44 protein-coding genes (1 of these 44 cut by a window edge) are annotated in these 45,565 nt (G+C 73.2%); 30 read left to right on the forward strand and 14 right to left on the reverse strand.

The features are described 5' to 3' along the window. On the reverse strand, positions 1-1,393 hold the 5' end (the start) of the coding sequence (locus tag ACUJ8O_RS03470; RefSeq protein ID WP_371506699.1) for a beta-phosphoglucomutase family hydrolase. The gene continues 1,985 nt to the left of window position 1, outside the view; only the first 1,393 of its 3,378 coding nucleotides appear in the window; the start codon lies at positions 1,391-1,393; its stop codon lies beyond the left edge, outside the window. A 286-nt stretch (positions 1,394-1,679) separates the two neighbouring features. Between ACUJ8O_RS03470 and ACUJ8O_RS03475 the strand changes: the two genes are divergently transcribed. Then, positions 1,680-2,270, forward strand: a complete 591-nt coding sequence (locus ACUJ8O_RS03475) for a hypothetical protein (RefSeq protein ID WP_036339378.1) — start codon at positions 1,680-1,682, stop codon at positions 2,268-2,270. Between the two features lie 16 nt (positions 2,271-2,286). On the opposite strand, the gene rlmC is transcribed toward ACUJ8O_RS03475, so the two are convergent. Both rlmC and ACUJ8O_RS03485 read right to left on the reverse strand, forming a co-directional pair. Then, entirely contained in the window at positions 2,287-3,498 is a 1,212-nt protein-coding gene (gene rlmC, locus ACUJ8O_RS03480; RefSeq protein ID WP_036339363.1) for a 23S rRNA (uracil(747)-C(5))-methyltransferase RlmC, read from the reverse strand. Positions 3,499-3,508: 10 nt separating this feature from the next. Then, positions 3,509-4,117, reverse strand: coding sequence for a HEAT repeat domain-containing protein (locus ACUJ8O_RS03485; protein ID WP_036339366.1), 609 nt, complete (start codon positions 4,115-4,117; stop codon positions 3,509-3,511). Positions 4,118-4,237: 120 nt separating this feature from the next. Between ACUJ8O_RS03485 and ACUJ8O_RS03490 the strand changes: the two genes are divergently transcribed. The 14 genes from ACUJ8O_RS03490 (at position 4,238) to ACUJ8O_RS03555 (ending at position 20,075) form a co-directional block, all read left to right on the forward strand. Then, complete coding sequence (locus ACUJ8O_RS03490; protein WP_158184719.1) at positions 4,238-5,212, forward strand: acyl-CoA thioesterase; 975 nt, start codon at positions 4,238-4,240, stop codon at positions 5,210-5,212. A 24-nt stretch (positions 5,213-5,236) separates the two neighbouring features. Further along, positions 5,237-6,505, forward strand: coding sequence for a phospholipase D-like domain-containing protein (locus ACUJ8O_RS03495; RefSeq protein ID WP_371506698.1), 1,269 nt, complete (start codon positions 5,237-5,239; stop codon positions 6,503-6,505). A gap of 301 nt (positions 6,506-6,806) precedes the next feature. Continuing rightward, positions 6,807-8,210, forward strand: a complete 1,404-nt coding sequence (locus ACUJ8O_RS03500; RefSeq protein ID WP_036384546.1) for an MBL fold metallo-hydrolase — start codon at positions 6,807-6,809, stop codon at positions 8,208-8,210. Positions 8,211-8,244: 34 nt separating this feature from the next. After that, a complete protein-coding gene (locus tag ACUJ8O_RS03505) occupies positions 8,245-8,838 on the forward strand; it encodes a rhodanese-like domain-containing protein (protein ID WP_052007121.1) in 594 nt (197 codons plus the stop codon). Between the two features lie 6 nt (positions 8,839-8,844). Further along, the gene (locus ACUJ8O_RS03510) at positions 8,845-9,627 is read left to right on the forward strand and encodes a sulfite exporter TauE/SafE family protein (RefSeq protein WP_080696032.1); all 783 of its coding nucleotides are present in this window, start codon (positions 8,845-8,847) and stop codon (positions 9,625-9,627) included. Positions 9,628-9,699: 72 nt separating this feature from the next. Beyond that, positions 9,700-9,975 (forward strand): metal-sensitive transcriptional regulator, encoded by a 276-nt coding sequence (locus tag ACUJ8O_RS03515; RefSeq protein WP_044659303.1) that lies wholly within the window; start codon positions 9,700-9,702, stop codon positions 9,973-9,975. Between the two features lie 516 nt (positions 9,976-10,491). Beyond that, positions 10,492-12,249 (forward strand): ABC transporter ATP-binding protein, encoded by a 1,758-nt coding sequence (locus ACUJ8O_RS03520; RefSeq protein WP_445373148.1) that lies wholly within the window; start codon positions 10,492-10,494, stop codon positions 12,247-12,249. Then, entirely contained in the window at positions 12,246-14,351 is a 2,106-nt protein-coding gene (locus tag ACUJ8O_RS03525; RefSeq protein WP_049147053.1) for an ABC transporter ATP-binding protein, read from the forward strand. The genes ACUJ8O_RS03520 and ACUJ8O_RS03525 overlap by 4 nt, the downstream gene beginning before the upstream one ends. Positions 14,352-14,723: 372 nt before the next feature. Further along, positions 14,724-14,894, forward strand: a complete 171-nt coding sequence (locus tag ACUJ8O_RS03530; protein ID WP_020621742.1) for a hypothetical protein — start codon at positions 14,724-14,726, stop codon at positions 14,892-14,894. A 49-nt stretch (positions 14,895-14,943) separates the two neighbouring features. Beyond that, positions 14,944-15,654 (forward strand): hypothetical protein, encoded by a 711-nt coding sequence (locus tag ACUJ8O_RS03535; protein WP_020621741.1) that lies wholly within the window; start codon positions 14,944-14,946, stop codon positions 15,652-15,654. Further along, on the forward strand, positions 15,651-16,706 hold the full coding sequence (locus ACUJ8O_RS03540) for a hypothetical protein (protein ID WP_020621740.1): 1,056 nt from the start codon (positions 15,651-15,653) through the stop codon (positions 16,704-16,706). The genes ACUJ8O_RS03535 and ACUJ8O_RS03540 overlap by 4 nt, the downstream gene beginning before the upstream one ends. After that, positions 16,703-17,389, forward strand: a complete 687-nt coding sequence (locus ACUJ8O_RS03545) for an ABC transporter ATP-binding protein (RefSeq protein ID WP_069941561.1) — start codon at positions 16,703-16,705, stop codon at positions 17,387-17,389. Before ACUJ8O_RS03540 ends, ACUJ8O_RS03545 begins: the two co-directional genes overlap by 4 nt. Before the next feature lie 16 nt (positions 17,390-17,405). Next, positions 17,406-18,500 (forward strand): hypothetical protein, encoded by a 1,095-nt coding sequence (locus tag ACUJ8O_RS03550; RefSeq protein ID WP_049147055.1) that lies wholly within the window; start codon positions 17,406-17,408, stop codon positions 18,498-18,500. Between the two features lie 63 nt (positions 18,501-18,563). Continuing rightward, complete coding sequence (locus ACUJ8O_RS03555) at positions 18,564-20,075, forward strand: SulP family inorganic anion transporter (protein ID WP_445373149.1); 1,512 nt, start codon at positions 18,564-18,566, stop codon at positions 20,073-20,075. Between the two features lie 79 nt (positions 20,076-20,154). On the opposite strand, the gene ACUJ8O_RS03560 is transcribed toward ACUJ8O_RS03555, so the two are convergent. Then, positions 20,155-20,568, reverse strand: coding sequence for a VOC family protein (locus ACUJ8O_RS03560; protein WP_170748192.1), 414 nt, complete (start codon positions 20,566-20,568; stop codon positions 20,155-20,157). 143 nt (positions 20,569-20,711) lie between these two features. Here ACUJ8O_RS03560 and ACUJ8O_RS03565 point away from each other — a divergent pair, with 143 nt between their 5' ends. The 4 genes from ACUJ8O_RS03565 to ACUJ8O_RS03580 all read left to right on the forward strand — a co-directional run bounded on the left by ACUJ8O_RS03565 (position 20,712) and on the right by ACUJ8O_RS03580 (position 24,313). Further along, positions 20,712-21,665, forward strand: coding sequence for a CPBP family intramembrane glutamic endopeptidase (locus ACUJ8O_RS03565; protein ID WP_036317511.1), 954 nt, complete (start codon positions 20,712-20,714; stop codon positions 21,663-21,665). Between the two features lies 1 nt (position 21,666). Further along, complete coding sequence (locus tag ACUJ8O_RS03570) at positions 21,667-23,079, forward strand: MATE family efflux transporter (protein WP_036341608.1); 1,413 nt, start codon at positions 21,667-21,669, stop codon at positions 23,077-23,079. Positions 23,080-23,139: 60 nt separating this feature from the next. After that, positions 23,140-23,721, forward strand: a complete 582-nt coding sequence (locus ACUJ8O_RS03575; RefSeq protein ID WP_095347681.1) for a hypothetical protein — start codon at positions 23,140-23,142, stop codon at positions 23,719-23,721. 190 nt (positions 23,722-23,911) lie between these two features. Further along, positions 23,912-24,313: a hypothetical protein gene (locus tag ACUJ8O_RS03580; RefSeq protein WP_002856779.1), complete on the forward strand. Its 402-nt coding sequence runs from the start codon at positions 23,912-23,914 to the stop codon at positions 24,311-24,313. A gap of 10 nt (positions 24,314-24,323) precedes the next feature. Here the strand turns inward: ACUJ8O_RS03580 and ACUJ8O_RS03585 are convergent, their stop codons facing one another. Together ACUJ8O_RS03585 and ACUJ8O_RS03590 are read right to left on the reverse strand one after the other, a co-directional pair. Beyond that, positions 24,324-25,307 (reverse strand): L-lactate dehydrogenase, encoded by a 984-nt coding sequence (locus ACUJ8O_RS03585; RefSeq protein WP_145950800.1) that lies wholly within the window; start codon positions 25,305-25,307, stop codon positions 24,324-24,326. Positions 25,308-25,404: 97 nt separating this feature from the next. Next, entirely contained in the window at positions 25,405-26,196 is a 792-nt protein-coding gene (locus ACUJ8O_RS03590; protein WP_036341617.1) for a CGNR zinc finger domain-containing protein, read from the reverse strand. A 167-nt stretch (positions 26,197-26,363) separates the two neighbouring features. Here ACUJ8O_RS03590 and ACUJ8O_RS03595 point away from each other — a divergent pair, with 167 nt between their 5' ends. Further along, positions 26,364-28,019, forward strand: a complete 1,656-nt coding sequence (locus tag ACUJ8O_RS03595; protein WP_237069456.1) for a thiamine pyrophosphate-dependent enzyme — start codon at positions 26,364-26,366, stop codon at positions 28,017-28,019. A gap of 37 nt (positions 28,020-28,056) precedes the next feature. Here ACUJ8O_RS03595 and ACUJ8O_RS03600 read toward each other — a convergent pair whose 3' ends face one another. Beyond that, positions 28,057-28,617, reverse strand: a complete 561-nt coding sequence (locus ACUJ8O_RS03600) for a GNAT family N-acetyltransferase (protein ID WP_095347678.1) — start codon at positions 28,615-28,617, stop codon at positions 28,057-28,059. A 173-nt stretch (positions 28,618-28,790) separates the two neighbouring features. On the opposite strand from ACUJ8O_RS03600, the gene ACUJ8O_RS03605 reads away from it, so the two are divergent. The 4 genes from ACUJ8O_RS03605 to adhP all read left to right on the forward strand — a co-directional run bounded on the left by ACUJ8O_RS03605 (position 28,791) and on the right by adhP (position 33,425). Continuing rightward, entirely contained in the window at positions 28,791-29,228 is a 438-nt protein-coding gene (locus tag ACUJ8O_RS03605; RefSeq protein WP_036339549.1) for a DUF779 domain-containing protein, read from the forward strand. Then, positions 29,225-30,694, forward strand: a complete 1,470-nt coding sequence (locus ACUJ8O_RS03610) for a helix-turn-helix domain-containing protein (protein WP_036339551.1) — start codon at positions 29,225-29,227, stop codon at positions 30,692-30,694. Before ACUJ8O_RS03605 ends, ACUJ8O_RS03610 begins: the two co-directional genes overlap by 4 nt. 122 nt (positions 30,695-30,816) lie before the next feature. Beyond that, positions 30,817-32,340 carry an acetaldehyde dehydrogenase ExaC gene (gene exaC, locus ACUJ8O_RS03615; protein ID WP_041103406.1) on the forward strand — a complete coding sequence of 508 codons (1,524 nt, stop codon included), beginning with the start codon at positions 30,817-30,819 and terminating at the stop codon, positions 32,338-32,340. 53 nt (positions 32,341-32,393) lie between these two features. Continuing rightward, positions 32,394-33,425: an alcohol dehydrogenase AdhP gene (gene adhP / locus ACUJ8O_RS03620; protein WP_073117416.1), complete on the forward strand. Its 1,032-nt coding sequence runs from the start codon at positions 32,394-32,396 to the stop codon at positions 33,423-33,425. Positions 33,426-33,579: 154 nt separating this feature from the next. Here adhP and ACUJ8O_RS03625 read toward each other — a convergent pair whose 3' ends face one another. Next, positions 33,580-34,482 carry an alpha/beta hydrolase family protein gene (locus ACUJ8O_RS03625; RefSeq protein WP_445373150.1) on the reverse strand — a complete coding sequence of 301 codons (903 nt, stop codon included), beginning with the start codon at positions 34,480-34,482 and terminating at the stop codon, positions 33,580-33,582. A 48-nt stretch (positions 34,483-34,530) separates the two neighbouring features. Here ACUJ8O_RS03625 and ACUJ8O_RS03630 point away from each other — a divergent pair, with 48 nt between their 5' ends. Both ACUJ8O_RS03630 and ACUJ8O_RS03635 read left to right on the forward strand, forming a co-directional pair. Continuing rightward, positions 34,531-34,971, forward strand: a complete 441-nt coding sequence (locus ACUJ8O_RS03630) for a hotdog fold thioesterase (protein WP_036316750.1) — start codon at positions 34,531-34,533, stop codon at positions 34,969-34,971. Beyond that, positions 34,968-35,285, forward strand: a complete 318-nt coding sequence (locus ACUJ8O_RS03635) for a putative quinol monooxygenase (protein ID WP_095347676.1) — start codon at positions 34,968-34,970, stop codon at positions 35,283-35,285. The genes ACUJ8O_RS03630 and ACUJ8O_RS03635 overlap by 4 nt, the downstream gene beginning before the upstream one ends. A gap of 147 nt (positions 35,286-35,432) precedes the next feature. Here the strand turns inward: ACUJ8O_RS03635 and ACUJ8O_RS03640 are convergent, their stop codons facing one another. Continuing rightward, complete coding sequence (locus ACUJ8O_RS03640) at positions 35,433-35,987, reverse strand: SRPBCC family protein (protein ID WP_036339559.1); 555 nt, start codon at positions 35,985-35,987, stop codon at positions 35,433-35,435. Positions 35,988-36,097: 110 nt separating this feature from the next. Between ACUJ8O_RS03640 and ACUJ8O_RS03645 the strand changes: the two genes are divergently transcribed. Next, the gene (locus ACUJ8O_RS03645) at positions 36,098-36,511 is read left to right on the forward strand and encodes a DUF4259 domain-containing protein (RefSeq protein WP_036316745.1); all 414 of its coding nucleotides are present in this window, start codon (positions 36,098-36,100) and stop codon (positions 36,509-36,511) included. Positions 36,512-36,562: 51 nt separating this feature from the next. On the opposite strand, the gene ACUJ8O_RS03650 is transcribed toward ACUJ8O_RS03645, so the two are convergent. From ACUJ8O_RS03650 to ACUJ8O_RS03665, 4 genes are read right to left on the reverse strand one after another with little or no spacing between them, the layout of a single operon-like run. Then, the gene (locus ACUJ8O_RS03650) at positions 36,563-39,046 is read right to left on the reverse strand and encodes a heavy metal translocating P-type ATPase (protein WP_445373151.1); all 2,484 of its coding nucleotides are present in this window, start codon (positions 39,044-39,046) and stop codon (positions 36,563-36,565) included. A 4-nt stretch (positions 39,047-39,050) separates the two neighbouring features. Beyond that, positions 39,051-39,269 carry a heavy-metal-associated domain-containing protein gene (locus tag ACUJ8O_RS03655; RefSeq protein ID WP_036339566.1) on the reverse strand — a complete coding sequence of 73 codons (219 nt, stop codon included), beginning with the start codon at positions 39,267-39,269 and terminating at the stop codon, positions 39,051-39,053. 41 nt (positions 39,270-39,310) lie between these two features. After that, positions 39,311-39,691, reverse strand: coding sequence for a metal-sensitive transcriptional regulator (locus ACUJ8O_RS03660; protein WP_002856860.1), 381 nt, complete (start codon positions 39,689-39,691; stop codon positions 39,311-39,313). A 9-nt stretch (positions 39,692-39,700) separates the two neighbouring features. Beyond that, a complete protein-coding gene (locus ACUJ8O_RS03665; RefSeq protein ID WP_063188819.1) occupies positions 39,701-40,495 on the reverse strand; it encodes an arsenate-mycothiol transferase ArsC in 795 nt (264 codons plus the stop codon). Positions 40,496-40,693: 198 nt separating this feature from the next. Here ACUJ8O_RS03665 and ACUJ8O_RS03670 point away from each other — a divergent pair, with 198 nt between their 5' ends. After that, complete coding sequence (locus ACUJ8O_RS03670; RefSeq protein ID WP_445373152.1) at positions 40,694-41,938, forward strand: isochorismate synthase; 1,245 nt, start codon at positions 40,694-40,696, stop codon at positions 41,936-41,938. 338 nt (positions 41,939-42,276) lie between these two features. On the opposite strand, the gene ACUJ8O_RS03675 is transcribed toward ACUJ8O_RS03670, so the two are convergent. Next, positions 42,277-42,549: a three-helix bundle dimerization domain-containing protein gene (locus ACUJ8O_RS03675; protein ID WP_081091283.1), complete on the reverse strand. Its 273-nt coding sequence runs from the start codon at positions 42,547-42,549 to the stop codon at positions 42,277-42,279. A 345-nt stretch (positions 42,550-42,894) separates the two neighbouring features. On the opposite strand from ACUJ8O_RS03675, the gene ACUJ8O_RS03680 reads away from it, so the two are divergent. Further along, on the forward strand, positions 42,895-43,767 hold the full coding sequence (locus tag ACUJ8O_RS03680; protein WP_036339575.1) for an oxygenase MpaB family protein: 873 nt from the start codon (positions 42,895-42,897) through the stop codon (positions 43,765-43,767). Then, the gene (gene rlmN, locus ACUJ8O_RS03685) at positions 43,760-45,169 is read left to right on the forward strand and encodes a 23S rRNA (adenine(2503)-C(2))-methyltransferase RlmN (RefSeq protein WP_043282936.1); all 1,410 of its coding nucleotides are present in this window, start codon (positions 43,760-43,762) and stop codon (positions 45,167-45,169) included. The genes ACUJ8O_RS03680 and rlmN overlap by 8 nt, the downstream gene beginning before the upstream one ends. Positions 45,170-45,565 lie beyond the last annotated feature (396 nt).

Raw genomic sequence — 45,565 nt, forward strand, 5'->3', positions numbered from 1 at the left:
CGAGGTGCTGGTTGGCGAGGGTGCGGTCGTCGGAGACGTTGAGGTTGGCCACGCGGCCCTCGATCTTCGAGCGCACCGTGAGGTCCCCGGACCAGTTCTCCGCCACGACGGTCAGCTCGATCGCGGCGAGGTGCCGGTTGGCCAGCGAGGTGAACTGTCGGGTGTGGACCGTGGTGCGCCGGCCCTGCTCGTCCTCGAAGGTCATGGTGCGGGAGAGCACGCCGCGGCGCAGGTCCATCTCCTGGCCGTACTCCACGAGGTTCTCCTCACCCGGCAGCAGCGGGCGGCCGTGGCGCGGGGTCACCACGAGCGGGGTCCAGTCCTGGATGTTGACCATGTGCTCGGTCTCCACGACCCGGCCCTGGACCATCGAGGTCAGCCGGTTGAACACCCCGGCCATGTAGGTGCCGGGGTAGTGGACGGAGGAGATGCGCGTGCCGGGCACGGCGCCGCGGGTGCCCCAGTACCCGTTGGCCAGGGTGGACAGGACCTCGCGGGTGCCCTCGGAGGCCGGGTCGAAGTGGTCCCAGCGCAGCACCCACGCGGGGTCGAACGGGGTGGTGGTGCGGTCCTCCAGATGCAGGGTCCCGTAGTCCTGGACCACCAGGTGGGCGCCGGCCGCCTTGAGCCGGCCCTTGCCGAGCTCGGGTTCGCGGTCCACGCCGATCACGAGGCCGAAGCGGCCGTCCGCGGCGGCCTTCACACCGGAGACGGCGTCCTCGAGGACCATCGCGTCCGCGACGTCGACGCCCAGCTCGCGGGCGGCCTCCCAGAACATCGCCGGGTCCGGCTTGCCCGGCAGACCGCGCTCGACGGCGGTGTTCCCGTCCACGATCACGGGGAAGAAGTCCAGCACGCCGCCGGCCGTGAGCACGGCGCGGGAGTTCTTGGAGCTGGTGACCAGTGCGACCGGCACACCCTTGGCCCGCAGCCGCTCGAGGAGGTCCTGGGCCTCCGGGAACACGCGGACGCCGTCGCGCTCGAGGACCTGCTCGAAGTAGCCCTGCTTGCGCTCGGCGAGGGCGAGGACGGTCAGCTCCGGGGCGGCGTCCGCCTCGGGGGCGTCGGCCTCCGGCACCCTCAGGCCGCGGGAGGCGAAGAACGTGCGGACCCCGTCCTCGCGGGGGCGCCCGTCCACGTGGTGCAGGTAGTCGGCGGCGGCGTCGAAGGGACGCAGCACGTCCGGGTCCGCGGCGACGACGGCGGCGTTGGCGGGCAGCGCGCCCACGGCGGGCAGCGCCCCGTCGAAGAGCTCCTTCCACGCCTGCGCGTGCACGCCGGCGGTGTCCGTGATGACCCCGTCCATGTCGAAGATGACGGCGCGGTAGCGGCGGAGCCGGTGACGGCGGGCGTTCAGGTCCTGCGGAGCGGCGGGGGTGAGCGTCTGCGACATGGGAACCAGCCTACGGGCGGGGAAGTGGGGCCGCACGGGGAGTGCCGCGGCGATGGTCACCGCAGCGAGCGCGCCGTCGTTCCGGCCGACCGCACCGCAGCGACATCACAGCGGTTCTCAGCTGCGGTGATGTCGCTGCGGCGCGGTGGGTTCCGGGAATAGGGTCGTGCCGACGGGGCGGACGTGTGCCCCCGCGCGCCGGAAGCGTGGCCCGGGAACGAGCAGGACACACTCGGCGGAGATGGCCGGGGGGCGAAGGGCTCATGAACTGGATGATGAGCAAGTGATGGATGCGAAGCCGACGCGGTTGCGGAAGAAGGCGACGCGGGAGGAGATCCTGGCGAGTCTGCCGGTGCAGGCGCGGGTGCGTCCGTCGCGGTGGTTGCTCCTGTGGCTGATCGTCGTGGTGTGCATCGCGGTGTTCGTGTGGGTGATCTTCCGGCCGCCGGAGGATGTCTCGGCCGGGTTCGGGGTGTGGCGTGTGGCGTCGTTCATCGGGTTGGCGCTGGCGTTGGCGGTGCTTCCCGCCGCGACGATGGGTCTGTTCCGGCCTCGGCATGTCACGTTCGATGAGCGACGGGTGTGGACGCGGGACTGGTCCGTGGACTGGGCGGACGTGAAGGAAGTCCGTGCTGTGGCGCCAGAGTCGGAGCACACGATGAAGGTGGCGCTCAAGGTGGACGAGCGGCTGTGGAACGAGGGTGGTCTGCGCAAGGCCAACCGGTGGGACTCGGGACGGCCGTTGCAGGGTGGCGGGTTGACCCGTGCGCAACCGCTCGTGCTCACGCAACCCGCGCTCGCGCCGTCGGCTCTGACGCTGCTGCAGGTCTTCGTCGAGTTGAAGAAGCGGAACCGCCGGGCGGGGAGCCCGCGGTGACGCGCCCCGGCCCCCGTCACCGCCGGGTCAGCAGTGTGAGCACCTCCGCGTGCAGGGTCTGCGGGAACATGTCGAACACCTGCACCCGCGCCACCCGATAGCTCGGCATCCGGGCCAGGTCCTGTGCCAGCGTCGTCGGGTTGCAGCTCGAGTACAGCACGGTGGGCGCGCCCGAGTCCTCCAGCGCGTCGGCCAGCTCGGCGCCGATGCCCCGCCGCGGCGGATTCACGACGACGGCGTCCGGGCGGGACCGCCGTTTCTCGAACGAAAGCGCCTCCGGAGCCCGCCGTTTCTCGAACGAAAGCGCGGAGGTGGCGTCGCCGGCGGAGAAGCGCACCCGGTCGGCCAGGCCGAGCTCCGCGGCCGTCTCCCGGGCCGCGGCCACCGCCTCGGCGGAGGACTCCATGCCCCACACGTCCCGCACGCCGGCCCGGGCCAGGTGGAACGCGAACCCGCCCACCCCGCAGTACAGGTCCCACGCCGCCGCCGGCAGGCCGGCCTCGGCGACCCACGCCGCCGCCGTCGCGTACAGCCCCTCGGTCACCGCGGTGTTCGTCTGGAAGAACCCCTGCGGGCGCAGCCGCAGGCCCACCCCGTTGAGCCGCATGGTCAGCGTCGGCCCGCCGGCGAGCACGATCTCCTCGTCGCCCTCGGGCAGGGCCACGTGCTCGGGCAGCAGGTTCGCGCTCACCACGGCGGCGGGTGTCCCGCGCGCCGCGAGGTCATCCAGCAGCCCCGGCACCGCCGCGCGCAGCGCGTCCAGCCGGTCGGCGGAGCGCAGCACGAACCGGACCATCGCCTCCCGGTCGGGGGAGAGCGTCACGATCACGTTCTTCAGCTCGCCCGTGCGGGCGGCGACGTCGTAGGGCTCCAGCCCGGCCGCCGTCACCGCCGCCGCGCACGCGTCGAACACGCCTTCCATGCCGGCCTCGTACAGGCCGCAGTCGCGCAGGTCCACGCCGGCGCCGTCGTGATGCCGGGGGTGCTGGCGCGGGTCCAGGATGCCCAGCCGCGGCGCCGCCGCCGACCCCGTGACCACGAGCTTCGCCTTGTTCCGGAATCCGGCCTCCGCGGAGGCGAACGGCTCGGCCACGACCGTGTCCGCGTCGACCGCGTCCGCCAGGGCGGCCAGCACCGCGGCCTGCTTGTCCGCGAGCTGCCGGGCGTACGGCACGCCCATCAGTGGGCAGGAACGGCACTCGCCGACGTCGAAGTGGGGGCACTGCACGGGCGTCGCCTCAGCCCTCGAGGCTGACCCGCAGGCCGGGCCGGTCCAGGCGGATCGCGAGCTGCTCGAGGGCCAGCTCGGCGGCCGCGGCCAGGTCCGCGTCCACGTCCATCACCATGCCGGTGAGCACGGGCAGGGCCGACTCGAGGTCCTCGGGGCGGGCGAGGGCGCCCAGCGCGGACGCGGCCGACGCGCGGACCTCCGGGTCCGGGTCGGCACAGCCGGCCCGCACCGCGTCCACGAGGGCGCGGTCGACGGCGGCGTCGCGGCGCAGCGAGCCGGCTCGGGAGGCGAGCACGAGGTGGGCCGCCGAGCGGACGTCCGCCTCGGGGGCGGTGAGCGCCCCGGTCAGGGCGGGCAGCGCGCTGCGGTGCCACGCGTGCATCAGGGCCAGCGCGCCGGTCGCGGCGGGGCTGAGGTCGCCGTCGTCGCCGGTGAGGGCGCGGGCGGCGCCCGAGGTGACGTCATCCGGGGTGGCCGCGCCGGTCATCAGGCGCACCGCCAGCCCGGCGACGGCGGCCTCCCCGCGCTCGGCGACGGCGGCCTCGGTGCGGCGGCGCAGGCGGTCGTGCGGGGTCTGGGGCTCCGCGGGCAGGGGGAGACGGTCGAAGGCGGTCATGGGTCCATTGTCCCCCGTGCGCGGACCCGCCTGAGGCGTGGCCGGGAGGTTCCCCGCAGACTCCTGGACGGGGCGTGACCGGCCGCACAGGGCCCGGACTCGGGTGATACGTTCGACGGCATGAGACCCCCCGGAGCCCTCGCCCTCGAATTCCGGGCGGACAGCTTCGATCATCCCACCGGCCTGGTGGACGCCGGCACCGTCATCTCCTGGATCGAGAAGGCCGGCTACGCCGTCGCGGCGAGTTGGGCCGGGACGTTCGTGCGTGCCCGCTACGTGGGGCACACCCAGTTCCGGCACCCCGTGCCGGTGGACCGCCGCGCTGTGGTGCAGGCGCGCGTGGTCCACACGGACGGCGCCGAGGTGCACGTCCAGACCCGCCTGCTGCTGCCGGAGATCCGCGACGACGACGGCGACCCCGTGGTCGCCACCTCGTCCCTCGTGGTCTACGCCGCGGAGGAGGGCGGGGTGCCCGTGACCGTGCCGGTCTGGGAGCCCTCGACCCCCGGCCAGATCGAGCGCGACGAACAGGCCCGCCGCTCCACCGTGGCCCGCCGCGCCGTCGAGCGCGGCATGGCCCGACTGCCGTTCCCCGCGCCCGGGGAGGCCCCCGAGGAGATGAGCACCCTCGCGTTCCTGGCCCCCAACGCGGAGGCCACCGTGGGCGGCACCATCAACGCGGGCGCGATCCTGCGCTGGGTGGATGAGGCGGCCGCCGTCTGCGCCGCCCGCTGGACCGGCCATGAATCCGTGGTCGCGGTGTTCGGCGGCGGTGTGCGCTTCGTGCGGAACATCCACGTGGGCGACCTCGTGCGCGTGGAGGCCCTCCTGGTGAACACCACGGAGCGGTCCATGCATGTGGCGCTGCGCGTCTACGCGAGCCGACGCACCGGGGCGGAGTCCCGCCTGGTGGCACACTCGATCGCCGTCATGGTGGACGTCTCCGCGGAGGACCAGGCCCAGCGGGTGCGGCAGTACGTCCCCGAGAGCGAGAGCGCCCGGAGGCTGCAGGAGACGGCGATCGAACTCGTGCGCATGCGCTCCGAGGTGAGCGCGGCCTGGACCGAGATGCGCCGCTCGACCGATCCGCGCTGACGGGGCCCTGAGTAGACTGAGCGAATGCGTCGACCGTCCCTGCCGTCCCTGTCCCGCCTGCCGGTCCGTCGTCTCCTCCGGGGAGCGGCCGTGGCCGCGGGCGTCGGTCTCGTGGGACTGCCGCTGACGGTCGCCGCCGGGCTCACCGGCGTGGACATGGTCAAGCGCGGCGGCCGAGTGCGCCGACCCGCGCCGAACCCCGGCGTGTTTGACGCCCACGTGGAGGGCTCCGAGCTGCGCATCTTCACCTCGGGTGAGGACCTCTACAAGGAGATGATCGCCGCGATCGACGGAGCGCAGCGGATCATCAAGTTCGAGACCTACATCTGGAAGAGCGACCCCACGGGCCAGCGGTTCATGGACGCCTTCAACCGGGCGGCCGCGCGCGGCGTGGAGGTCTACGTCTCCTATGACGGGTTCGGGAACCTCGTGGTCCCGCCCCGCTTCTACCGTCAGCTGGACCCGCGCATCCACGTGTTCCGGCTGCCGGCCTTCGCCCGCCCGATCTGGCGAGGCGTGGTCCGGCACAGCGGGTTCAACCACTCGAAGATCATGGTGGTGGACGACGAGGTCGGCTTCGCCGGCGGCTTCAACATCGGCGACGACTACGCCCGCCTGTGGCGGGACACCCACGTGCGTGAGCGCGGCCCGGCGGTGTGGGCGCTGGGCCAGTCGATCTCCATCAAGTGGAACGCCCACCACCGCGCGGGCGAGCAGATGTCCTGGCGCCCCCCGGACACGTGGGACCCGCGCGTCACCGTGGCCGCGAACCAGCCGCCGCTCCTGGTCTACCCGATCCGGCTGAGCTACCTCGACGCCATCCAGCGGGCGCAGCACCGCATCCTCATCAACACGCCGTACTTCATCCCGGACCAGCAGGTCCTCGAGGCGCTGCTGCACGCGGCCCGGCGCGGGGTGGACGTGCAGGTGATGGTGCCGGAGGACTCCAACCACATCGTGGCGGACTGGGCCTCGCGCGGCTTCTTCGGGAAGATGCTCGAGGCCGGCATCACGATCCTGCTGTACAGGGCCAGCATGATCCACGCGAAGACCGCCACCGTGGACGGCATCTGGTCCACCGTGGGCTCGGCCAACGTCGACCGCCTCTCCCTGGGCTTCAACTACGAGTCCAACGTGGTGGTCGTGGACCGCGACTTCGCCGCCCGGATGGAGGAGATCTTCGCTCTCGACGCCCAGCGGGCCGTCCGGATCGACACCCCGCGCTGGGAGGACCGTCACGGCCTCGCCCGCGTGGTCGAGGCCCTGCTGGTACCACTGCGTCCCCTGCTCTGAGGACCCCGGGCGCTGAGCCAGACGTTTCTGCAGTTCTGACGCCCGATCCGCAGCGGAATCATCTGGCTCACGCCCCCCGCCGCGTGAGCCAGACGTTTCTGCCGTTCTGACGCCCGATCCGCAGCGGAATCATCTGGCTCACGCCCCCTGGCGACGTCTCCCGACCGTGCCGTCCCTTCCCGTCGCCGCCCGGGCTCACCCTCTCTCTTGCATACCCCTGGGGGTATACCCTACGCTCGTTCTCGACATACCCCAGGGGGTATCGGATGGACATCGAGACCCCCCGACCCGGAGGAGAACCATGCTGCTCGAGCGCATCTACGACGAGGACCTCGCCCAGGCCAGCTACGTGATCGGCTGCCAGGCGAAGAACGAGGCGATGGTGGTGGACCCCCGCCGCGACATCCAGGTGTACCTGGACCTGGCCGCCAAGAACGGCATGACCATCACCCACGTGACCGAGACCCACATCCACGCGGACTACCTCTCCGGCACCCGCGAGCTGGCCCACGCCACCGGCGCCCAGATCCACCTGTCCGGCGAGGGCGGCGAGGACTGGGCCTACGGCTTCGAGGGCAACCTCCTCAAGGACGGCGACACGGTGACGCTCGGCAACATCACCGTCGAGGCCGTGCACACCCCGGGCCACACCCCCGAGCACCTGTCCTTCCTCGTCACCGACGGCGCCTTCGCGGACGCCCCGGGCTACATGCTCACCGGCGACTTCGTGTTCTCCGGCGACCTCGGCCGCCCGGACCTGCTGGACGAGGCCGCCGGCGGCGTCGACACCCGCTTCGAGGGCGCCCAGCAGCTCTTCGCCTCCCTCAAGGCGAAGTTCCTGACCCTCCCGGACCACGTGCAGGTGTTCCCGGCCCACGGCGCCGGCTCCGCCTGCGGCAAGGCACTCGGCGCGCTGCCCTCCACCACGGTCGGCTACGAGCGCAAGTACGCGTGGTGGTCCGACTACCTGAAGAACGACGACGAGCAGGGCTTCATCGACGAGCTGCTCGACGGCCAGCCCGACGCCCACGCCTACTTCGCCCGCATGAAGCGCCAGAACAAGCAGGGGCCAGCCATCCTGGGCGAGCTGCCCGAGCTCGAGGAGCTGGACGCCGGGGGCGTGCAGGCGACGCTCGCCGAGGGCGCCGTGTTCGCGGACACCCGCGGTGTGGACGAGATCCTCGCCGGCACCGTGCCGGGCGCGCTGGCCTTTCCGTCCCGCGGCAAGGTCGCCACGCACGCCGGCTGGGCCTACGACCCGGAGAGCGACGACGCCGCCCTCGTCCTGCTCGCCGAGGACCGCGAGGACGCGCACACGATGCGCGACCACATGATCCGCGTGGGCGTCGACGCCGCCGCCGCGTTCACCACCTCCGTGGACGGCCTCACGTTGGAGCCGGTGCCCACCGTGCAGGCCGACGAGCTGCGGTCCCGCATCGAGGCCGGCGAGGTCGGCGCGGAGCAGGACACCGTGCTGGTGGACGTGCGCAACAAGACCGAGTTCTCCCACGGCACCGTGGCGGACGCCCGGCAGCTGAACGCCGGCAAGGTGCTCTTCCACCAGGAGGAGCTGCCGAAGGACAAGACCCTGGTGACCTTCTGCCAGTCCGGCCTGCGCAACATCGTGGCCGCCCAGGCGCTGCGCCGCGCCGGGTTCGACGTGATCGAGCTCGAGGGCAGCTACGCCGCCTGGCAGCAGTCCTGACACACCCCCAGACCAACCCCGAGGAGCCCCTCCCATGAGCGTCACCCTGTCCCCCGTCGCCCCGCGCGACCTGAAGGCCGAGCTGGCCGCCCGCCCCGACGCCGTCGTGCTGGACGTGCGCACCCCCGGCGAGTTCGAGACCGAGCACATCGCCGGCTCCTACAACGTGCCGCTGGACCTGCTCCAGGAGCACGCGGACGAGGTCGCCGCCCGCCTGGACGGCACCGCGGTGCTCGTCTGCCAGTCCGGCAGCCGGGCCGGCACCGCCCAGGACCGTCTGGCCCAGGCCGGCTTCACCTCCGCGCGCGTCCTGCAGGGCGGCATCTCCGCCTACGCCGAGGCCGGCGGCGAGGTCGTCCGCAGCGGCAACCGCTGGTCCATGGACCGTCAGGTCCGCATGACCGCCGGGTCCATCGCGCTGGTCGGGGCCGTGGCCTCCCAGGTCGGCTCGAAGCGGTTCGGCCTCATCCCCGCCGCGATCGGCGCGGGCCTGTCCTTCTCCGCCGTGTCCAACACGTGCGCCATGGCGTCCGTGCTGGCCAAGATGCCGTGGAACCGCCCCGCGCAGGAGCGCTCCGCGGGCGACGTGATCGGCCGCATCCCCACCGGCGCGGGGAAGCGGAGCTGACCCGTGATGTGGATCGTCCTCGCCCTGGCCCTCGTGGTCGGCCTGCTGCTCGGCCTCATGGGTGGCGGCGGGTCGATCCTGATGGTGCCCCTGCTGACGTACGTGGCCGGCCTCGAGCCGAAGCAGGCCATCGCGGGCTCCCTGTTCGTGGTGGGTGTGACCTCGCTGGTCTCAGTGCTGCTGCACTCGCGGCACGGCACCGTCCGGTGGCGCACCGGCCTGATCTTCGGCGCGGCCTCGATGGTGGGTGCCCTCCTGGGCGGCGTCGTCGGCGGCTTCCTGCCGGGGACCCTGCTGCTGATCGCCTTCGCGGTGATGATGCTCTTCACGGCGTGGGCCATGATCCGGCCCAAGAAGACGCAGCCGGCGGCCGCCCCCTCAGTGGAGGCCTCGGCTGACGTCGAGCCCCGCCGCCACCCGCTCGGGAAGATCCTGCTGGAGGGCGTCGTCGTCGGCTTCGTCACGGGCATCGTCGGCGCCGGCGGCGGGTTCCTCGTGGTCCCTGCGCTGGTCCTGCTCGGCGGCCTGCCGATGTCCGCTGCGGTGGGCACGTCCCTGCTGGTGATCGCCATGAAGTCCTTCGCGGGCCTCGGCGGCTACCTGACCAGCGTGACGCTGCCGTGGGACCTGCTGCTGTGGGTCACCGGTGTGGCCGTGGTCGGTGCGCTGATCGGCGTTCCGCTCATGAAGCGGGTCCCGGAGAAGGCGCTGAAGAAGGGCTTCGGCTGGTTCGTGCTGGCCATGGGCCTGGTGATCCTCGTCCGGGAGCTCATCGGTCTCCTCGTGTGACATCCGGCGACGTCGCCGGATACCCCTGGGGATATGATTCCCCTCCCCGCCACCGTGACAAAGGAGGTCGCCGTGCGCACCGCCGACGCCGAGACCCAGCGCAAGATCCTCAACCGCCTCAAGCGGGCCCGCGGCCAGCTGGACGCCGTCATCCGCGAGGTCGAGGGCGAGGGTCGCTGCAAGGACGTGGTCACGCAGCTCTCCGCCGTCTCCACCGCGCTGGATCGCGCCGGCTTCGCGGTCGTCTCATCCGCCATGCAGTATTGCCTCGCCGACCCCGAGAAGGCGGAGGACGAGGAGAAGCTCACCGTCGCCGAGCTCGAGAAGCTCTTCATGACCCTGGCCTGACCGGCCACCCCGAAGCCCCCTCGCCGAAAGGATCCCTCATGTGCCGTCCGGCGCGCTGACCCGTCTGCCGCAGGGCCACCTGGGCCGGATGCGGCCGGCACGTCGAGTCCCTCAAGGCCGTCGTCCCCGCGGCGCAGTGGTGCGATGGCCGTCACCCTGATGCCGAGCGCGACGCAGCCCGCGCGGGCCGTGCCGGGGCCGCAAGGTTCTTCGCGAGGCTCTTCGGGCGCTGAGCCAGGCGTTCCGGGGGCGTGAGCCAGATGTTCGTGCTGTTCTGAGGGACCCTCAGCCGCGGAAACGTCTGGCTCACGCCCCCCGTCTGGCGTCGCTCAGTCCTCGTACGGGTCCGCCAGCGGGTGGTTCGGCAGCCGGCTGTCCGGGGTGCGCCCGCGTCCCCTCGACGACGGCTGCTGCCCGCGCCCTCCCGCGGCTGGGGCACAATGAGCCCGGCCCCCTTCGGCCCACCTCACTGCAGCCCACGCGGCCGCGCGCCCATCCCGACTCCCTGGGAGCCCCATGCTCTGGACCCTGCTCCGCCGTCACGGCCGGCGCTATCGCGGCGCCGTCGCGGCCGTCGTCGTGCTGCAGCTGATCAGCACGCTGGCCATGCTGTACCTGCCCAGCCTCAATGCCCGCATCATCGACGAGGGCGTAGCCCGCGGCGACACCGCCCGCATCTGGGACATCGGCCTCGTGATGCTCGGCGTCGCGCTGGTGCAGGTGGTCGCCGCGATCGCCGCCGTGTGGTTCGGCGCGAAAGTCTCGATGGGCGTCGGCCGGGACCTGCGCCGTGCCGTCTACACCCGCGTGGACGCGTTCTCCGCGGAGGAGCTCGGCCGCTTCGGCGCCGCGACCCTCATCACGCGCGGCACCAACGACGTCAACCAGGTCCAGATGCTCACCCTCATGGCCCTGAACTTCATGGTGGCCGTGCCGATCATGGCGGTCGGCGGCATCATCATGGCCATCCGCGAGGACCCGGGCCTGTCCTGGCTCGTGTGGGTCTCCGTGCCGGTGCTGCTGGTGATCGTGGCGTGGATCGTCGCCCGTCTCATGCCGCTGTTCCAGCGGATGCAGGACAACATCGACGACGTCAACGGCGTGATGCGCGAGCAGATCCAGGGCATCCGCGTGGTCCGCGCGTTCGTGCGCGAGCGCCACGAGACACGCCGGTTCACGGACGCCAACGCCGCCCTGACGGAGACGTCCGTGCGGATCGGCCGGCTGTTCGTGCTGCTCGGCCCGGTCATCACGATGATCCTCCACCTCGCCACCGCCGCCGTCCTGTGGTTCGGCGGCGAGCGCGTGGACGCGGGGCTCGTGCAGGTCGGCGCGCTCACCGCGTTCATGCAGTACCTGCTGCAGATCCTCATGGCGGTGATGATGGGCACCTTCATGATGATGATGCTCCCGCGCGCCGTGATCTCCGCCCGCCGCATCGGCGAGGTCCTGGACACCGTCCCCACGCTCGCTGAGCCGGTCCGCCCGGTGACCCCCGCGCGTCGCGACGGCGCCGTGGAGCTGCGCCACGTCACCTTCCAGTACCCCGGCGCCGAGGCGCCGGTGCTCGACGACGTCAGCTTCGCCGTCGCCCCCGGCACCACGACGGCGATCATCGGCTCGACCGGCTCCGGCAAGTCCACGCTGATCAGCCTGCTGCCGCGGCTGTACGACGCGACGTCCGGCGAGGTGCTCGTGGACGGTGTGCCGGTGACCGACCTGGCCCGGGCCGAGCTGACCGAGGCCGTGGCCCTCGTGCCGCAGAAGCCGTACCTGTTCTCGGGCACCGTGCGGGAAAACATGCAGTTCGGGGCCCCGGACGCCTCGGACGAGCGCATCTGGGCGGCCCTCGAGACGGCCCAGGCCGCCGACTTCGTGCGCGCCCGCACCACCGGCAAGGCAGAGACGGCGGCCTCCGGTCTGGACTCGCGCCTCTCCCAGGGCGGCACGGACGTCTCCGGTGGCCAGCGCCAGCGCCTGTCCATCGCGCGTGCCCTCGTGGCCGAGCCGCGGATCCTCGTGTTCGACGACTCGTTCTCCGCGCTGGACGTCACCACCGACGCGCGGCTGCGGGCGGCGCTCGACCGCGCGGCGGCCGGGGTGACTCGGATCGTCGTCGCCCAGCGGGTGGCCACCATCACCGACGCCGACCAGATCATCGTGCTGGACGAGGGCCGCGTGGTCGGCCGCGGCACCCACGCCGAGCTGCTGGCGGACAACCAGACCTACCGGGAGATCGTGGACTCCCAGCTGACCGCGGAGGACGTGGCATGAGCGAGCACCTGACGGACGAGGAGATCCTCGAGATCCAGGAGCAGGGCGCCACCGACGACTGGGGCGGCGGGCCGGCCCGCAAGGCCAAGGCGTTCTGGCCGTCCGCGAAGCGGCTCATGAGCCTGTTCCGCACGGAGAAGCTGGGCCTGGTGGTGGTCGCGCTGATGGTGCTGGTCGCCGTCGTGCTCAACGTGTGGGCCCCGCACGTCCTGGGCCGGGCGATGGACGTGATCTTCGGCGGCGTGGTCTCCGCGCAGATGCCCGGCGGGCTGAGCCGCGAGCAGGTCATCGACGGGCTGCGCGCCCAGGGCGAGGACCAGGCCGCAGAGATGCTCTCCGGCATGGCGTTCACGCCGGGCGAGGGGATCGACTTCACCGAGCTGGGCCGGCTGATCCTCATCGTCCTGGGCATGTACCTGGTGGCGCAGACCTTCATGTGGCTGCAGGGCCGCGTGCTCAATGACATCGTCATGCGCATCGTCTTCCGCCTGCGCGAGGAGATCGAGGCCAAGATCAACCGGCTGCCGCTGAGTTACTTCGACCGCGGGCAGCGCGGCGACCTGCTCTCCCGCGCCACCAACGACGTGGACAACGTCCAGCAGGCCCTCCAGCAGGCGTTCGCCTCGCTCGTGTACTCGGTGCTGACCGTGATCGGCATCGTCGGCATGATGTTCTGGCTGTCCTGGCAGCTCGCGCTCATCGCCCTGGTCGCCCTGCCGGTGGCCGGTGTGGTGGTGGGCGTGATCGGCAAGAAGTCCCAGGCGCTCTTCTCCGCGCAGTGGCGGGAGACGGGCCGGCTCAACGGGCACATCGAGGAGTCGTTCACGGGGCACGAGCTGGTGACCGTGTTCGGCCGTCAGCGGGACATGGCCGCGCGCTTCGACGAGCGCAACGAGGAGCTGTACGAGGCCGCGTTCACGGCGCAGTTCTACTCGGGGATGATCATGCCGATCATGCAGTGGGTGAACTGGCTGGGCTACGTGGGCATCGCGGTGGTCGGCGGCCTGCGCGTGGCCAACGGGCAGATGACCCTCGGCGCCGTGACCGCGTTCATCCAGTACTCGCGCGAGTTCAACCAGCCGCTTGGGCAGATCGCCGGCATGTCCAACATGCTGATCTCCGGCGTGGCGTCGGCCGAGCGCATCTTCGAGCTCCTCGACGAGCCGGAGGAGACCCCCGACGGCACCCCCGCCCGCACCCCCGACGGCACTTTCGTTTGGGAAACGGCGCCCTCCGAGAGCGCTTTCGTTCGGGAAACGGCGCCCTCCGCCATCCCCGGGCCCGACGGCGTCGCCCACCTCCCGCGCCCGCTGCGCGGTCGCGTGGAGTTCGAGCATGTGCGCTTCTCCTACACGCCGGAGAAGCCGCTCATTACGGACCTGAACTTCGTGGCGGAGCCGGGGCAGACGGTCGCGATCGTCGGGCCGACCGGTGCCGGCAAGACCACCCTGGTCAACCTGATCATGCGGTTCTACGAGGTGGACGGCGGGCGGATCCTGCTGGACGGCGTGGACACCCGCACGGTCAGCCGCGGCGAGCTGCGCGCCGCCACCGGCATGGTGCTCCAGGACGCCGTGCTCTTCGGCGGGACCATCCGGGAGAACATCCGCTACGGCCGACTCGACGCCACGGACGAGGAGGTCGTCGCGGCGGCGAAGGCCACCTACGTGGACCGTTTCGTGCACACCCTGCCCGACGGCTACGACACCGTGATCGAGCAGGACGCCGCCAACGTGTCCGCGGGCGAGCGGCAGCTCATCACCATCGCCCGTGCGTTCCTGGCCCAGCCCTCGCTCCTGATCCTGGACGAGGCCACCTCCTCCGTGGACACCCGCACCGAGGTGCTGGTCCAGGGCGCGATGGCGGCGCTGCGCTCGGACCGCACGAGCTTCGTGATCGCCCACCGCCTCTCCACCATCCGGGACGCGGACGTCATCCTCGTGATGGAGGACGGCGACATCGTGGAGCAGGGCTCGCACGATCAGCTGCTGGCCGCTCGCGGCGCGTACTTCCGGCTGTACAGGAGCCAGTTCCAGGGCGGGGAACAGGCGGAGGAGCAGGACGACGACGGCGCGCCCGCCGCGCGCGAGGACGCCCGCTGAGGCCGGGGCTGGATGGCGCCGGCGCCCAGCCACTGGCCGCTGGCGTCGCTGCGACACGGGACCACCCGATGACCTTCTCGATCCAGGTGCCGGTGAGTTTCACGAGCCCGCACCTCTCCGGAGCCGGAGGTGTACGGGGCTAGGGCGCGCGGCGGTGACGGGAGTATCGAAACCCGATCGTCGGGCCACCCCTGCCGGTGTGGCCGCGCTCATTCGTCCCCTGAGATTGCGCATCCGTCACGCGCAGGACCCTCTTGACTCCCTGGTGGGGCACGTCTGTGGACCGACCGAGAATTCTCTGGACACAGGGCGAGCACCTTCATAGAGTGTGACGCAGATCACGACTGAGCGTGAACCATAAGGAGGAGCGACATGGGTATGAAGCAGCGGATTTCTAAGGTCGGTGCCGGCGTGGCCGTCGCTGGACCGTTGGCCGTCTCCGGTGCGGTGCCAGCGCAGGCGCTGACGGACTCCGGTCGGCAGGACTGCAGCGCAGGACTCCTCCTGTCGGGCACCTACGGCTACTGCTACTACCCGTACTGACTCGCCGGCACCGATGACTTCATTACGCATTCCTGCGACGGCCGCCCTGGTGGCGGCCGTCGCCCTGACCCTCACCGGCTGCGTCGGTCGGGAGTCTGCGGGCCTCGGCGGTTCATCCACGGTCGCCGCTCCCCCCACCGCGACGGCCGAGAAGACCTGGGACGCCTCGCAGTGGGTTCCCACCGAGAGGATCGAACCCCTCCTGACGACGGAGGCGGAGAAGGAGCGCGCCTACCGTGAGCAAGTCGCGCGGCACGCTCAGGGGGCGGGAATGCCCGCGCCGCCTCAGGTGGAGCGCTCCGGGTGGTACGCCACGTCCCTCGAGTCGGACCGCATGGTGTCCACATGCCTGGCCGAGGCCGGGTGGCCGAACTCGGTCGGTCCGACCGGGGGAATTCAGATCGACACCCCACCTGAGTCCCAGAGGTCTGCTTTCGAGGCGGCCTACGTGACCTGCTACGCACAGCACCCGGTGGATCCGAGCTACACCCAGGACTGGACCGATCCGCAGCTCCGCCTCGTCTATGACTACTGGGACCAATACCTCATCCCGTGTCTCGAGGCCTACGGCTACACGGTCGACACCTCCGCGCGCCCCTCCAAAGAGGCATTCGTCTCCGCGTTCTACACTCCAGGCCGCCACCAGTGGTGGCCCTTCGCGGACAGCATGAGGGGCGTGTCGGCAGAACGCCAGGCCGAGGTCGCGCAGACATGCCCGGAGCTTCCGCCGCAGGATGTCTTCTGGGGGTCATCCGGATGAATCGCCCCGCCCGCTGGGCCGCCCTCGTCCTTGCGCTCGTGGCCGTCGCCGCGCTCGCCTTCTGGGCCGGCCGGGTCACGCTCACCCCTCCGGCTCAGGCCGAGCAGCGTCCGGCCGCGAGCGCCCTCGTCACCGTCGCCGAGCAGGAGCTCGGCCGCGTCATCACCCTCGGCGTCTCCGTGTCGCGCGAGCAGACGCCGGCGGCGGTGAACGCGCTGACCGGCGTCGTCACCCGGGCCGGAGAGTCCGGCGAGGTGGCTGCCGGGGAGGTGCTGTACGCCGTCGCCCAGAAGCCCGTGCTCGTCCTCCAGGGCGAGCTTCCCCAGTGGCGCCCTCTCGGGGAGGGCACTTCCGGCGACGACGTCGCCGCGTTCCAGCGCATGCTCGCCGCCACCGGCGCGAAGGTGGAGGCCACCGGCACGTGGGACGAGGCCACCGCGGACGCCTGGGACGACTGGCTCACCGAACGCGGCTACCCCGCCGCGGACACCGTGGAGCTCGGCCAGCTCGTGGTCCTCGACGCCCTCCCCGCGCCCCTCAGCGTGGACGCGAAGACCACCGCCGTCGGCACCACCCTCGCCGGCGGCGAGAACGTGGTGGCCCGCCCCGGCGACCAACCGGACTTCGCCCTCGAGGTCAACCAGGAGCAGGCCGCCCTCATCCCGGCCGGCACCCAGGTCACCGTGCCCCACGGCGAACACGAATGGAAGGCCGTCGCCGGCGAGTCCACCTCCGACGAGCAGGGCCTGATCCGCATCACCCTCACCGCCCCGGACGGCGGCGTGGTCTGCGGCGAGGACTGCGACACCCTGCCCGCCGACGCCACCACCTCCCTGCTCTCCCAGGTCAGCGTGGTCCCGCCCGTCTCCGGGCCCGTGGTCCCCGTGTCCGCCCTGCGCACCCAGCCAGACGGCGCCGCGACGGTCACGGTGGTCCGGGACGGCGCCGCGGAGGACCGCACCGTCACCGTCCTCGGCTCCGCCGACGGCCTCGCCGTCGTGGACGGCGTGGACGCCGGCGAGCAGGTGCGCGTGCTGAACGGCACCCGATGACGGGGCCCGCCACCCCGGGCACGCCCGCCGCCCCCGTCGTCCCCGCCGCCCTCGCCGTCGAGGACCTGCGCTTCGCCTACACCCGCGCCGCCGAGGAGCTGTTCGACGGCCTCACCCACGCGTTCACGCCGGGCGCCGTCACCGCCCTCACCGGGCCCTCCGGGCGCGGCAAGTCCACCCTCCTGTACGTGCTCGGGCTCATGCTCACGCCCACCTCCGGAGTGGTGCGCCTCGGCGACGTCGACGCCTCCACCCGCCCGGACCGGGAACGCTCCCGCCTGCGCGCCACCTCCGTGGGATTCGTGTTCCAGGACTCGGAGCTGGACCCGTCCCGCCCCATCCTGGACTCCGTGGTGGAGCCCGGCCTCTACGCCGGGCTGGAGCGCCAGACGCTCGAGGACCGGGCACGGGCGCTGCTCGAGCGCTTCGGCCTCGCCCACCGCGCCGACCACCGGCCCGGGCAGGTCTCCGGCGGGCAGGCGCAGCGGGTGGCCGTGTGCCGCGCCCTCGTGAACGCGCCCGCCGTCGTCCTCGCGGACGAGCCCACGGGCAACCTCGACCCGGACAATGCCGGCCTCGTCATGGACGCCCTCGCCGATGCCGCCGCCGAGGGGCGCACCGTGGTGGTCGCCACCCACGACCCCGCCGTCGTCGCCCGCGCCGACGAGGTGGTTCGGCTGTGAACCGGGAGGACCGCCCATGAACCTGCGCACCCTGCTGCGTGAAGCCGTCACCGCCGCACGCACCTCTCCCGTGCCCTCCGCCCTCGTGCTGCTCGTGGTGGCCGCCATGTGCTTCGCCGCCGTGGCCACCGTGGGCAGGCAGGCCGCCACCGAGGCGGCCGTCGCCGCAGAGCTCTCCGGCCCCGGCGCCCGCGTGCTCACCGTCACCGACACCGGCGGCACCGGTTTCCTCACCGGCGCCACCGCGGCCACCCTCGCCGGACTCGACACCGCCGAGGCCGCCCTCGCCCGGGACTCGCCCATGGACGCCGTGAACACCGGGATCGGCCGGGGCGGCGCCCGCGTGGCCGTGACGAACGTGGTCGGCACCCTGGACCGTGGCATCGTGCTGACCCGCGGCCGCCTGCCCGCCCCCGGCGAGGTGGTGGTCCCCGAGGCCAAGCTCGCCGAGCTCGGCCTCGCCCAGCCCTCCGGAGCGATCGAGGCCACGGACGGCGGCCAGTGGGCCGTCGTCGGGGCGTTCCAGGCCCAGGACCCCTTCCAGGACCTCGACGGCTACGCCCTCACCGTCCCCGCCGCCCCGGACGCCCTCGTGATGCAGCAGGTCCGCGTCCTCGCCGCCGACACCGCCGGCACCCGCGCCATGCAGGAGGCCGCGCTCGCCGTGATCGACCCCGACCCGCGCGCCTCCTCCATCCAGACCGCCCGTGCCCTCTCCGCCGGCAACCAGGTGATCACCGGCGAGCTCGCCGGGCTCGGACGCTCCCTGCTGCTGCTGATCCTCGGAGCCGGCGCGTTCTTCGTGTCCATCGTGGTGCTCGCCGACGTCCTCATCCGCCGCCGCGACCTCGGCCGCCGCCGCACCCTCGGCATCGGCCGCGGAGACCTGATCCTGCTCGTGGCCGTGCGCACCGCCGTGCCTGCGCTGCTGGGCGCCGTGCTGGGCTCCGGAGCCGGGTACGCCGTCGTCGCCGGCCAGGGCGGGACGCTGGGGGTGGACTTCGTGGCGGCGGTGGCCGTGCTGGCCGCCCTCACCGCGCTGCTGGCCAGCCTCGCCCCGGCGGCGTTCGCCGCGTTCCGCGACCCCGTGCGGGTGATGCGGACGGCGTGAGGGGTGGCGGGCGGGCCCGCTCACCGGCGGGCACCCCGCCCGCGCACCGCTACCCTCGGGAGCATGCCCGCCTTACCCGCCGCGCCCCCGCCTGCCCTCACGCCGCTCCAGCGGCAGTCCGTCCTGCGCACCCTGCGCAGCCCTCGGCTGCTGGGCACCGAGGTGTTGGCCGCGGTCGTGGTGGCGCTCGCCCTGATCCCGGAGGCCATCGCGTTCTCGATCATCGCGGGCGTGGATCCGCGCGTCGGGCTGTTCGCGTCCTTCACCATGGCCGTCACCACCGCGATCGTGGGCGGCCGCCCCGCCATGATCTCCGCGGCCACGGGGGCGGTGGCGCTCGTCGTCGCACCGCTGTCCCACGCGTACGGGGTGGGGCACCTGCTTGCCGCGATCATCCTCGGCGGTGTCATCCAGATCCTGCTCGGCGTGCTCGGTGTGGCCCGGCTCATGCGGTTCGTCCCGCGGTCGGTGATGGTGGGGTTCGTCAACGCGCTGGCCATCCTCGTGTTCACCTCGCAGCTGCCCGAGCTGATCGGCGTCCCGTGGCTCGTGTACCCGCTCACGGCGCTCGCCCTGGTGATCGTGGTGCTGCTGCCGCGGCTCACCACGGCGGTGCCGGCGACCCTGGTGGCCGTGGTCGTGGTCACCTCCCTGGTGATGGCCGCCGGTCTGACCGTGCCGCGCGTGGGGGACCGTGGCGCGCTGCCGGACGCGTTGCCCGCGCTCGGCCTGCCGGACGTCCCGCTGACGTGGGAGACGCTGTGGCTGATCCTGCCGTTCAGCATCGGCATGGCGTTCGTGGGGCTGCTCGAGTCCCTGCTCACCGCGAAGCTGGTGGACGACATCACGGACACCCGCTCGGACAAGACGCGCGAGTCCTGGGGGCAGGGGGTCGCGAACGTGGTCTCCGGGCTGTTCGGCGGGATGGGCGGCTGTGCAGTGGTGGGGCAGACCATGATGAACGTCAAGGCGAACGGCGCCCGCACCCGGATCTCCACGTTCCTCGCGGGCGTGTTCCTGTTGGTCCTCGTGGTGGCCCTCGGCGAGTTCGTGGCGCAGATCCCCATGGCCGCGCTCGTGGGCGTGATGATGTTCGTGGCCGCCGCCACCTTCGATTGGCATTCGGTGCGCCCCGCCACCCTGCGCGCGATGCCGCGCTCGGAGACCGCCGTCATGGTCGTGACCGTGGCGGCCACGGTGCTCACTCACAACCTCGCGATCGGCGTGGGTGTGGGCGTGCTCGCTGCGCTGGTGCTCTTCGCTCAGCGCGTCTCGCGTCTGGTCACGGTGGTCCGCGAGGTCCACGACGACGGCGACGCCGTCACGTATCGCGTGCACGGCGCCCTGTTCTTCGCGTCCTCGAACGACCTCTACTCGCAGTTCGAGTACGCCCTCGACCCGCCGCGCGTCGTGATCGACATGAGTGCCGCGCACGTGTGGGACGCCTCCACTGTGGCCGCGCTCGACTCGGTGCTGACCAAGTACGCCCGGCACGGGATCCACGCCGAGGTGACGGGGCTGAACGAGGCCTCCGCGGCGATGCACGCGCGCCTCACCGGGCGACTCGGCGCCTGAGCCGGCGGGCTCCCGTTTCGGCAAGGGAAGCGCCCCGGGAGGCCGTCGTCTCGGCAACGAACGCGGGCCCCGGCCGAGGTCACGTGGTGATGAACTCCCACTGGTGCCCGTCCGGGTCGACGATCTCGCGGGAGTGCATGCCGGAGTCGGCCATCTCCTCGCGCAGGTCCTCGGGCAGGGGCACCTCGGCGGCGCCGAGCTCGATCGCCCGGTCCGCCAGGGCGTCCACCGCCGCGGCGTCGCCGACGGTCAGCGCCATGAGGGCGGAGTTGGTGGTGAGGCAGTCGGCGATCTCACGGTTGCCGATGAAGTCGGTGTAGTAGCCGGGGCTGAGGTACATCGCGTACGTCGACTCGGTGAGCTCGATGCACACCGAGTGCTCGTCCGAGTAGTCGTCCATTGCGGTGGCGCCCAGGGTCGTCCAGAACTCACGGATCCGCTCGGTGTCCGTCGTCGGGAGGTTGATGAACACCGGCTGGGAGAACAAGGCCATGGGGAGCACCGTAGACGAGGCGTTCGGCCCGCCGCCACCGCGCGCGTGTCGCGGGCGCGCGGGCGTGGCGTGGGCCACGGCGCCGCTCCCGACGACGGCGCCCGCGGCCTGGCGCGTCCGCCCCCGTTGGTAGCGTGGCCGCCATGAGCGTTCCTCCCTCTGGCCCGCCGGCCGGTCCGCCCGCCGGCTGGCCGCCGTCGGGCCGGCCGTCCGCCCGCCGCGCCGCCGTCGCCCCGAGCCTGCACGGGCACCCCGGCGCCCCCGGTGGCGTCCCCGCCGGCTGGCCCGGCCGCCGGCCCGCGGCCCGCCCCGCGCCGGACTGGACCCCGGGTCGGTTCCACTGGGGCGACGCCGTCGTGGTGCTCGTGTACGTGGCGCTCATGGTGCTCGGGCTGGGGCTGTGGCTGGCGGTGTCGCTTGGCCTGGTCCCCGGTGACCTCGAGGCGTTCGACCTGGTCCGCGACGGGTTCACGGTGAACATCGTCAGCTACGCGATCCTCGTGGTGCTCGTGCTGGCCGTGGCCTGGCGCCCGCTCGTGACGTCGCTGCGGGTGTTCCGCACGGGGACGTGGTGGAAGCTGTTGCTGCTGCCCGCCACGTGGCTGGCGTGCATCGTCGTGAACGTGATCGTGCTGAGCCTCATCGGGGAGGCGCAGACCAGCGCCAACCAGGCCGCGCTCGAGGAGATGACCACGCAGGCCCCGCCCGTGCTCATGATCCTCATGACCGTGGTGGCCGCCCCGCTCGTGGAGGAGTACCTGTTCCGCCACCTGCTGATCGGCAAGCTCTCCCGCTGGATCAACGTGTGGGTGTGCGCCGTGGTCTCCGTGCTCGCGTTCACACTCCTGCACTTCCTCGGCACCGGCGGCGACTTCCGGCTCGTGGAGACCGTCCCGTACCTGACCCTCGCGGTGGCGATCACGGTGTCCTACATCCTGATGGGCCGCTCGTTCGGGTACGCGGTGCTGCTGCACATGGTGAACAACGGCATCGCCATCGCGATGCTCTACCTCGTGGCCCCCCTGCTGCCGGACACGCTGCCCGGCCCCACGGCCCCGACCACGGCGCTGGCCCCGCTGCTGGCCCTGCTGGGCTGAGATGGCGGGACCCTCCGGCTCGACGGCGGCGCCCGCCCCGCAGGACGCGCGCGCCCTCACGCGGCGCATCCTCGCGCTCGCGGTCCCCGCGTTCGGCGCGCTCATCGCGGAGCCGCTGTTCCTGCTGGCCGACACCGCGATCATCGGGCACCTGGGCACGGCCCAGCTGGCCGGCGTCGGGATCGGCACCACCATCCTGCACACGCTCACCGGCCTCATGATCTTCCTGGCCTACGCCACCACCCCGGCGGTGGCCCGGCTGATCGGGGCGGGGAACCTGGCCGCCGCGATGGACCGCGGCCGCGACGGCATCTGGCTGGGCCTGCTGCTCGGCGCGGTGCTGGCCGTCCTCGGCTGGCTCGCGGCCCCCGCGCTGACGGCGGCCCTCGGCGCGACGGGCGAGGTGCAGGCCCACGCCGTCGCCTACCTGCGCTGGTCCATGCCGGGGCTGCCGGCCCTGCTGGCCGTGCTCGCCGCCACCGGGGTGCTCCGCGGCCTCCAGGACACCGTGACGCCGCTCGTGGTGGCGGGTGTGGGCTTCGGCGCGAACATCGGGCTGAACGTGGCCCTGGTGTACGGGCTGGGCTGGGGCGTGGCCGGCTCGGCCATCGGCACGTCCGTGGTGCAGTGGGCGATGCTCGTGACGTACCTGTTCGTGCTGGCCCCGCGCTTCCGCCGCTCGGGCACGGCGTGGGCGCCCCGTGCCTCGGGCATGCGCGCCACGGCCCAGGTGGGGTCGTGGCTGCTGCTGCGCACCGCGAGCCTGCGCGCGGCCATCCTCATCACCGTCATGGCCGCCGCCGGCGCGGGCGACCTCACCCTCGCCGCGCACCAGCTCGTCTTCACGCTGTTCTCCACGCTGGCGTTCGCCCTCGACGCCCTCGCGATCGCCGCGCAGGCCCTGATCGGCGCCGAGCTCGGGGCCGCCCGGCCGGACGCCGCCCGTCGCCTCACCCGGACGATGGTGCACTGGGGGCTGGGCTTCGGCGTCGTGACTGGGGCCGTCCTGGCCCTCGCGGCGCCGGTGCTGCCGGGGCTGTTCACCACGGACCCGACCGTGCAGGCCGCCGCCACCGTGGGCCTGTGGGTGCTGGCCGCCGGGCAGCCGGTGGCCGGGTACGTGTTCGTGCTGGACGGCGTACTGATCGGCGCCGGCGACGCCCGCTACCTCGCCCTCGCCGGCCTCGTGAACCTCGTGGTCTACGCGCCGGCGCTCTGGGTGCTCGCGCAGCTCGCCACGGGCGGGTTCGGCTGGACCGCGGTCTGGCCCGGACCGAACGCCGCCGTGCCCGACGCCGGCGTGCAGCTGGGCCTGCTCTGGCTCGGCTTCGCGGGGGTCTACATGGGGATGCGGGCGCTCACCCTCGGCTGGCGGGCCCGGCGCGACGACTGGATGCGGCTCGGCGTCGTGTGAGCGCGTCCGGGCGGTGACGCGCGGGCCGGGCCGCGGCCGCACGGCTCCTAGACTGGGGCGGTGGCTACCGTGCAGACCCCCCTCGAGATCTCGTCCGTGGTGTTCAAGCCGATCCTGATCCGCGCCGTGGTGGCGCTGGCGTTCGGTCTGACCACCGTGTTCGTCGCCGAGCCGGGCCTGACGTGGATGAAGGTCATGTTCGCGCTGTATCTGGCATTTTCCGGCTCGGCGATGTGGGAGTACCTGCGCCGCGACCCGGTGCCCGTGGCCATGCGCTCCCCGCTGTCCCTGGCGGCGGCCGCGTGGATGCTCGGCGTGATCGTGCTGCTGTTCCTGGGGTCCCCGGCCGCGGTGGGCGTGGCGGCCGGCGCCGCCCTCGTGCTCGGCGGCGTCGCCGAGCTCGTGGCGTGGGCCCGCCACCGCCACGAGTTCATCCCCGCGCGGGACCAGCTGTGGACCGGTCTCGTGGGCTTGCTCTCCGGGGGCGGCGTGGTCGTGGCCGCCCTGCAGGGCTTCGGCCCGCACGCCCTGCTCGGCATCGCCGGCGGCGGGGCGATCCTGATCGGGGTGCTCCTGATGGTCTCCGGGCTCGGCTTCCACCACGAGGTGCGCCGGGACCGCGGCACGGCCAGGGGCCTCTGAACCGGGCCGACGTCGCCGCTCCGACCCGCGGGGCGGACGTTCGCCGGGGGAGGACCTCGGGGCCCCGAGGGGCCACCCGTCGGCCGGACGCGTAGACTGGCTCCGGTCCGCCGCGCCCCGAGGGCCTCAGCCCCGGGCGCCTGCGTGGGCCGTGTCGCCCCAGCCGCCCCCAGCCGTCAGGAGTCCCGCCGTGAGCGCACCGTCCCCCCGCCCGTCCGCCGATCGCGCCGGATCCGGCCGCCCGGCACGCGGCGGTCTGCGCACCACGGTCAAGGGCCCGCTCGTCTTCTCCGCCGTGCTCGGCCTGATCGGTGGGGTGATCGCCGGCATCACGGCCTCCGGCGGCACGCAGAATCCGCTGCGCATCGACATCGCGCTGATCGCCTTCGGCGTCTTCTTCATGACGTCGCTCGTGGTGGTGGCCATGCTGCAGCTCGCCGCGCGCGAGAACCCGGACCACCTCTCCCAGGGCTCCGGCGTGAACCGGTCCTCCGAGGAGATGTTCCGCAAGGCCGCCGCCGACCGCCGCGCCCAGGCCGCCCGGGAGCGCCGCGAGCAGGGCGGCACCGGAGGCGACGCCCCGCGCGCCTGAGGCCGGCGCCTCAGAACCCGAGGCTGCGTGCCTCCCGCCGCAGCGCGTCCGCCGAGGCGTGCAGCGCCCGCATCTCCGCGGCGTCCAGCTCGGGCTGGATCACGCGTGTGACGCCGTCGCGCCCCACCACGGACGGCATGGACAGGGCGACGTCGGAGAGCCCGTGGACGCCGTCGAGCACGGTGGAGACCGGCAGGATGGCGTGCTGGTCGCGCAGGATCGCCTCGAGCAGGCGGGTCGTGGCCACGCCGACCGCGTACGTGGTGGCGCCCTTGCCCTGGATCACCTCGTAGGCCGCGTTGACCACGGTGTCCGCGACTTCGTCCAGGTCGGCGCGGGTGAACAGCGGGTCGGCCGGCGTCGGCCACTCGAGGAGGGGCGTCGGGCCGATGCGCGCCGAGCTCCACGCGGGGAACTCCGTGTCCCCGTGCTCGCCGAGGATGGCCGCGTGCACCGACGACGCGTGGACCTGCGCCCGCGACGCCAGCAGCCACCGCAGGCGGGACGTGTCCAGCAGGGTGCCCGAGCCGATCACCCGGCCGGCCGGCAGACCGGTGAGGCGCTGGGCCACCAGCGTGAGGACGTCCACGGGATTGGTGACGAGCACGATCAGCGCGTCCGGCGCGTGCGCCTGCACCTGGGGCAGCAGGCCGCGCAGGATCTCCACGTTGTGCGCGCCGAGGTCGAGGCGGGTCTGCCCCGGCTTCTGGTTGGCGCCGGCCGTGATCACGACGACCTCGCAGCCGGCCAGGACGTCCGGGTCCGCGCCGCCGGTCATCGCGGATGCAGAGGTGAACGGGGTGCCGTGGGCCAGGTCGAGGACCTCGGCGCGGACCTTGGGCTCGTCGATGTCGTAGAGGGCGACCTCGCGGGCGACGCCGCGGATCAGCGCCGCGTAGCAGATCGCGGTGCCGACGCCGCCGGCCCCCACGACGCCGACCTTGCGGTGGGCGGGTCCGAGGGACGCGGGGGCGGCGGGGGTGTGCTCGCTCATGCCTCGCAGACTAGGGGTGTCCGGTCGGCCGACGGAACCACGAGGCCGCCCCGTCCCCCGATGTTCAGCGCCGGGTCACCTGGCGGGTGGGGCCGGGTCAGTCCTTCTTCTTGTCCGACTTCTTCTTGCGGGCCTTCTTCTCCGCCTTCTTGCGGGCCTTCTTCTCCGCCTTCCTGCGCTCCTTCTTCTCCTTCTTGGTCTCCCGGCGGGGCTCGTCGGCGGCGGCCTCGGAGTCCACGGCGGCCTCGGGCGCCTCGGAGTCCACGACGGCCTCCGGCGCCTCCGCCTCCTCCGGCCCGGCCGGATCCGCCGCGGGGGCGGACTCCGCCGCCTCGGCCAGCCGTGCCCGGTAGGAGCGCACGTGGGTGCGGTTGGCGCAGTTGGCCTCGTCGCAGAACCGCTTGGACCGGTTCCGGCTGGCGTCCACGAGCGCGTTCTCGCAGTCCTCGCCCTCGCACACGCGCAGGCGGGTCAGCTCGCCGTCCATCGCGGTCTCCGCCAGCGCGAGGGCGGCCATCGCGGCCAGCCGCTCCACCGCGTCGGCGGGGACCTGCGCCGGTGCCAGCCCGACGACGTCGCCCCCGGCCGTCAGCCGCAGCGGCCCGGCCGCGGCGAGGAGGGCGTTCACGCGCTCCACGGCGGCCGCCTCGTCCACGGCGGCGAGGGCCCAGACCTCGGCCAGACGGCCGCGGAGTTCGCGGCCACGCACGGCCGCGGCGGCGGCCAGGCGGAGGCGGACCTCGTCCTCCTGGAGTTCAGGGACGAGGGAGGGCAGCTGCGTGGCGGCGGTGAACCGCTCGTCGGCCGGCTGACCGCCCCGCAGTCCGGGGGCGGTGTTCAGGAACGCGGCCAGGGAGGCGAGGCGGGAGAGCGTCGGCGCGGAGAGCATGGGGAAATCGTACGGCGGGCCCGCCCTCCCGTCACCGGCTTCACGCCGCGTATCGGGTCGCCTCCGGCGCCGTCCCGTCCAGTACCCTGACCCCCACGGACCCCGTCTGCGCGGCGGGGTGCACCCATGGGGCCGGAGGGGCCCCCGAACCAGCACAGGAGACCTCCATGTCCCAGACCTCCCAGGCGACCGGTCGCCTCTCCGCCGGGCACGTCATCGTCAAGACCCTCGAGTCCCACGGCGTGAAGCGCGTCTACTCCGTGCCGGGCGAGTCCTACCTGGACGTCCTGGACGGCCTGTACGACTCGGGCATCGAGAACGTGGTGTGCCGCCACGAGGGCGGCGCCACGTACATGGCCGAGGCCGACGGCAAGATGAACGTGGTCCCCGGCGTCGCCATGGTGACGCGCGGCCCGGGCGCCGCGAACGCCCACGTCGGCCTGCACACCGCGTGGCAGGACTCGACGGCGCTCGTGCTGTTCGTCGGCCTGATCCCGTTCGAGCACCGCGACCGCGAGGCCTTCCAGGAGTTCGACCCGCACGCCTGGTTCGGCACCGGTGCGAAGCGCGTGATGGTCCTGGACCACCCGGAGCGCGCCTCCGAGATCGTGGCCGAGGCCATGTTCGCCGCCAGCTCGGGCCGGCCCGGGCCCGTCGTCGTCGGCCTGCCGGAGGACGTGATCCGTGAGGAGATCGATGCGCACCTGCACCCGCAGATCCCCGTGGCCCCAGGCGGCATGACCGTGGAGGACTGGAAGTCCCTGCACGCCGCGCTCAAGGAGTCCCGCAAGCCGCTGTTCATCACCGGTGGCAACGACTGGACGGACGAGGGTGCGCAGACCCTGACGACGTGGCTGGAGGAGCACAAGATCCCCGCCGCCGCCGAGTGGCGCACCGAGGGCACCGTGCCGTTCTCCTCGCCGTCCTACGTGGGCCCGATCGGCTACGGCCGCCCGAAGCCGACCTACGACATGCTCGAGGAGACCGACCTCATCGTGTTCGTCGGCACCGTGCCGGGCGACGCCGTGACCAATGGCTTCACCATCCGCCAGAACTGGGACAAGAAGAACTTCCTGGTCACCATCGACCCGTCCCTGCGCGGCCGCTCCGGCCCCGTGTCCCACCAGATCGTGGCCAAGCCGGACGGGTTCATCCGCGACCTCGTCCGCATGGAGCTCGAGGTCAAGCCGGAGTGGGAGGAGTGGACCTCCCGCATGCGCGGCGAGCAGGAGAAGTTCGCGGCCCTGCCCCCGGCCGAGCCGTCCGAGGGCCAGGCGAAGATGGCCACCCTCATGGCCAACCTGGTGCCGAAGCTGCCGAAGGACTCGATGATCTCCCTCGGCGCGGGCGAGCACACCAACTGGGCGCACCGGTACTTCCCGACCGAGGGCTATCGCTCCATGATCTCGGCCCGCAACGGCTCCATGGGCTACTCGGTGCCGGGCGCCGTGGCCGCGTCCCTGAACTTCCCGGACCGCACCGTGGTGACCATCGCCGGCGACGGCGAGTTCCTCATGAACGGCCAGGAGTTGGCGACCGCCGCGCAGTACGGCGCCACGCCCCTCGTGGTCGTCATGGACAACCAGGAGTACGGCACCATCCGCACCCATCAGGAGCGCGAGTACCCCGAGCGTGTCTCCGGCACCCAGCTGAAGAACCCCGACTTCGCCGCCATGGCCCAGGCGTTCGGCGGCTTCGGGGTGCGCGTGGAGCAGGACGCGGACGTGCCGGCGGCCGTGGACGCGGCGCTCAAGGCCGTCCAGGAGGAGGGCCGGTTCGCGCTCATCCACCTGATCGTGGAGCAGCGCGTCAAGGCCTACTGAGGCCGGCGGCGCGGCGCGGTCGTCGCCGTTCCTCCGGTCAGGCCGCCGTCGTGGGGACGTCGAAGCGCAGCTTCGGTTCGGGAAAGGGCGCACCGTCGAGGCCCGCCTCGACCCGGTCCCGCAGCACGCCCCCGCACGCACGGATCGTGGCCACGGAGGCGGTGTTCGTCTCGTCGCACGTGAGCAGGGCGGTGGACACCCCGCGTGCGGCCAGCAGCGTCAGGGCGCCGCGCAGCAGGCGCACGGCGTGCCCCCGCCGCCGGAATGCGGGGCGCACCGCGTAACCCACGTGCCCGTTGACGTGCCGCAACGCCTCGTTCAGCTCCCACCGCACGGACACCCGGCCCACCAGCTCGCCGTTCTCGTCCACGCCCACGTAGAAGGACGCGGGCGCGCGGCCGGGCTCGACGTCGCCGCGTGCCTCGGCGGCGAACGCGCGGCGGACCGCGGGGAAGGAGCGGGTGCCGGCCATCAGGAAGTCGAAACCCTCCCGATGCAGCTCGGCGTCCGCCTCGCGCGCCGCGATCTCGTCCGCGGCGCGCAGCGGGCGCAGCAGGAGGCCGTCCACGGTGACGGTGGGGCTGGGGTCGGGGAGCATGTGCCGAGTGTAGGGGGGGTGGACTCCGGGCGCGGCCGCGTGAGCCGCCCGCCGCCCCCGCCCTCGTGCTTTCCCCACCTCCGCGCCACCCCACGACGCCAGGTGGGGTGACGTGGATCACGTTGCAGGCTAGGGTGGGGGGACCGACGATCGCCCATCCCCAGGAGGCCGCGATGACCGTGCCGTCCTCGTCGGCGGAGCATGCGCCCGCGCTCGAGGCTCGCCCCGAGATGCCGGGCGAGACCGTGTCCCGCGTCGCCATGACGCCCGCGGCGCTCGAGCTGATCCGCCGACTCCTCCCGATCCATGGCCCGCTCATGTTCCACCAGTCCGGCGGCTGCTGCGACGGCTCCGCGCCCATGTGCTATCCCGCCGGCGACTTCACGACCGGCGCCGCCGACGTCCTGCTGGGCACCTTCGCCCTGCCGGCCGAGGGGGACCAGGCCGCCGTGGAGATCCCGTTCTGGATGTCCGCCGCCCAGTTCGAGTACTGGAAGCACACCCACCTCACCCTGGACGTGGTGGACGGGCGCGGCTCCGGCTTCTCCGTCGAGGTGCCCGAAGGCAAGCGGTTCCTGATCCGTTCGCGGTTGATGGCCGGCTCGGGATGAGCTCGACCCTCGCCACCGGCGCCTACCGACGCGCCGTGGACCGGGCCCACGAGTCCCTCGACTCGGTCCGCCTGTCGCTCGCGCCGTCGTCGTCCACCGCTCCGACCGGCGCGGACCAGGGCCTGCGCGCCGCCCTCCAGGGGCTGCGGCGGGAGGTCCGCGAGTCCTGGCTGCGCTCCCTCGGCGCCCTCACCCCGGCGGGGTCGGCCCTCGACGCAGGAGCTTCCGCGGCCGCGCCCGCGGTGCCCGGCCAGACCGACCCGGCCACCCTCGCCGACGACGACCTCGCCGCCGCCCGCCGCGAGCAGCGTCTCGCCGTGGCCCTGCCGGTGGTCCGCCGCATGCTCATCCAGCCCGCGGCCGAGGCCGGGATGCTCGCCGCGATCGGCAACGCGCGCGGCCACCTGCTGTGGGTCGAGGGCGACCGGACTGCGGTGCGCCACGCCGAGACCATGGGCTTCGTGGCCGGCGCCGACTGGTCCGAGGCGTCCATGGGCACCTCCGCCCCCGGCATCGTCCTCGCGACCGGCGCCCCCACGCAGGTCAGCCGCGGCGAGCACCTGAGCCCGCGCGTGCACCCGTGGAGCTGTTCGGCCGTCCCGCTCACGGACCCGGCCACCGGGCGGCTCGTCGGGGTCCTGGACCTCACGGGTGGCGAGGACGCCGTCAGCCACCTCGCCCTGCCTCTGCTCCTGTCCACCGTGGACGCCGTGCACGCCGCCTGGCGGGACCTGCCCGCCCCGTCCCGGGGCCGTCCCCGCGGCACCGTCCCGACGCCGGGCCCCTCGGCTCCGCCGTCCGCCTCGCCGGGGCCGAGCCCCGCCGGCGCGCCGCACCGCCACGACGAGGCCGCGGGCCTGCTGCGCGTCACCGGCCACCTGCCGCCCACGCTGGACGGGGTCGAGCTCACCGGCCGGCACGCCGAGATCCTCACCCTCCTCGCGTGGCACGGCCCGGGCCTGACCGGCGCCGAGCTCGAGGTCGCGCTGTATCCGGAGGAGACGGCCGGGCCCCGGTCCGCGCCGGGCGACGCCCCCGCCCGCGCCATCTCGCTGCGCGCCGAGGTGCATCGACTCCGCCGGGCGCTGCGGGACGTGGGGGCGCCGGTGGAGCTGCTGTCCCGGCCGTACCGGCTCGTGGGGGAGGTGCACGCGGACCTGCTGTGCGCGCGGGAGGCGCTGCGCGCCGGGGATCTGGACCGTGCGCTGCACGCGGCGGTTGGGCCGGTGCTGCCGCGGTCGGCGTCCCCCGGTGTCGCCTCGATCCGCGCGGAGCTGGGGGAGGCGCTGCGCGAGGCCGTCGCCCAGGACGCAGATGTCGACCAGCTCTGGGCTTACCTGGGCCGCCCCGAGGCCCGCGACGACGTCGAGCTCTGGGGCGCCGCCCTGCGTCTGCTGCCGACGGACTCGCCGCGGCGCGCGCTCGCCGTGGCCACGCTCGAGCGGATCGAGCGGGACCTGGCCTGAGCCGGCCCGCCCCTCACCCGCGCCCGGCTGCAACCTTCGTGCAACCTCCCTGTGACTAGGGTCACAGCCACGGCAGGGCGCCACCCGGCGCCGAGGCAACCGCAGGCAAAGGAGCCAGCACCATGACCGTCTACGCATTCCCGGGCACCGAGGGAGCCAAGGTCGAGTTCAAGTCCCGCTACGAGCACTTCATCGGCGGAGAGTGGACACCCCCGGTCAAGGGCCAGTACTTCGAGAACGTCACGCCCGTGACGGGCAAGGTGTTCTGCGAGGTCGCCCGCGGCACGGCCGAGGACATCGACGCCGCCCTCGACGCCGCCTGGAAGGCCGCCCCGGCCTGGGGCGCCACCTCGCCGGCCGAGCGGGCGCTCGTGCTGCACCGCATCGCGGACCGCATGGAGGAGAACCTCGAGATGCTGGCGGTCGCGGAGACGTGGGACAACGGCAAGGCCGTCCGGGAGACCCTCAACGCGGACGTCCCGCTGGCCATCGACCACTTCCGGTACTTCGCGGGCGCGATCCGCGCGCAGGAGGGCCGCCTGTCCCAGGTGGATGAGGACACCGTCGCCTACCACTTCCACGAGCCGCTCGGCGTGGTCGGCCAGATCATCCCGTGGAACTTCCCGCTGCTGATGGGGGTGTGGAAGCTGGCGCCCGCGCTGGCCGCGGGCAACGCCGTCGTGATCAAGCCCGCCGAGCAGACCCCGGCCTCGATCATGGTGTTCATCGAGCTGATCGCGGACCTGCTGCCGGCCGGCGTCGTCAACGTGGTCAACGGCTTCGGCCTCGAGGCCGGCAAGCCGCTCGCGCAGTCGCCGCGCATCCGCAAGATCGCGTTCACGGGCGAGACGACGACGGGCCGGCTGATCATGCAGTACGCCTCGGAGAACATCATCCCGGTGACCCTGGAGCTGGGCGGCAAGTCGCCCAACGTGTTCTTCGAGGACGTCATGGCGAACGACGACGCCTACTGGGACAAGGCACAGGAGGGCTTCACCCTGTTCGCGCTGAACCAGGGCGAGGTCTGCACGTGCCCGTCGCGTGCGCTTGTGCAGGAGTCGATCGCGGAGAAGTTCCTCGACGCCGTCGTGGAGCGGACCTCGCGCATCGTCACCGGCAACCCCCTCGACACGGACGTGATGATGGGCGCCCAGGCCTCCAACGACCAGCTCGAGAAGATCACGTCCTACCTGGACATCGGCCGTCAGGAGGGCGCCGAGGTGCTCATCGGCGGCGCTCGCGCCGAGATGGAGGGCGAGCTGGCCGGCGGCTACTACGTGCAGCCCACGATCTTCCGCGGGGACAACTCGATGCGCATCTTCCAGGAGGAGATCTTCGGGCCGGTGGTCTCGACGACCACGTTCACCGACTTCGACGACGCCATGCGGATCGCCAACGACACGCTCTACGGTCTCGGCGCCGGCGTGTGGTCCCGGAACGGCAACACCGCCTACCGCGCGGGCCGGGCGATCCAGGCCGGCCGCGTGTGGGTGAACAACTACCACGCCTACCCGGCCCACGCCGCGTTCGGTGGGTACAAGTCCTCCGGCATCGGCCGTGAGAACCACCTGATGATGCTCGACCACTACCAGCAGACCAAGAACCTGCTCGTCTCCTACTCCGAGGACAAGCTCGGGTTCTTCTGAGCCGACGCCGGCACGGCACGACCCCCTCCCCACTCCACGAAAGGTGATCCCCCATGACCACGATGAAGGCAGCCGTCGTCACCCAGTTCGGCACAGAGGCCGACGTCACGGAGGTCGAGCGTCCGACGCCCGGCCAGCACGAAGCGCTCGTGAAGCTCATCTCCTCGGGCGTCTGTCACACGGACCTGCACGCGATGGAGGGCGACTGGCCGGTGAAGCCGACCCCGCCGTTCATCCCGGGCCACGAGGGCGTGGGCATCGTCGAGGAGGTCGGACCCGACGTCGAGAACCTCAAGGTCGGGGACATGGTCGGCAACGCGTGGCTGTGGCGAGCGTGCGGCCACTGCCAGTACTGCCGCACCGGGTGGGAGACCCTGTGCGAGGAGCAGGTCAACGGCGGCTACTCCGTGGACGGTTCGTTCGGTGAGTACATGCTCGTGGATGCCCGCTACGCGCCCGTGATCCCCGAGGGCGCGGACCCGATGGAGGTCGGCCCGATCCTGTGCGCCGGCGTCACGGTGTACAAGGGGCTGAAGCAGACCGAGGTGCGGCCCGGGCAGTGGGTCGTGATCTCCGGCATCGGCGGCCTGGGGCACATCGCGGTGCAGTACGCCGTGGCGATGGGCATGCGCGTGGTGGCCGTGGACGTCGCGGACGACAAGCTGGCGCTCGCCTCTCGGCACGGCGCGGAGCTGACCGTGAACGCGAACGTCGCGGACCCCTCCGTGGAGATCCAGGAGAAGATCGGCGGCGCCCACGGTGTGCTCGTCACGGCCGTGCACCCCCAGGCGTTCGGCCAGGCCATCGCGATGACCCGCCGCGGCGGCACCATCGTGTTCAACGGCCTGCCCCCGGGCGACTTCCCCGCGCCGATCTTCGACATCGTCCTCAAGGGCCTGACCATCCGCGGTTCGATCGTGGGCACCCGGCAGGACATGGTCGAGGCACTCGAGTTCTACGCGGCCGGGAAGATCCACCCGACGTTCCACACCCGTCCGCTCACCGAGATCAACGACGTGTTCGACGAGATGCGCCACGGCAAGATCGAGGGCCGCGTCGTGATCGACTACGCGATGCAGGACTGACGTGTCGCCTGGGCGTCGGCTGGGCGCGGGGTAGTATCGGCACATCACGCGCACCAGTGCGACGGCGGTCGTCCCACCCGGAGATCCGGGCCGGGGCGGCCGCCGTCGTCGTCGCGGGGACGGGGCGGGCCGCAGCGCGCCCGACGCCCGAGCCTCAGCGGGCCGCGTCCGGGGCGACCCCGTCGCGCAGCCACTCCAGCGTGGCCGGCCAGAAGGTCGGCGCGAACCGCGCGTGGAACAGTCCGAAGTGCCCGATCTCCGCGACACCGAGCTCCTCCGGCCGCACCCGCCAGCGCACCGTCCGCCGACCCGGCGAGTAGGCGTCCGCGCGGTCGAGGGCGGCTTCGGTGCCGAAGTCGTCGTCGACGGGCGCCACGATCAGCGCGTCCGCCGTGAACGCGGCCAGACGACGGCGCAGCTCGTCCCGGCCGGCGGCGGTGCGGGCGCTCGCGGTGAAGTCGCGGCGGCTGCGCGCCCAGTCCAGGGCGACCCCGCGCGGCAGGTCCTCGAGCCAGCCGAGCCGCCGCCCCGGGAAGTGACCGCGGGCCAGCGTGATCGCCGGCATCGCCGCGTGCCACCGCGCCCACATCCGCACGCGCCCCGGCCGCGCCCGGTAGTCCCGCCAGTGGGCGTGCTGACCGCCGACGGCCACATGGCGGGCCACGTGACGCGCCTCGTCCGCGAGCCCGATGCCGAACCCGCCGTAGCTGTGGCCCACCGTCAGGAGGGGGCCGGGCAGGTGCGTCCGGGCCCAGCCGAGCACGGCGTCCGCGTCGAGGGCGCCCCAGTCCGCCCACCGCGCCTGCCGGGCCACGGCGAACGGCTCGCGGGACTCCCCGACACCCCGGTAGTCGAACGTGACCGCGTGGAACCCGTGGCCGGCGAGGAACTCGGCGTAGCGCCGGTAGTACGTGGCCTTCACCCCGGTCGCGGGGGCGATCACCACCGCGCCGGCGGGCCGGGCCTGGGGCGCCGTCGTGGGGGCGAAGTGGCGGGCCGCGAGCACGAAGCCGTCGCGGGCGCGGAGGCGCGCGGGGGTGGAGGTGGTCTGCGTCACGCCGCCACCCTAGGCGCGGGGCGGCGCGACCTGCGACACAATGGGCCCATGACTGAGACCCCCCAGAGCTCGTCCGGCCAGAGCCGGGACGAGATCCTCGCCCGCCTCGAGGAGATCTACGCGAACGACCCCGCGGTGCGCGAGCACGGCGTCACCCTCGGCGAGGTGGCCGAGGGCCGCGTGGTGCTGCACCGCGACGTCACCGCGGACATGGTGAACTCCCACGAGATCTGCCACGGCGGCTTCCTGTTCCACCTCGCGGACTCGGCGCTGGCGTACTGCGTGGCGACCTTCGGCGCCGCCCCCGTCACCCGGCGCGCCGAGATCACCTACGTGGCGCCCGCCAGGCTCGGCGCGCACCTCGTGGCGACCGCCCGCCAGTCGGTGGAGTTCGGTCGCGACCGCATGATCGAGGTCGGCATCGAGGCGGACGGCCAGCTCGCAGCCTGGTTCACCGGCCACTCCACGAGCCCGCGGGTGCACGCGTGAGCGCCGGGCAGGGCGCGACGACGGCCGGTCCGGTCATCGAGTCGGTGGAGCTGCACGTGGCCGCGGGGGCGGAGGCGGCGTTCGAGGCCGCCGTCGCCGAGGCCGAGCCGCTGTTCCGGGACGGGGGCGCGACGTCCTTCGCACTGTCCCGGCAGGTGGAGGACCCGGCGCGCTACCGGCTGCTGATCGGCTGGCGCACGCTCGAGGACCACACCGTGGCCTTCCGCGAGTCCGACGCGTTCCTCGCGTGGCGTGCGCTCGTCACCCCGCACCTGGCGCAGCCGCCGGCCGCGACCCACTGGTCCGCCGTCTGACCCCCGCCCCCCCCCGCTTTCGTTCGGGAAACGGCGGTCGTCAGCGCGTTTTCGTTCGGGAAACGGCGCGAGGGCTGACCTTTTCCCGCACGAAAGTGCGCCGACACGCCGCCGTTTCCCGAACGAAAGTGCGGAGACGCGGTCGGTTCAGAGGTGGCGGCCCGCCAGCCGCGTGAGGCTCGACTGGATGCCCCGCCCGTTGTCCGCCGGCACGCGCAGCAGCTCGTACGCGCGGCGCACGGCCGGCCGGGCCCACGAGTAGTCGAAGGTCTCGGTGACCTCGGTGGTGCCGTCCCCGTTGTCCTGGAACGCCCAGCGCCACCGGTGTCCGCCCGGGTGGGCCCACTCCACGAGCTCGTCCTCGTCCACGGCGGTGGCGGTCAGCGTCATCGTGTACGGCACCCCGTACTTCCGCATGGCCACGCGGAACCGGTCGCCCACGGCCAGCCGGTGCGGCCCGCTCACCTTCGGCCGCACGGTCCCGGACCCGTCCGCCTCGTGATGGCGGTGCGGGTCCGCGAGCATCGCCCACAGCTCGTGCGCCGGCGCGGCCACGGTGGCCCGGTAGGACACCTGGTGCTCGCCGGTCTCCACGCGCTCGGGCCACGCCGCCTGCGGGGCGGCCTGCGGCAGCCCGGACGACGACGGCGCGGCGGACTCGGTCTCGGGGGTGGCGGACGAGGGGGTCGGCTCGGTGCTCATGTCGCCCATTCTAGGAACTGCCGCGGACACCGGAAGCGGAGGCGACGGCACCCCTCGGCGGGACACCACAGCACTCTTGCCGGGGCCCACCCCGGGCCTAGGGTCAGGTCATGGGCGCATGGGGCAGAAACGTCTTCCAGAACGACACCGCGCTGGACATCGTGGACGAGGTCCTCGACGGCACCTTCGACCTCGACGAGTTCCGCAAGAACTTCCGTCGCGACGAGGACGAGGGCCACCTGACCGCGAGCCAGGGCGCCGCACTCCTCACCCTCGGGGCGCTCGTGCGGATCGCCCGGAACGAGGACCACGCGGACCTCGAGGCCCTGCTCGAGCACGCGGAGACGGACGAGGTGGACCTCACCGCCTTCATCGACCAGTTCTCGGACGAGGACGTCGAGACCCTGCGCGAGCTGATCGGCGTGGTCATCCGCGAGCCCTCCTGCTCCGAGCTCTACCAGCTCTGGGAGGAGTCCGGGGAGCTCGAGCAGTGGCTCGAGTACTCCCGCGAATGCCTGCCCTGACCGGCCGGCCGGGCCGGGGTGGACCCGGCCCGCGCTCGGCCCCGCCCCGGCTCAGCGCGCGTAGCGGGTGAGCCGCAGCGAGTTCAGCACCACGAGCACGCTCGAGGCCGCCATCGCGCCGCCGGCGATCATCGGGTTGAGCAGGCCCAGGGCCGCGACCGGGATGCCGAGCACGTTGTAGAGGAACGCCCAGAACAGGTTCATCCGGATGATCCCCAGGGTGCGGCGGCTCAGGTCGAGCGCCTGGACCACCTGGTGCAGGTCGTCGCCCATCACGGTGATCTGCGCGGCCTCGCGGGCCACGTCCGTCCCCGAGCCCATGGCGATGCCCATGTCCGCCGCGGCGAGCGCCGGGGCGTCGTTGACGCCGTCGCCCACCATGGCCACCACGGCGCCCTCGGACTGCAGGCGCGTCACCACGTCCACCTTGTCCTCGGGGCGCACGCCGGCCACCACGTCCTCGGCCGGGATCCCGACGGCCTCCGCCACCTGGGCGGCGACGGCGGCGTTGTCGCCGGTCACCAGCAGCGGGCGCAGGCCCATCTGCCGCAGGCGGGCGATCGCGTCGGCGGAGGTGTCCTTCACGGTGTCCCGGACGGACAGGACGCCCGCCACGCGGCCGCCGACCGCGACCCACACGGCCGTGGCGCCGGCCTGCTCCGCGGCCTCGAACGCGGCCCGGTGCTCGGCGGGGATGCCGCCGTCGAGGGCGGTCTTGAGGACGGAGCCGCGGCCGACGGCCACGCGGACCGGATCCGGGCCGGCGGCGCCGTGCGCGCCGGAGCCGGGTGCGCCGTCGTCGTGGGGGAGGGCGACCAGCCCGGACACGCCGCCGCCGGCTGTGGAGGCAAAGTCCGCCACGTCGGGCACGGTCAGGCCGCGTTCCTCGGCGCCGGCCACGATCGCGCGGGCGATCGGGTGCTCGGACCCGCGCTCAACGGCGGCCGCCAGGGTCAGCAGGACGTCGGCGGCCTGGTCCGGCGCCGTCTCGGCCACGAAAGCGCTCCGGGAGGCGCCCGTGTCGGTGACGAAGGCGGGGTCGAGGACGAGCACGTCCGCCAGCGCCATGCGTCCCTCGGTCACGGTGCCGGTCTTGTCCAGCACGATCGTGTCCACGGTGCGCGAGTCCTCGAGCACCTCGGGGCCGCGGATGAGGATGCCCAGCTGCGCGGCGCGGCCGGTGCCGGCCAGCAGGCCGACCGGGGTCGCCAGGCCGAGGGCGCACGGGCACGCGATCACGAGCACGGCCACGCCGGCGCGCAGCGCGGACGGCAGGTCGCCGGTCACGATCATCCACACCGCGAAGGTCAGCACGGCGATCCCGAGCACGATCGGCACGAACACGGCGGAGATGCGGTCGGCCAACCGGGCCACGCGCGCCTTGCCGGTCTGCGCCTCGGAGACGAGCCGCCCCATCTGGGCGAGCGTCGTGTCCGAGCCGACCCGCGTCGCGCGGGCCACGAGCCGGCCCGAGGTGTTCAGGGTGGCGCCGGTGAGGGCGTCCCCGGGGCCGACCTCCACGGGCACGGACTCGCCGGTGAGCAGGGAAGCGTCCACGGCCGAGGTGCCCTCGAGCACCTCGGCGTCCGTGGGCACCTTCTCGCCGGGGCGGATCAGCACGACGTCGCCCGGCGCGAGGGACTCGGCGGGCACCGTGCGCTCGTCGTGGGTCTCGGGGTCGTAGAGGGTGGCCTGGGCCGCGCCCAGGTCCAGGAGGGCCCGCAGCGCGGCGCCGGCCTCCCGCTTGGCGCGGGCCTCGAGCCAGCGGCCCAGCAGCAGGAACGTGGTGATGACCGCGGCCGTCTCGAAGTACAGGCTGTGGTGGGCCATCTCCGCCATGGTCCCGCCCACGTGGGCGGTCATGTCCGGCGCCAGGATCAGCTCCACGGCCGAGAAGGAGAAGGAGACGAGCACGCCCAGGGACACGAGGGTGTCCATCGTGGACGAGCCGTGCCGGGCCGCGCGGAACGCCGCCGAGTGGAACGGCCACGCCGCCCACAGCGCCACGGGCGCCGCCAGGGCGAACGCGACCCAGCCCCAGTGCGGGAACTGCAGCGCCGGGACCATGGAGATCAGCACGAGCGGCACCGTCAGCACCGCCGCGCCGATCAGGCGCGGTGTGAGCACGTCCTCACTCGGACCGTGGGCCATGTGGTCGTGGTGGTCCACGCCGTCATGGTCCGCGGCATGCTCCTCGCCGTGCTCCTCGCCGTGCTCCTCGCCGTGCTCGGAGGTGTGCGCGTGCCCGGCGTGTCCGGCGTGTCCGGCCGGCGGGGCGGGACGGCGCACGGTGGCGCCGTACCCGGCCTTCTCGACGGCGGCCACGAGCTCCTCGTCCGACACGCCGGCGGGCGCGGTGACGGTCGCCTGTTCGAGCGGCAGGTTCACGGACGCCGTGACGCCCTCGAGCTTGCCCAGCTTGCGCTCGACGCGGCCCACGCACGAGGCGCAGGTCATGCCGGTGACGTCCAGGTCGACGCGGCGGGTGGTCTCGGACTGCGGGCCGGCCGGGGTGGAGGAGGCGGGGTGGGTCATGGGGTCAGGCCTCCACCAGCGTGTAGCCGGCCTCCTCGACGGCGGCGCGCGCGGCGGCGGGGTCGAGGGGGCCCTCGGAGGTGACGGTGGCGGTGGACACGCCCCCGGCGTTCAGGTCCACGTCCACGGCGGAGACGCCGGCGATCTCGCCGAGCTCCTCCCGGACGGAGGCGGCGCAGTGGCCGCAGGTCATGCCGGTGATCTTCAGGTCGGTGGTGGTCATCTCGTGCTCCTCGTGCGGTGGTGGGTGGGCGACGGCGCCGGTCAGCGCAGCAGGCGGCCGAGGGCGGCCGTCGCCTCGGCGACCTTCTCGTCGATGAGCTCGGTGCGGCCTTCCGCCTCGGCCTGCACCGCGGCCTCCGCCACGCAGTGACGCAGGTGCTCCGAGGTGAGATTCAGGCTGAGGGACTGCAGCGCCTTCGTGACGGCGGCGACCTGCGTGAGGACGTCGATGCAGTACACGTCCTCGTCCACCATGCGGTGGAGGCCGCGCACCTGCCCCTCGATGCGGCGCAGTCGCGCCAGGTGCTTCGCCTTGTCCCGGTGGACCTCGTGCGGGGGCCGGTGGCCGTCGCAGGCATCCGCCGCGGCGGACGGAAGGGGCGAGGCGGCGGCGGGCGCCGTCGTCGTGCTGTCCGTGCTCATACCCCCGTTCTATACCCCAGGGGGGTATGGGTCAAGGGGTCGGCCGACGCGGGTGCCCTCCTCCGGCAGCGGGGTGGCGGCTTCGCCCAGATCGGCGATCAGGCCGCGGACCTCCAGGTCCAGGGCGTCGCGCACGCCGCGCACCTGCTCGAGGCTCATGCCGCGGATCGACGGCACGGACCACTTCTGCACCTGCGCGCCCTCGGGGATCTCGAACGGATCCGCGCCGTCGAAGAGCACCACGATCTCGGCGGCCCGGAGCACGTCCGGGTCCAGGCCCTTGGTGTACGTGTGGTGCAGCGGGATGCCGATCTCGTTCATCGCCTCGAACGCGGTGGAGATGACCTCGCCGGCGGGCTCCGTGCCGGCCGAGCGGGCCCTGACCTCGCCGTGGGTGCGGTTCTCGAGCAGGGCCGCGGCCATCTGCGAGCGGCCGGCGTTGCCGTGGCAGACGAACAGCACACGCGGGTGGCGGGACTCGATGCTGCCCTGGTTGATCGCCCTGGCGCGCAGGCGCGAGGCGGCATGCTGCACCGAGATGGTCGGCAGCATCTCCGGGTGGCGGCTCGTCTCGGCGAGCTCGGCGTAGGAGTCGAACAGGAGCTGACGCACCGTCGCCTCGTCGGCCACGCCGGGGAAGCGCGCCATCAGCGGCCCGACCTCGCGCTCGAGCACGTGCGCGGCCATCCCGTGCGGCACGGGGTCCACCGCGGCGGGGATGTCCGGCGCGGCCGTCGTGTCCAGCGGCATGTCGTCCACCGCCGGTGCGTGATCGGCGTGGGGGTCCGGGGGGATGGGGGTCATGGTGCGAGTCCTCCGGGGAAGGCGGTCGGCTGAACGCGAGGTGAACGGGTGCCCCCACCCTGCGACGTCGGGTGTGCCGGCGCAAGCCTTGACGGGATCCCTCCGCGCCCGACGACGCTGCTCGCCGCCGTCGTCGGGGCGGTGGCCGACGCCCGGGCCCGGAGCGGGGGTCCGCCGAGGTGGGAGAGAATGGGGGCCATGTCTGTCCGCTCCCTGCTCCCGGACCTCGGCGCCCCCGCGACCGGGGCCCCCGAGGCCGCCGTCCCCCCGTTCGCCCGGGCGGTGCTGTGGGCGCACGGGGACGACGCGTGGCGGGGCGAGGGCGGCTGGACCGTGCTCCTGGACGGCACCGACCGGCTCCGCCGACTCTCCGCGCTGTGGCAGACCGCCGTCGCCGGGCGACCGGACCCGACGGCCCCGCTGCGGGGCTGGATCTCCTCGACCTTCGCCGACGACTCGCCTGAGCCCGCGGTCCTGCGCATCCCCGCGGATCTGCGCCGCGCCACGCCGTCCGGCGTGCGGGACGTGGCCCAGCACGTGGACGCGGACGCGCTCGCAGCCGCCGTCGCCGCGGACCGCGGAGCCCGGCTGCTGGCCGACGGGGAGGTGCCCCTGCCCGCCGACGTCGCCGACCTCGCCTGGGACGACGCCGGCTACGCGGCCGGGGTGCGCGAGCTGCTGACGCGGATGGCCGACTCGGGCGGGGAGCTGGCGAAGGTCGTGATCAGCCGCACGATGACCGTCCCCGCGGACGACGCCGACCTGTGGCGGGCGATCGGGGAGCTGCGCCGCGAGTACCCGCAGACCTGGGTGTTCGCCGTCGGCGGGCTGCTGGGCGCCACGCCCGAGGTCCTCGCCACGCGGCACGCGGGGCTCGTGGGCTCGCGGGTGCTGGCGGGGTCCATGCCGCGCGGCGCGGACGAGGAGGAGGACGCCGCGCTGCGGGAGCGGCTGGCCTCTGATCCGCGGCTGGCGGAGGAGCATCGCTGGGCCGCGCGGTCGGTGCTGGACGCGCTGGCGCCCGTCGTCGACCTCGCCGATGACGACCCCGCGCCCACCGTCCTGACCCTGCCGAACGTGCACCACCTGGCCACGTCCGTGCGCGGCCGGCTGCGGGATGGGCGGGGGACCGTGCTGGACGTGGTGGCCGCGCTGCATCCGACGGCGGCCGTCGGCGGGACCCCCACGCCGGACGCGGTGCGGGTGATCGCGGAGGTCGAGCCCGTGGACCGCGGCCGCTACGCCGGGCCGGTCGGGTGGCTCGACCAGGACGGCGACGGCGAGATCGCCCTGGCGCTGCGCTGTGGCCAGCAGGTGCCCGGCGGGGTGCGGCTGCAGGCCGGGGGCGGGATGGTCCCGGGAGCGGTGCCCGAGGAGGAGGTCACGGAGATCCGGGCCAAGTTCCTGCCGATGCGCCGAGCGCTGGGCGTCGCCGAGGACTGAGGCCTCCCGTGCCGGGCCCCCCGTCCGCGTCACCCACGCTTTCGTGTAGGAAACGGCGGCGTGTCGCGGTGCTTTTGTGTGAGAAACGGCGCCGCACCTCGGAGTCGCGTGGGCGTCGATGGAACGGCGCCCCGGAGCGGAGGTGCCGGATGGCCTCATCAGCAAGGAGCAGTAACGCCGTTTCCCGAACGAAAGCGTCCTGGGGCCCGCCGTTTCCCGAACGAAAGCGTCCTGGGGCCCGCCGTTTCTCGAACGAAAGCGTCCGGGGAGGCGAGAAGACCCGCCGGCCACGGCCCCTCGCGGGGCGGGCCGACGGGTCGTCGCGTCGGTATGGGGGATCAGGCGGCGACGGCCATGGCCTCGTGGGCCGGCGTCGCGGCCTGGAGGCGGCGGGTGGCCTCGCGCTCGGCGAGGGCCGGCAGGAAGGTGGTGATGCGGGCGCCGCGCTTGAGGTCGGCGACGACCTCGCGGACGACCGAGCGGACGGTCTCGGCGGTGACGGTGCCCTCGAAGCGGCGGAGGAGGGTCTCCTCGACGCGCTGGAGCACGTGGCGCTGCATGAGGGGGCTCGGGGTGGCGGGCAGGTGGTGGCTGGTCGTGTTGATGCTCACGGTGAGCACCTCCTTCGGTTGCCGGACCATGAGTCCGGCGGATCGTCGCGGCGGGGCCGCGGGTGATGGGTTCGGTGGAGTCCCAACCTCGCGTTCCGTAAACGCTAGGTGAACTGCTTGTGAACAAGTTTACAGATTTCCTCCCGGAGTGCAACTCCGTGTTCACCAACATGACCTGTGACACCCTGTTGCGCCCGCCTGTATGGCGCGAAATCGGCGCAATCATGCGGTTTTCGGATCGAGGCGTCACGAGCGGCAGGCGAACAGCAAGATGAACAGAAGGTGAACGGCACTGTTCATCTTGGCCCCCTGCCCCTCTGCCCGGCCCGGTGCGAGGCTGGGACCATGCGCCCCGACCGCCGCTCCGCCCCGACCTCTGCGGCCGCCCTCGCCCGCGAGGCCGTGATCCTCGCCGGCGCCGGCGCGGCGATCCTGCTCCAGGTGGCGCACCGGCCGGTGGGGGCCGGCGTCGCCGTCCACTCCCGGTTCACCGAGGACCCGATGCGCCGGCTCCGCCACACGCTCGCCTACATCTACGCGGTCACCCTCCCCGAGGCCGCGTCGTTGCGAGACGCGGTCGTCGACCGGGTGCGGGCGGCGCACCGCCCGGTCCGCGGGGTCGACGCCGGAGGCCACCCCTACGACGCCGCCGACCCGGACGCCCAGCTGTGGGTGGCCGCCACCCTCTACGCGATGGGGGAGCAGGTGCGCCGCCGGATGTGGGGCGCCCTCGACGCCGAGGACGCCGACCGCCTCTACCGCGGGTACGCTCCGCTCGCCACGAGCCTCGAGGTCCCCGCCTCCGCCTGGCCGGTCGACCGCGCGGCGTTCGCGGACTACTGGGACGACCGGGTGGCCCGGCTCGAGGTCACGGACGACGCGCGGCGGGTCGCCGCCGACCTGTTCTCCGGCCATGGCGTCCCCGCGCCGCTGCGGGCGGCTATGCCCCTGGCCCGGTTCGTCACCGCCGGTCTCCTCCCAGGCCGCGTGCGCGCCGGCCTCGGCTGGTCCTGGACTGGGCGGGACTCCGTCCGGGAGGCACGCCTCTGGGGGCTGGCGCGCACCCTGTACCGGCCGCTGCCGGCGACGGTGCGCGGCGTCGTCGTCCGCTGGGTCCTGCGGGGGCTGCCCCGGACGCGAAAGCCGCGCGGTGCCGTCGACGTGGAGGCGACCCGCCGCGAAGTCCGCCCCGTCTGGGAGAATGGTGCCGATGTCTGACTACCAGCCCCGCCGCCCCGGATCGAAGCCCACCCCGAACCGCCAGAGGGACCGCGCCGGCAAGCCGGCCCTCGGCCGCCCCGAGCGCGGCCTGATCGACGAGTCCGAGGCGCGCCAGCTCGCCGAGGACCGAGAGCGCATGCGCCGCGCCGGCGTCGGCCACCAGCTCTCCGCGCCCAAGCGCCGCGAGGCCGCCACCGCCGAGCGCCCCCAGGTGATGCCGAAGACCGAGGGCTGGACCCAGCCGATGGGCCCGGACGGCCGACCGCAGCTGCAGTTCAAGCAGCCGCGCGTCTCCCAGCCGCCCACGCACCTGGCCGACCTCACGCTGAAGGAACGGCAGGAGAAGGCCAAGGAGATCGGGCTGCCGGCGTTCCGCGCCAAGCAGCTCTCGGTGCACTACTTCGAGCACTACACCACCGATCCGGAGCAGATGACGGACCTGCCCAAGGACAAGCGGGAGGCGATCGCGGAGGCGTTCTTCCCGCCGCTGCTCACCGAGGTCCGGCGCATGGAGACCGACCGCGGGGACACCGTCAAGTTCCTGTGGCGGCTGTTCGACGGCGCTCTCGTGGAGTCCGTGCTGATGCGGTACCCCGGCCGCGTGACGCTGTGCGTGTCCAGCCAGGCCGGCTGCGGGATGAACTGCCCGTTCTGCGCCACGGGCCAGGCCGGGCTGACCCGCAACATGTCCACGGCGGAGATCGTGGAGCAGATCGTGCTGGCCAACCAGGTGATCGCCCAGGGCGGACTGGGCGGCAAGCGCAAGGATGGCGGGCACGACGCCGACCGCGTCACCAACGTCGTGTTCATGGGCATGGGTGAGCCCCTGGCCAACTACAAGCGCGTGATGGCCGCCGTGCACCGCATGGTGGACCCCTCGCCCGAGGGCCTGGGCATGTCCGCGCGGAACATCACGCTGTCCACCGTGGGCCTGGTGCCGGCCATCCGGAAGCTGGCCGAGGAGGGGGTGCCGCTGACGTTCGCGCTGTCCCTGCACGCGCCGGACGACGAGCTGCGCGACGAGCTGATCCCCGTGAACTCGCGCTGGAAGGCGGACGAGGCGATCGACGCCGCGTACGACTACTTCGTGGCCACCGGCCGCCGGGTGTCCATCGAGTACGCGCTCATCAAGGACATGAACGACCACGCGTGGCGCGCCGACCTGCTGGCCAAGAAGCTCAACGCCCGGGGCAAGGGCTGGGTGCACGTGAACCCGATCCCGCTGAACCCGACGCCGGGCTCCATCTGGACCGCCTCGGAGAAGGACGTGACGCGCGAGTTCGTGGATCGGCTCAACGCCGCCGGCATCCCCACCACCCTGCGCGACACTCGCGGCAAGGAGATCGACGGCGCATGCGGCCAGCTGGCGGCCGAGGACGAAGACGCGGCGGCCAGTTGACCCCGCCCCGGCGGCGCCCCCGGCCGGGGAAGGGGCGGCCCCGGCGTCGCGCCGGGACCGGGGTGTTGGATTGCAGGGCATCACTGCTTGTTGCTGCGCGTCGAGGTAGGTCTATGGCCGACAATGAGCGCGCAGAGAAGACCAGACACGTCGCGCATTCAACACTTCCTGCCGCTAGGCGCCTCGACAAGGGGGCCTTTTTACTTGAGCCTCAGACCGCCGATGGAGGACCTGGTGAGCGGCACGCACTCGGTGACCGATGCTGCGCGTGAGTGTGACCTAGAATGCGGATGTGTCTGTAGTTTGCTGCCGAGGGGCAGCAGGAGGAGTCGAGGGGGTCGCATGAGGTTGTACAAGACCGCATTACGGGTGGGACTGGGGATCTTTGCTGCTAGT

This window comes from Micrococcus sp. EWR3.9.1 (assembly GCF_052615555.1).

Coding starts and splice junctions, on each gene's coding strand:
- ACUJ8O_RS03475 (WP_036339378.1), top strand. CDS start 1,680: ATGGATGCGAAGCCGACGCGGTTGCGGAAGAAGGCGACGCGGGAGGAG.
- ACUJ8O_RS03485 (WP_036339366.1), bottom strand. CDS start 4,117: ATGACCGCCTTCGACCGTCTCCCCCTGCCCGCGGAGCCCCAGACCCCG.
- ACUJ8O_RS03490 (WP_158184719.1), top strand. CDS start 4,238: ATGAGACCCCCCGGAGCCCTCGCCCTCGAATTCCGGGCGGACAGCTTC.
- ACUJ8O_RS03495 (WP_371506698.1), top strand. CDS start 5,237: ATGCGTCGACCGTCCCTGCCGTCCCTGTCCCGCCTGCCGGTCCGTCGT.
- ACUJ8O_RS03500 (WP_036384546.1), top strand. CDS start 6,807: ATGCTGCTCGAGCGCATCTACGACGAGGACCTCGCCCAGGCCAGCTAC.
- ACUJ8O_RS03505 (WP_052007121.1), top strand. CDS start 8,245: ATGAGCGTCACCCTGTCCCCCGTCGCCCCGCGCGACCTGAAGGCCGAG.
- ACUJ8O_RS03510 (WP_080696032.1), top strand. CDS start 8,845: ATGTGGATCGTCCTCGCCCTGGCCCTCGTGGTCGGCCTGCTGCTCGGC.
- ACUJ8O_RS03520 (WP_445373148.1), top strand. CDS start 10,492: ATGCTCTGGACCCTGCTCCGCCGTCACGGCCGGCGCTATCGCGGCGCC.
- ACUJ8O_RS03525 (WP_049147053.1), top strand. CDS start 12,246: ATGAGCGAGCACCTGACGGACGAGGAGATCCTCGAGATCCAGGAGCAG.
- ACUJ8O_RS03530 (WP_020621742.1), top strand. CDS start 14,724: ATGGGTATGAAGCAGCGGATTTCTAAGGTCGGTGCCGGCGTGGCCGTC.
- ACUJ8O_RS03540 (WP_020621740.1), top strand. CDS start 15,651: ATGAATCGCCCCGCCCGCTGGGCCGCCCTCGTCCTTGCGCTCGTGGCC.
- ACUJ8O_RS03545 (WP_069941561.1), top strand. CDS start 16,703: ATGACGGGGCCCGCCACCCCGGGCACGCCCGCCGCCCCCGTCGTCCCC.
- ACUJ8O_RS03550 (WP_049147055.1), top strand. CDS start 17,406: ATGAACCTGCGCACCCTGCTGCGTGAAGCCGTCACCGCCGCACGCACC.
- ACUJ8O_RS03555 (WP_445373149.1), top strand. CDS start 18,564: ATGCCCGCCTTACCCGCCGCGCCCCCGCCTGCCCTCACGCCGCTCCAG.
- ACUJ8O_RS03560 (WP_170748192.1), bottom strand. CDS start 20,568: ATGGCCTTGTTCTCCCAGCCGGTGTTCATCAACCTCCCGACGACGGAC.
- ACUJ8O_RS03565 (WP_036317511.1), top strand. CDS start 20,712: ATGAGCGTTCCTCCCTCTGGCCCGCCGGCCGGTCCGCCCGCCGGCTGG.
- ACUJ8O_RS03570 (WP_036341608.1), top strand. CDS start 21,667: ATGGCGGGACCCTCCGGCTCGACGGCGGCGCCCGCCCCGCAGGACGCG.
- ACUJ8O_RS03585 (WP_145950800.1), bottom strand. CDS start 25,307: ATGAGCGAGCACACCCCCGCCGCCCCCGCGTCCCTCGGACCCGCCCAC.
- ACUJ8O_RS03590 (WP_036341617.1), bottom strand. CDS start 26,196: ATGCTCTCCGCGCCGACGCTCTCCCGCCTCGCCTCCCTGGCCGCGTTC.
- ACUJ8O_RS03595 (WP_237069456.1), top strand. CDS start 26,364: ATGTCCCAGACCTCCCAGGCGACCGGTCGCCTCTCCGCCGGGCACGTC.
- ACUJ8O_RS03600 (WP_095347678.1), bottom strand. CDS start 28,617: ATGCTCCCCGACCCCAGCCCCACCGTCACCGTGGACGGCCTCCTGCTG.
- ACUJ8O_RS03605 (WP_036339549.1), top strand. CDS start 28,791: ATGACCGTGCCGTCCTCGTCGGCGGAGCATGCGCCCGCGCTCGAGGCT.
- ACUJ8O_RS03610 (WP_036339551.1), top strand. CDS start 29,225: ATGAGCTCGACCCTCGCCACCGGCGCCTACCGACGCGCCGTGGACCGG.
- exaC (WP_041103406.1), top strand. CDS start 30,817: ATGACCGTCTACGCATTCCCGGGCACCGAGGGAGCCAAGGTCGAGTTC.
- adhP (WP_073117416.1), top strand. CDS start 32,394: ATGACCACGATGAAGGCAGCCGTCGTCACCCAGTTCGGCACAGAGGCC.
- ACUJ8O_RS03630 (WP_036316750.1), top strand. CDS start 34,531: ATGACTGAGACCCCCCAGAGCTCGTCCGGCCAGAGCCGGGACGAGATC.
- ACUJ8O_RS03640 (WP_036339559.1), bottom strand. CDS start 35,987: ATGAGCACCGAGCCGACCCCCTCGTCCGCCACCCCCGAGACCGAGTCC.
- ACUJ8O_RS03645 (WP_036316745.1), top strand. CDS start 36,098: ATGGGCGCATGGGGCAGAAACGTCTTCCAGAACGACACCGCGCTGGAC.
- ACUJ8O_RS03650 (WP_445373151.1), bottom strand. CDS start 39,046: ATGACCCACCCCGCCTCCTCCACCCCGGCCGGCCCGCAGTCCGAGACC.
- ACUJ8O_RS03655 (WP_036339566.1), bottom strand. CDS start 39,269: ATGACCACCACCGACCTGAAGATCACCGGCATGACCTGCGGCCACTGC.
- ACUJ8O_RS03660 (WP_002856860.1), bottom strand. CDS start 39,691: ATGAGCACGGACAGCACGACGACGGCGCCCGCCGCCGCCTCGCCCCTT.
- ACUJ8O_RS03665 (WP_063188819.1), bottom strand. CDS start 40,495: ATGACCCCCATCCCCCCGGACCCCCACGCCGATCACGCACCGGCGGTG.
- ACUJ8O_RS03670 (WP_445373152.1), top strand. CDS start 40,694: ATGTCTGTCCGCTCCCTGCTCCCGGACCTCGGCGCCCCCGCGACCGGG.
- ACUJ8O_RS03680 (WP_036339575.1), top strand. CDS start 42,895: ATGCGCCCCGACCGCCGCTCCGCCCCGACCTCTGCGGCCGCCCTCGCC.
- rlmN (WP_043282936.1), top strand. CDS start 43,760: ATGTCTGACTACCAGCCCCGCCGCCCCGGATCGAAGCCCACCCCGAAC.